Below are 56,906 nucleotides of genomic sequence, written 5' to 3' on the forward strand. Positions count from 1 at the left end.
ATCGTCACGTCGCAGAAGGCCGCAGGCATCGACCCGCACGTGGTCACGAGCTGGGGCTGGCCGATGCTGCAGGGGCACGCGGACGCGACGCCGTTCGAGGAGCTCGACGGCATCCCCTACCACCGGCTGCTGCCCGAGCCGCACCGCGAGATGCCGTTCGAGACGCAGGGCCGCATCATCAGGGGCGCCGACCGCGTCACCAAGCTGGTGGCCGAGCTACGGCCACAGGTGCTGCACGCCGCCACCGACCACCGCAACGGCTCCATCGCGCACGCCGTGCGCGACAGGACGGGCACCCCCTTCGTGTACGAGGTGCGCGGCTTCCTGGAGGAGACCTGGGCCTCCCGCGACCCCAAGCGCATCGGCAGCCAGCGGCACGTGCTCCAGCGCGACCGCGAGGCGTTCCTGATGCGCGAGGCCGACGCGGTCGTCACGCTCGCCGAGACGATGGCCGCCGAGATCGTCGAGCGCGGCGTGCCCAGGGAGAAGATCCACCTGGCGCCCAACGCCGTGGACGACTCGCTGCTGACCGCGCACTACGACGGGGCCTCCTTCCGCCGCGAGTACGGCATCGCCGACGACGAGATCGTGGTCGGCTCGGTGTCGAGCATCGTGGCCTACGAGGGCTTCGCCACCCTGCTGCGGGCCGCGGCGCTGCTGCGTGACGAGCGCACCCCCGTCCGCGTGCTCATCGTGGGCGACGGCACCGAGCGGCCCAACCTGCTGGAGCTGGTCGAGGAGCTGGGCCTGAACACCGCGATCCTGCCCGGACGCGTCGGCCCCGACGAGGCGCTGCAGGCGCAGGACGCCATCGACATCTTCGCCTGCCCCCGCGAGGACCTGCGCGTCTGCCGGCTTGTTACGCCATTGAAACCCGTCGAGGCGATGGCGCTCGGCAAGCCCGTCGTGCTCAGCGACCTGCCCGCGCTGTCCGAGCTGGTCGGCTCCGACGGCGCGGGGAAGCTCGTGCCGGCAGGCGATCCGGCCGCGCTGGCCAAGGCGATCGCAGGGCTGCGGGAGGACCCCGCCAAGCGCGCCGAGATGGGCGAGGCGGGCCGCGCCGAAGTCGCCGCGAAGCGGACCTGGAGCCGCGTTGCCGAGACTTATCAAGCCCTATACCGCTCGCTTGCCGAATGATGACCATGAATCTTCCTCCCAGTTGTGACGGGTTCGGTCGCATTAGGCGTGAGCTAGGTGGACTTGAGATAACCTTTGCGACCATGAAGTGTTGTTTCCGGCTCCCAAAGGCACAGCTGTGACAGAAATCGACTTGACTGTCATCGGCCTGGGCTACGTCGGCATGCCTCTCGCCAAGGAGGCTGTGGCCGCCGGCCTGCGGGTCGTGGGCCTCGACGTGGACCCCGCCAAGGTCGACGCGCTCAGCGCCGGACAGTCCTACATCGATGACCTGACCGACGCCGACCTCGAGCACATGCTGGCCAACGGGTTCAGCGCCACGCTCGACGAGACCGTGCTCGCCAGGAGCAACACGATCGTCATCTGCGTGCCCACGCCGCTGGACGACGACCACCGCCCCGACCTGTCCGCCGTCGAAGGCGCCACCAAGGCCGTCGCGCGCAACCTCAGCAAGGGCACCCTCGTCGTGCTGGAGTCCACCACGTGGCCCGGCACCACCGACGAGCTGGCCAGGCCGCTGCTGGAGACCTCGGGGCTGAAGGCGGGCGAGGACTTCCACCTCGCCTTCTCACCCGAGCGCATCGACCCGGGCAACCCCAAGTACGGCCTGCGCAACACGCCGAAGGTCGTCGGCGGCTACACGCCGACCTGCCGCGACCGCGCCACGGCCTTCTACGGGCGCTTCATCGAGCAGGTGGTGCCCGTCAGCGGCACCCGCGAGGCCGAGATGGCCAAGCTGCTGGAGAACACCTACCGGCACGTCAACATCGCACTCGTCAACGAGATGGCGATCTTCTGCGACGAGCTCGGCATCGACCTGTGGGAAGCCATCGAGGCGGCGGCCACCAAGCCGTTCGGCTTCCACAAGTTCCTGCCCGGCCCCGGCGTCGGCGGGCACTGCATCCCCGTCGACCCGTCGTACCTGTCGTACACCGTGCGCAAGCTCGGCTACCCGTTCCGGTTCGTCGAGCTGGCACAGGAAATCAACGAGCGGATGCCCTCGTACGTGGTCGCCCGCGTACAGCGGTTGCTCAACAGGCATAAGAAGCCCGTGAACGGTGCCAGAGTCGTTATGCTCGGCGTCACCTACAAACCGGATATCGCCGACGAGCGCGAGACCCCGGCCCTGCCCGTGGCGCGAGCGCTGCTGGAGCTGGGCGCGGACCTCTCGTTCGCCGACCCGTACGTCAAGGAGTGGGCGGTGGACGGCACCCCGGTGCCGCGTGAGGATGATCTGGCCGAGGCCGTGATCAACGCGGACGTGACGCTGCTCCTGCAGCAGCACGCCGCGTTCGACCTCGACATGGTCGAGGCGAAGGCCAAGCTCGTGCTGGACACCCGCGGCGTGCTCGCCGAGGGTGAACGCGTCGAGCGGCTGTAGCGACGGAGGGCTGCGCGCAGTGCACGTGCTCGTCATGACGGTGGTGCATAACCCCGAGGACGCGAGGATCCTGCATCGGCAGATCCGTGCCCTTGTGGATGCCGGTCATGAGGTCACGTACGCCGCCTCGTTCACCGCGCACGGCGTCGTCCCGAGACCTTGGGTCACCGGAGTCGACCTGCCCCGGGCCGCCCAGCGCAAGCGGGTGGCCGCGGTGTGGGCCGCCCGGCGGCTGTTCAAGCGCATGCGCAACAAGGTCGACCTCGTCCTCATCCACGACCCCGAGCTGCTCTTCGCGGTCTGGGGCATCCGCAACAGGCCGCCCGTGGTGTGGGACGTCCACGAGGACACCCCCGCCACGCTCTCGCTCAAGCCGTGGCTGCCGTCGCTGCTCCGGCCGCCGGTGCGCTTCCTGGCGCGCATGCTGGAAGGCACCGCCGAGCGGCACATGCACCTGCTGCTGGCCGAGACCGCGTACGCGGGCCGGTTCAAGCACGCGCACCTCATCGTGCCGAACGAGACGTGGGTGCCCGACTCCGTCACCCCGCCGGGCGACGACCGGATCGTCTACCTCGGGTGGCTGTCCAGGGCCCGCGGCGTGTTCGAGGCGGTCGAGGTGGCCAAGCTGCTGCAGCCGTACCGGGTGGTCGTGGAGCTGATCGGGTACGCCGACCCGCAGAGCCGCGCCATGCTCAACGAGGCCGTCACGGAGGGCCTGCTGGAGTGGCGCGACTTCATGCCGAACGACGAGGCGCTCAAGCGGCTCGACGGGGCGCTGGCCGGGCTGTCGCTGCTGCACGACGAGCCGAACTACCGGCACTCCATGCCCACCAAGATCGTGGAGTACATGGCGCACGGCATCCCCGTCATCACGACCCCGTCGCCGCGCGCGGTCGAGCTGGTCGAACGGTACGACAGCGGTGTCGTGGTGCCGTGGCAGGACCCGAAGGCCGTCGCGCAGGCCGTGCTGACGCTGCGCGACGACGTACGGGAGCGGCGGGCGCAGGGCGCGCGGGGGTACGCGGCGGCCCGCGCGAACCACCACTGGCCCAACTCCGCCAAGCGGTTCGTCGCACAGCTCGAGTCCTGGGCCGGGGTCAAGCCGTAACACTTCGAGGGCGGGTAGGTTCCTGAACGTGCGCTGGCTCTTCCTGGTCGCGGGCGCAGCCATCCTGGCCGTGATCGCCACCGTGATCATCGTGCTGCCGAACGGCGACCCCGCCCCCGTGGCGTCCACGACCGCCGCGCCCAAGCCGTCGAACACCGAGCCGACGCCGAAGGTGGACGAGTTCACCGACGACTGTGGAACGTTCGAGACCGAGAAGAAGGCCCCGTACGCCGTCACCGGCTACTGGATCACCCCCAAGTCGAACCCCTGCACCTGGCGCACCCAGCTCCAGGAGATCCACAGCGTCGGCGGCGACACGATCATCAGGATCGGCTACGGCCTGCAGTTCCGCAACGTCAACGACGCCGGCCAGATCCTGCACGAGGGCGAGGTCGACTCCCTCTACAAGCCCTGCGAAGAGGACGGCCTGAGCTGCCACGACGCCGCCCTCCAGGACCTCCAGGAAGCCAACCCGGAGAACCGCATCGGCCGCGTGTACGTCTACCGCACCGACGAACTCTTCGGCCAGGACCTCTTCCGCTGCCCCGCCATGGAGCACGCCGTCGAGGCCGGCAAGCGCACCTACTACCGGCTCATCACCCAGCCGGACGGCTCCGACGACGCCACCTGCGACTTCAGCAGCAAGGCCCGCTCCTACGACATGATCCTCGTGGCCGGCTCCAACCAGGGCAAGGACAGCCTCACCCAGCTCCTCGACCTCGCCGACCAGTTCGGCATGCGCGTCTTCCCCGCCCTGCCGCTCGCCCCGCGCGACTCCAAGGCGAAGATCCGAGCCGAGAAGCGCCACCTCGGCACCCTCACCACCCTGACCCGCCGCATCCTCCAGGACTACGGCGTGCGCTTCGCCGACCGCGACTCGCTCGGCGGCGTCTACCAGCCGTTCGAGGTGCAGATGTCGGCCACCCTGGCCACCAACCCGACGCTGGAGGTCTACGCCGACCAGCACACCATCGTCAACCAGGAACTCGGCAAACCCATCCTCATCAGCCCCTACCTGGACGCCCGCAAACGCGTCGCCTTCGGGCAGACGCCCAAGCAGGTGGCCGAGGGGTTCAAGGCCCTGGTGAAGACAGGGGTGGGCATCATCGCGCCGCAGGACAGCCGGGGGACGGGCAAGGTCGGGCTGTTCTGGCCCGACGAGCGGGAGAGCGAGGTGGACGAGCGGCTGCGGCCGGTGGTGGGCGAGTCCACGTACGACACCGCTTACCACGGGTCGACGCGCGACTACTACCGCGAGATGGCGGCGGCGCGCGAGGAGATGATCGACCAGGGGTACCACGTGGAACTCTGGGCGAACGTGGAGGCGTTCGAGCCTTCGGGGGAGCAGCCTTGTGCGCCGACGGGGACCCGGGGCAAGACGGACAAGAAGCGGCTGGATCAGGCTGTGACCATGGCCGGGCGGTATGTCCAGAAAATCGTCTCCTATATGTGGAGCGATTTCATGACATGTGGGTCGCCGTCGCTTGAGACCGAGATCGGGAAGGACTGGCAGCGGCCCATCGCCGTGGACGCCATCCGGCGGCCCCGCGACGTCCAGGACGGGGTCGAGGTGCGCGGCTACAACCTCAAGGACAGCACCGTCACCGTCACCTGGTCCGGGGGGACCAAAGAGATGGTGGTTTCTTCTGTGGGGTGGCTGGATGAGGATCCGATCGAGGATGAGCTGCCGGTGGGGATGGCTACGGCTTGGGTGCCGTTCGACTGGACTCAGGTGCCTGGGGGGGAGTGGGTGCAGATCGGGGTGAAGATACCGTCGGGGCAGGGGGCCTCGGAGCCGCTGCACGTACGGATCTCCACCCAGGCTGTCGCTACGCCGGCGGGGGGCTGACGGCGCCGCTCCTTGGGGTTTGGTCCTGTACGGCGGGCCCACCTCATCCTCTGACCGGCCCCATGCCCGGTTCCCCTGACCGGCCCCGACCCCTGCGGCCCCATGCCCGGTCCCTCTGACCGGCCCCTGCCCAGTCCCCGGCCCGGCCGCCCTGCCCGGCCGCCCTGCCCGGCCGCCCTGCCCGGCCGCCCTGCCCAGTCCCCGGCCCGGCTGCCCTGCCCGGCTGCCCTGCCCGGCTGCCCTGCCCGGCCGCCCTGCCCGGCCGCCTTGCCCGGCCGCCTTGCCCGGCCGCCCTGCCCGGCCGCCCTGCCCAGTCCCCGGCCCGGCTGCCCTGCCCGGCTGCCCTGCCCGGCTGCCCTGCCCGGCTGCCCTGCCCGGCTGCCCTGCCCGGCTGCCCTGCCCGGCCGCCCTGCCCGGCCGCCCTGCCCGGCCGCCTTGCCCGGCCGCCTTCCCGGCTCCGACCCAGTCCCCTGACCGGGTGTGGCTCTTTGTCCGGCCCCGACCCTTGCCCGGCCCTGTGCCATGCCCGACCCTGTGCTCTGACCGGCCCCGACCCCAGTCTCCCTGACCGGCCCCGACTCCAGTTCCCCTGACCGGACCCGGCCCTGTGCCCTGACCGGACCCCAGTCCCCCTGACTGGACGTCGCCTGGTCAACCCACCCATCACCCTCACATTCCGTCCGGTTCGCTGGCGCGTAATCCTGCGTGTAACGTGCCTGCCATGGTCCCGAGCATCCCGGTCAGTGTCGACCTGGTCGTGCTCACCGTACGCAACCAGGCGCTGTGCGCTCTCGTGTGGCGCCGCGACAACCCGCCGTTCCTACGCCGCTGGTCGCTGCCCGGCGGCTTCATCCAACTCGACGAGGACCTCCCGGCCGCCGCCCACCGCATCCTCGCCGAACGAGCGGGCCTCCCCGGCGCCCCGGTCCACCTGGAGCAGCTCCAGACGTACGGCTACCCGGACCGCGACCCCCGCCAGCGCGTCCTCAGCGTCGCCTACCTCGGCCTGGCCCCCGACCTCCCGGCCTCAGAAAAGGCCCACATGAGCTGGCAACCCATCGACTCACTCGCCGTCATGGCGTTCGACCACCGCCGCATCATGCTCGACGGCATCGAACGCGCCCGCGCCAAACTCGAGTACACCTCCCTGGGCGCCGCCTTCTGCCCCCCGCAGTTCACGGTCGCCGACCTACGCAGGGTGTACGAAATCGTCTGGGGCCGCCAGCTCGACCCCCGCAACTTCCACCGCAAGGTCACCAAGGCAGAAGGCTTCCTCCTCGAAACCGGCGGCACCACCACCCGAGACGGCGGCCGCCCAGCCAAGCTCTACCGCCGAGGCCCCGCCGAGCTCCTCCACCCCCCAATGCTCCGCAGCCTCAAGGAGTAAGCAAGCGGCACCAGCTCCCCTCCCACCCGCCCTCCCGCCCGCCCGCCCTCAACGGTCCTCGCTTCGCTCGGGCATGCTCCTTGAGGCGCTCCGCGCACAATCGCCTTCGCTTCGCTCAGACGCCTTCTCTCAAGAAGAAGCTGTCGCCCCAAGTTCACCCGCATCGCCCAGCCCTACCCGACGGCGACCAGAGCGACCACCACCCCAGACACCACACCGCGTGCTCCGAAACCCCGACCCACGAGGAGCCCGCGAGCTCCGCTGGGTGGCCCCCGATGACCTGCCATCCCACGACATCACCCCCGCCATCCGGCTCCGCATCCACCAGGGCCTCACCGCAACCACCCCCTACTTAGGCTGACCGCAAGGAGCACAAGGACCAACGGGCTCGCCCTGACCAGCGCGAGCCCGTCCCCAAACCGAATCAACCCGCACTCTTCCCGTCGCAGAACACCTCCTTCACCAGCCCATCCACCAACGTCTGGAAGTTGGCCGCCGGCCCCCGAGTAGCCGAGTCCACCCAAGTCACAGCCCCCGTCACAGTCGTCTTCCCATCAGGCGAGCTGTACATCAGCGCCCCGTACCCATGCGGCGGGCTGCCGTTGTGACGCAGGACGGTGCAGTTCGGACCCAGGTTCTGCACGAACACCCCGAGGCCGTACCCCATCGTCGGGTTCGGGGTGCGCATCTCGGCCAGCAGCTCGGCGGGCAGGAGCTTGCCGCTGTTCAGCGCGGAGAAGAACGTGTGCAGGTCCTGGCTGGTGGTGATCAGGTCGCCGGCGCCGGACAGCAGGGAGAGGTCCTGGCGGCTGATGTCGACCACCTGCTCCTTCCCGGAGGCGTCCTTGTAGCTGTAGTAGCCGTGGGAGTGCGGGCCGGGGAGTTGTGCGCGGTCGTCCGACAGCGAGGTGCCCGTGAGGCCGAGCGGCTTGAAGATGCGGCGGCGCAGCTCCTCGGCGTACGAGCGGCCGGTGACCTTCTCGATCACCAGCGCGGCCAGCGTGTAGTTCGTGTTGGTGTACTTCTGGTCCGTGCCCGGCTCGAACCGTGCAGGCTTGGACAGCGCGAACCGCACCAGCTCCTCCGGCTCGTAGTGGCGGAGCCGGTTGGGCAGCCACTCCTGGCCCGTCGAGGGGATGCCGGGCACCCACGAGCCGTCGGGGTCGAAGTCGCCGGTGTAGTTGAAGACGCCGCTGGTGTGCTGGAGCAGCATCCGTACGGTGATCCGGGCGTCGAGCCCGAACTCGGGCAGGAGGCCGGCCACCGAGTCGTCCAGCCCGATCTTGCCCTCGGCGACCAGTTGCAGCACCACGGTTGCGATCATGGTTTTGACGTTGCTGCCCGCGTAGAACCGTCCGTTCACCGGCGGCTTGGCGTTCGTGCCCAGTTTGCGCACACCCGCGCTGTCGACCCACTTGCCCTGCTCGTCGTTGACCTGGAGCTGCACCCCGAGGAAACCGGCGTCTATGAACGCCTGCATGGCCTGCTGCAACTCGGGGCGCTGCTGCGCGGCGCCGACCTGGGTCGCATACGTGCTGCTGGCATTAGCAGCGGACGTGCTGCTCGCGCTGGTCTGGGATGCGGACGTGCTGCTCGTGGCGTCCTGGGATACGGGTGTGCTGTCCGCAGCGGCCACGCCCGCGTTGGCCTCGGCGGCCAGTAGCGATGCCGTCAGTGCGGTGACGGCCGTCCCTCGGCGGACCCGCCGTGCGATCTTGTCGTGCTGTCTCTTGCGCGGCTCGCCGGCCGCGATGGCTGAAGTGTTCATGACGAGTACGATCGCCGACCACCCTGACACCGGACCGTCGCCAAGCTGACGCGCTCACTGACACCACAACCTGGGGCGCCACGGCCGGGCAGAGGCGCGTCAAGAGGGCCAGAAGACGGCGGAAGGCCCCCCGCCTTCGCGAGCGAGGGACCTCCGGGAGGGGCCGTCAGGCGCCGATCATTGCGTCGAGCCGAGCCGTACGGCGTAGGCCTGCACGCCGGTCGGCGCGTCCCAGGTGGCTCCGACCCCGACCAGGTCCCAGCCGCCGGAGCAGTCGGTGGTGTCGTACAGGAACGCGGTGTCGGTGGTGTCGTTGGAGAAGCGGACGGCCCCGCCGGTCAGCTCCAGGCAGGTGTCGCTGGGCGGCTCCACCATCTGGAACGCCTGCCCGGCAGGGGTGACGTAGGTGTAGCTGCCGGAGGCGGCCTGCGCGGCCGGCGCTACGAGGAGGACGGCGGTGAGAGCAGTGGCGAACGCCACCGCGATCCCGCCCCGAGCGCACTGTGTGTATCGGCTCATGAACCGAACGTAAGCGGACGTTCGGGGTGGACGCCATAGGGCATGCGATCTCGGCAAACCTCGTATCTGCAGGTCGGCGAGGCTGCTCGGTCATGGGCTCCGACGCCGTCGTTCACGCTCGACCAGGAACGTCGTTCATGCTCGACCAAGAACGTCGTTCACGCTCGACCAAGAACTAGGACATGCCGGGCGCTCACCAGGGCACGGTCACGGGCGTCGTGCGAGCACCCCAAGCGCGCGCACGACGCCGCCGGACCGCTAGATCTGGGACCCGCCACCGTCCACGGCCAGCTCAGCCCCGGTCGTGAACGTGGCCTCGAACGTGAGAAAGACCAGCGCCTTGGCCACCTCATCCACGGTGCCCATCCGCTGCATCGGGTTCTCCGCGGCCATCTGCGCCTTGGTCTGCTCGGCCGCCTCCTTGGGCATCGACTTGTCGAGGATCCCGGAGTCGATCGGCCCGGGGCTGACCGCGTTGACGCGGACCTTGCGGGGCAGCAGCTCCCGCGCCAGGCTGCGGGTCATCGACCGCAGCGCGGCCTTGCTCGCCGCGTACGCGCTGAGCATCGGCAGCCCCAGGACGTTCGCGACGGAGGTGGTGAGGACCACGCCGCTGCCCTCGGCCAGCAGCGGGGCGAGCTTCTGCACGGTGAAGTACGGGCCCTTGGCGTTGATGGTCAGCACCTGGTCGAACAATTCCTCGCTGGTCGCCTCGAAGGGCGCGAACCCGTTCACCCCCGCGTTGGCGAACACGGCGTGCACCGTGCCGAACTCGGCCTTCACCCGGTCGGCCAGCGCCTCGATGTCCGACAGTGACGCCGCGTCGCTGCGCACGGTGATGGCGTCGCCGCCGAGCTGCTCACGGGCGGCGTCCAAGGTGGCCTGGTCACGTCCGGTGATCAGAACGCGCGCGCCTTCGCTCACCAGCAGCCGCGCGGTGGCAAGACCGAAACCGCTGCTGCCGCCGGTGATCACCACGTTCTTGTTCTCGTACTTGCCCATATCGGTGTGCTCCTATCAAGCGATACGGTTGCCGCTTCTGCGGGACACCACCGAGTCAACAACGCTCTGAGCTGCGTGTCTAAGACGTGTTATGCACCTCGACATGCAGAATCCGCATGACGAGTAGAGTGAAGGCGTGTCCGAAATCGTCGAGCTTCCCTCGCCGACCGACTCCGGCTCGGACCTCGATCTGCGGCTGGTCCGATACTTCACGGTCGTCGCCGAGCATCTCAACTTCGCCCGCGCGGCCGCCGCGCTGCACCTCGCCCAGCCTCACCTGAGCCGCCAGATCCAGCGACTGGAGGACGTGCTCGGGGTCCGCCTGCTCGAACGCACCTCCCAGGGCAGCCGTCTCACCGCGGCCGGCGCGGCGTTCCTGCCGAAGGCGCAGGCGCTGCTGCACGCCGCCCACCAGGCGGCACTCACCGCGCGCGCCGCCGCGCCGCCACGCACGATCACCATCGGCTACCTCGAGGATCTGGTCATCACCCCGGCGGTACGCGACCTGCGCCGCCGCCACCCCGACGCCCACGTCCGCACGCGCCACCTCGACTGGGACGAGGGCCGCGCCCTGCTCGACGGTCAGGTGGACGTGCTCGTCGCACGGACACCGCTGCCCATCCCGGACGACGGACTGAGCGCGACCGTCCTGTACGACGAGCCCCGGGTCCTGCTCGTGCCCGCCGGCCACCGCCTCGCCGGGAAGGAATCGGTCAGGCCGGACGACTTCGAGGGCGATCCGCTGGTGGCGTGCGCCGGTGTGGCCCCTTCGTGGGCGCACTTCTGGCGGCTCGAACCCCGGGAGGACGGGCATCCCGCGCCGCTCGCCCTGGTCGTCGAGACGTTCGAGGACAAGCTCGAACTCGTCGCCGAGGGGCGGGCCATCGCCGTCGTGCCGGCCGACGATCGGCGCGCCACGTTGCGGGACGATCTGGTCACCGTTCCCATCGAGGGCATCGAGCCTTGCCAGGTGGTGGTCGTGGGGCGCGAGGGGGATCAGGACCCGCTGGTGGCCGACTTCCGCAAGTCGGCACGGTCGTTCCTGGTGCGCGAGGCCGACTAAGACGGGGACGGAGGCAGCGGGCCCGACCGCGCAGGCCCGACCGCGCAGGCCCGACCGCGCAGGCCCGACCGTGTGAAGCCCATGTAGGACGGCTCAATCCAAGTCGCCTCGCCCGTCGAATCACGGAGGACGATTTCGCCGATCACGGGAAACGGCATGACTTGCTCCAACACCATCCGCCCTCATGGCCGTCACATGCCCGTACTCCTCCTCCTCATCGCCATAGCCGTGACGGCGCTGCTCACCGCGGTGACCGGCATCGCCCTCCCACCCCACCACGAACGCCCGGCCATCCGCCTCCCCGCCGCCGTCACGTACACCCACCCCAGCGTCCCCACCCCCGTAATCCTCCTGACCAGGGGCCGCGCCGAACACGAGCTGAGGGCGGATTCCCTAGCCAGGTGACAAAAGGTGATGAATCGGTGACGCATGTCGCTGGTGCGCTCTAGGATCGGAACTGCCCGATCCCCCGGCGACAAGGAGACGACGGTTGATCGCGACGGCGGCGGCGCGGTGACGTCGCTCGCGGGCCGCTACCGGCTGCTGACGGAGCTGGGACAGGGCGGCATGGGCACCGTCTGGCGGGCCATGGACGAGCTGCTCCGCCAGGAAGTGGCGATCAAGGAGGTCAAGCTCCCGCCGAACCTCGGCGAGGCCGAACGCACCGAGCTGGTGGACCGCACGCTGCGCGAGGCGCGGGCCGCCGCGGCGCTGCGTGACCACCCCTCCATCGTGACGGTGCACGACGTGGTGCTCGACGGCGGGCGCCCCTGGATCGTCATGGAGCTCGTACGGGGCCGCTCCCTCGACCGGGTGGTACGCGACGAGGGCCCCCTGCCGCCGGGCCGGGTCGCGGCGATCGGCCTGCGGATGATCGAGGCGCTGTCGGCCGCCCACGCGTCGGGCATCCTGCACCGCGACGTCAAACCCGCGAACGTGATGATCACCGACGACGGCCGCGTCCTGCTGACCGACTTCGGCATCGCCACCATCGCGGGCGACGTCGCGCTCACCCAGACAGGGCTGCTCAGCGGCTCGCCCGGCTACATCGCCCCCGAGCGGCTGCGCGGCGAGCCGGACGGGCCGCCCGCCGACCTGTGGTCGCTCGGCGCCACGCTGTTCACGGCGGTCGAGGGCGCCCAGCCGTTCTCGCGGCACAACGAGGCGGCCGTGCTGGCGGCGGTCCTGATGCAGGAGCCTGCCCCGTTCCGGCTGGCCGGTCCGCTCGGGCCGGTGCTGGCCGCCATCCTGGAGAAGGACCCGGGACGGCGCTGCTCCCCGGAACAGGCGAGCGCCTGGCTGACCACCATCGCCCAGAACACCACCCCACAAGGCGCCGGCCCGCACGGCACCGGCCCGCAACGCATCGGCCCGCACGGCACCGTCCCACAAGGCACCGCTCCACAAGGCACCGCTCCACAAGGCACCGGCCCACAAGACACCGGCCCGCATGGCGCCGGTCAGCGGGGCGCCGGCCCGCATGGCACTGGCGCGCAGGGCGCTGTCGCACCTCCTGGCCAGGCCCCACCCTTAGCTCAGCCCCCGACCGGCGCCCCAGGCACCCACACCCCCCACACCCGAGGCAGCGGCCACCCACCCGGCGGCCCGACCTCCGGACCGGCACCGACCATCCCGTCCCACCTCCGTCGCCGCCGCTCCAAGGTCATCCTCGCCACCACCCTCGCCCTAACCCTCACCGCCGCCGCCCTGGTCATAGTCCTCCCGCAGATCTATCCGAACGCCATCCGCCTCATCGGCTACGCCCTGACCCCACGAAACACCTCCACCCCCACCCCCCACCAACCCACCCCCACCCCCTCGAAACCACCACCCGCCCTGATAGGCGAGTTCGAAGCCTGCGACCTGCTGACGAACGCCCAGGTCCGCTCCCTCTTCGCCCACGCGGCCAAACGCCAATGGCTGGTGGCGGCGAGCTGCACCTGGCGCGGCGGCAACTACCAAACCCTGTCAGTGACGGCCTACCGCGCCCCCAACGCATCAACGGCCGCCATGATCCACAAACAGACCCTCAAGTACATGCGGGACGAACCGAAACGCACCCCCGGCACCAAGGTCCGCCAGGGCCCGGCGGTCGGCGACGACGCGTTCAGCCACACGGGCCCGATGTGGCAGGGCTCCCCGGTCACCACCACCAAGATCGCGTTCATGGTGGCGAACGTCTCGGTGACCGTCACGATGCAGAGCCCGCAGCGCGGCCACGCCGCCGCCGACAAGGCCGCCAAGCTGGTCGCGGCGGCGCTGGGCAAGCGCAGGCAGGCAGCGGGCACAGGGTGACGCCTCATCTAAAGTGATGCCATGCCTCGTTTCCGCCACATCCTGGACACCATGGCCGCCTACAAGCCGGGCAAGGCCGTCGCCGCCCCCGACGGGCGTTCGTACAAGCTGTCTTCCAACGAATCCCCGTACGACCCGCTGCCTTCCGTGGTCGAGGCCATCGCCGAGGGCGCGCGGCAGGTCAACCGCTACCCCGACCCCGGCTCGGTCAAGCTGACCGAGGCGATCGCGGAGCGCTTCGACGTGCCGGCCGGGCACGTCGCGCTCGGCCCCGGGTCCGTGACGGTGGCGCAGCAGCTCTTCGAGTCGGTGGGGGAGCCGGGCGTCGAGGTCGTGTACGCGTGGCGCTCGTTCGAGGCGTACCCGCTGCTGGCGGACCTGGCCGGGGTGAAGTCGGTGATGGTGCCGCTGGCGGGCGAGGACCACGACCTGGACGCCATGGCCGAGGCGGTCACCGACAGAACCAGCATGATCTTCGTGTGCAACCCGAACAACCCGACGGGCACCGCCATCCGCCGGGCCGAACTGGAGTCGTTCCTCGACCGGGTGCCCGAGGACGTGCTGGTGGTGCTGGACGAGGCCTACCGCGAGTACGTGCGTGACGAGGACGTCCCCGACGGCCTCACGCTCTACCGCGAGCGGCCGAACGTCGCCGTCCTGCGCACCTTCTCCAAGGCGTACGGGCTGGCGGGCCTGCGCGTCGGCTACCTGATCGCGCCCGAGCCGGTGGCGACGGCCGTCCGCAAGACGGTCATCCCGTTCGCGGTCAACCATCTCGCCCAGATCGCCGCCATCGCCTCGCTGCGGGCCGAGGACGAGCTGCAGGAGCGCGTCGAGGCGGTGGTCAAGGAGCGCACGCGGGTGCGCGAGGCGCTCATCGCGCAGGGCTGGACGGTGCCGCCCACCGAGGCGAACTTCGTCTGGCTGCGCCTCGGTGAGCGCACCCCCGTCTTCGCCGAGGCCTGCGCGTCGCAGGGCGTGGCGGTGCGGCCGTACGGGCAGGAGGGCGTGCGGGTGTCGATCGGCACGCCGCAGGCGAACGACGCGTTCCTCGCCGCGGCGGGGGAGTTCCTCCAGTCGAAGTAGCGGCGCAGACCGAGGCCAGTCGCAGTGGCAGCGGGCCAGGTCGAGGTCAGTCGAAGTAGTGGCCCAGGTCGAGGTCGGCGAGGAGGCCCGGGTGGGCCGGCTGCCAGCCCAGCAGGCGGCGGGTGCGCTCGCTGGAGGCCGGGTTGTCCAGCGGCACGACCCCCGCGAGGAACCCGAAGTGCGCCTCGGCCTGGTCGGACGGGATGGCGGCGACGGACACGTCCAGGCGGCGGCCGATGACCTCGGCGATCTTCAGGAACGGCACGCCCTCGTCGCCCACGGCGTGCAGCCGCACCCCGGCGGGCGCCTGCTCCAGGGCCAGCCGGTAGACGCGCGCGGCGTCGAGCGTGTGGACGGCGGGCCAGCGGTTGGCGCCGTCACCCAGGTAACCGGACACGCCGGCGGCCCGCGCGGCGGCGATGATCAGCGGGATGAAGCCGCCGCGATCCAGCTCGCTGTGCACGGTCGGCGGCAGCCGGACGACCGAGGCCCTGATGTCGCTGGCGGCCAGCTCGATCGCGTAGTTCTCGGCGCCGATCCTGGCGTGCAGCCCGGTGCCGGAGGGCAGCACGTCCTCCTCGGTGCCGGTGCGTCCTGACGGGTGCGCCAGCACCGCCGTCCCCGCCGTCCCGACGAACGGCTTGCCGGTGCCGGCGAGCGCTTCGCGGAACGCCCGCAGCGCCGCCAGATCGGCCTCGACGGCGGTGCCGAAGTCGCCGGCCATCATGGCGTCGTGCTTGAACGCGAGGTGGATGACGCCGTCGGCGGCGGAGGCGGCCTCGCGCAGGCCGTCGAGGTCGTCGAGGTCGCCGCGCCTGACATCGGCGCCGAGCGCCTTCAGCGCCGCGGCGGAAGCTTCGGAACGGGCGAGGCCGACGACCTCGTGACCGGCGAAGAGCAGCTCGGGGACGACGGCGGAGCCGATGTGGCCGCTGGCTCCGGTGACGAAAACACGCATGGAGAAGCCTCCTGGACCCTCAGTGATGAGACTTGGTCTTATCACCGTAGCATGCGACAGGACCAAGTCTCATCACGCTAGAATCGCACCATGGCACGATGGGAGCCGAACGCACGCGAACGCCTGGAACGGGCGGCGCTGGAGCTGTTCGTGGAGCGCGGCTACGACACCACCACCGCGGCGGAGATCGCCGAGCGGGCGGGGCTGGCGAAGAGCAGCTTCTTCCGGCACTTCAGCGACAAACGGGAAGTGCTCTTCGGCGGCCAGGACGTGCTCAACCGCCTCTTCGCCGACGCCATCACGGCCGCCCCCGCCGAGGCCACGCCGATCGAGGCGCTCGGCGCGGGGCTGGAGGCGCTGGCGGCCGTCTTCAACGCCGAACGGCACGGCTGGGCCCGCCAACGCCAGGCCATCGTCACCAGCCATGACGACCTGCGGGAACGCGAGCTGCTCAAGATGGCCGCGCTCACCGGGTCCATGGCGGACGCACTGCGCGAACGCGGCGTCCCCGACCCGGCCGCGAGTCTGGCGGCCGAGCTCGGCTGCCTCGCCCTCCGCAACGCCTACACCCGCTGGGTCGACCCGTCCAACAACCAGGGCTTCGCCACCCTCGCCCGCCAGTCACTCCACGACCTCAAGACCGCCACCACCGCCCTCACCTGAACCCCCATCTTCGCGCCGCGCCCGCGAACCCCCGCTTACCGCGTGCGGCGTCGTCGGGCGATGAGGAGGCCGGTGAGCCCGGCGCCTCCGGCCAGGACGGTCGCGCCTCCGACGAGCCAGCTCGCATCCCCACCCGCTGTGGCCGCGACGACCGGCGCACCCACGGCGGCAGCCCCGCCTGAGGTGCCGCCCCGCCGGAAGACCACGTCCGAGCACGAGTAGTAGGTGTCAGGAGTGTCGGAGTTCTGCCAGATCGTGTAGATCAGATGCCGCCCACTCCGCACAGGAAGCCGCGCCGAGATTCGATACCCGCCGTCCCTGAACACAGGATCCCGAGCCTCAAGAAACGGCTCCCGCTCCAGATCGGCCCACCGCAACGGCTTCCCAGGCCGGTACCCCTTCCTGGTGACGAACATCCGGAACGTCCCCCGGTGCGGAATGGTGCCGCGGTACTTGAAGACGAACCGCGCTCCGGCCCGCACCGTGGTGGCGGGCCAGTCGTCCCGAGGCAGGTCGAGCCCCTTGAAAGCGTCCAGCCCACCGCTGCACAGCTTCCCGTCGGGGATGACCCGCCGGTCCCGTCCGCCCACGTCCGCGACCCGCACCTCGTCCCACCCCCGGGGCAGCACACCGCCGCCGGCCCGCACCGCGGCGCGACAGGCAGGGGATCGGACGGTACGTGAGGGGCCTTCGGAGCCGCAGGCGGCGGTCCGGCTGAGCGGGTCCTCCAGCGCGCCGTGCGCGCCCGCGGGCGCACCGGCCACGAGAACTCCCGGCAGCAACGCCACGACCACGACACCCACCCGGTACGACCACATCCGGCGGCACCTCCCACGGGAAGGTACGGCCCCTCAGCGGCGGAGGTTCAGGCAGTAACTTTCTCGGGTTCCGAGACGGATTTGGCTCGGGCGCGCCGTTCCGTGGAGACGACCAGGGCGACGCCGACCAGGATCACCAGGCCGCCGAGCACGATCTGCAGGGTGACGTGCTCGTTCACGATGAGCACGCCGAGGACGACGGCCACGATCGGGTTGACGTAGGCGTACGTGGAGACGAGCGAGATGGGCGCGTTGCCGAGCAGCCACGTGTAGGCGGTGAAGCCGACGAGCGACCCCACCAGGATCAGGTACGCCAGCGCCGCCCACGACCGCCCGGAGATGGCCGAGACGTCGAACCGTTCCCCGGCGGAGGCGCTGACGACGGCCAGCCCGACGCCGCCGGCGAGCATCTCGACGGCGCTGGCGGTCCACACGTTGGGCGGCATGGGGATGCGCGACGACAGGAACGAGCCGAGCGACCACGACACGGACCCGAGGAGGATCACCACGATCCCGGTCGTGCCGGCGCTCTCGCCGCCGCCGTTCAGTGACAGCGCGGCCACCCCGCCGAACCCGACCAGCACGCCGACGAGCGTCAGCAGCGCGGGCCGGTCCCTGAAGGCGAGCCTGAGCACGACCAGCCACAGCGGCACGGAGGCGACGAGCAGCGCGGCGAGGCCGCTGGAGATGTGCTGCTCGGCGACGGCGACCATGCCGTTGCCGCCGGTGAGCAGCAGCAGCCCGACGAGTGCGGCGCCGCCGAGTTGCTTGAGCGTCATCCTGAAGGGCGCCAGCCGCTTGGTGACGAGCAGGAAGGCGGCGAGCAGCAGGGCGGCGGAGACGAACCGGAGCGAGCCGTGGAAGAGCGGCGGCATGGTCTCGATGGCGATCTTGATGCCGAGGTAGGTCGAGCCCCACACCACGTAGACGATCGCCAGGGCGCCCCAGACCATCAGGGTCCGGCGGCTGTCAGGGGTGTTTGCGCTCATGACTCATGAACTTACAGGGCAATACCGACAAAAAGCCCGCGAGTATCAGACTTCGGACTGTGGCGGGATATTAGCGGTAGGCGGCTTTCGTGCCACTGGTGGCATCACCGGCGCGAACGGCAGGATCGAGGCATGCCGAACGAGTCCGCCATCGCCCACTTCGCCGCCCGCCTGTCCTTCGAGACCGACGTCTCCGACGTCGCCGCCGACCTGGCCGCCGGCACCCCCGGCCTGGTCGTCGTCGACTCGCGCAGCAGCGAGAGCTGGGACCAGGGCCACATCGAGGGCGCCGTGCACCTGCCGACCCGCGAGATCGCCGCCAGGGCCGGGGCGATGGTGGCGGAGGGCGCGACGGTCGTCACCTACTGCTGGGGCCCCGGCTGCAACGGCGCGACCCGCGCCGCGCTGGAGTTCGCCAAGCTGGGTTACCGGGTCAAGGAGATGATCGGCGGCTTCGAGTACTGGGCGCGCGAGGGCTTTCCCGTCGAGACCGCCTCAGGCGTCACACGCCGCCCGGTGGACGCGCTGACGGCGCCGATCTCCGGTGCTGTCTGTGCGTGCTGACCCGGGCGTGAACGGCGCTCCAGCGCCCCCACAGCGCCGTACAGCCGTCTTTCCGGCCCCGTTATGCCCACAAGCCAGCCCGAAACCCGCCAGATCACTACCACCAGACGAGTCAGCCGCTTCAAATCGGCCGTAAGTCATCGCAATCGCCCGGCAACAACAACGCGCCGCGCCGGGGGAGGGATTTGGTGCCCCCGTCCGAATCCCGTCGATCGGGGGCGTCGGAGAACATACCCCCTTCTACACGGGCCAACCAATTAGTTCACAAGAGTCAAGCCGCAAGTTCGCGAAGCTGACACCTGCCGTCAATGTGCAGGGCATGCGAAGGGGCGGACCCGCTTGTGGCGGGCCCGCTCCATGGTGGCCGGCTCAGCGCGGACCGAGCTTCTCCACGATCAGCCGGTAGAGCTGGCGCGGCCTGCCGGGTTGCGGAGTACGGTTCGGCGGAAGCGGCCACGCGAGTCCCTCGTCAACCAACGTGCGCAGCAACCGCCGGGCCGTACGAGGCGTGACCCCGAGCATCTTGCCGGCGCCCTCGGCATCGACCACGGTGTCGCCGCCTTCGAGCTTGGCCGCCAGCCTGGCCAGCACCTCCACCCCCTTCGGTTTGAGTGCGGTGGCCCCGGTCGGCGGCATCCGCGGGGCCGGGATGAGTGCCCGCCCCTCGCGGTCCACCGCGAAGCCCTGTGCCTGTTTGCCCGCCTGTGTACGGGCCAGCGCGGCCCTGGCGTGCGACTCGGCGTCGTGCGTCGTGCGCCCCATGCCCACACCGACCTCGACCGCCAGCCCCAGCTCGTCCCTGATCCTGGCGGCGAACGGCAACACCCTGAACCCGTCGGTGGCCGCCGCGATCGAGCCCCTGGTGGCGGTCACCAGGTAGCTGTGATCGTCGATCGGCCAGACGGTGGCGTTGATCCGGTTCGCCTCCTGGACCAGGAGCCGGTGCAGCGACAGCCGCAGCTCGTCGCGCCAGTAGCGGGGCGCGGCGCGGCGTACGGGCTCACGCAGCGTCGGCACCTCCACCAGCACCACGGTGAGCTGCGACTCCTCCAGCCGGTGGTGCGCACCGAGCAGCGCCGCGGTGTGCAGCGCCGTGCGGACCGCCGCCGAGGTCGGCCTGATCCTGATGACCGGCACGCCCGCGGTGTGCAGGCGTTCGGCCACCGCGGGCAGGCACGTCAGCGCTCCCGTCGTGGCGCCCTGCCGGGCCAGGCGTTCGTGGTAGGCCGCGATCGTGCCGGTGGCGCCCGGCTCGTCGCGGCTGTGCACGTCCGCCGCGGGGATGCCGAGGTCGGTGTACGCCTCCTCGACATCGGCCCTGCTGACCACGTCGATGCTGACCCGTTGCGGGTCCATGCGGGTGTCCAGCGCGGCCTTGGCCAGCGCCGCCACCAATGCTGCTCCGCCGAGTTGCACGTACGTCGCGGGCATCGTCAGCACGCCGGAACGCCTGGCCAGGTCATAGGGGACCGGGCTGGCGAACAGGCACGCGTCGACACCGGGACCGAGCCTCGTCACCTTGTCGGGCGCCTCCTGCTCGTCGCGGTACGCGGCGGCGACCAGGCGACACGGAAGTGGTGCCGCGGCGTGACCCATCAGCATGACTCGCTCGACCAGGTCGTGGGGTCCGACCACGCCGATGGTGAGGTCCGGTGTCATAGCGCCCGGGCGTGACACTCGGGGAGTTTCTTCGGCCCTCTCGACCAATGTTCGTCCCATCCTGCCGTCCGTTGCAGTGCTCTCTTTTGGAACGATCGCTCGCGGGGGCCGTAATGTCACGCCCGACTTTTCCGGAAAGCCGTTCTGGTTGACCGCCCGACAACATGTTTTAGCAGCTCAAGGAGGTATTTCTCGCGTTTTTTAGCGCTCGGAAATCTCTCGTGTAATGTCCGCCCCGAGAGCGCGCATTCGCGCGGCGAGATGCGCGTGACCGCGGTCGATCAGGTAACCGGAGTCGATCACGGTCTCCCCTTCGGCCGCCAGCCCGGCCAGCACCAGCGCGATGCCGGAGCGCAGGTCGTGCGCCGTCACCTCGGCGCCCTTCAGCGGCGTGCGCCCGCGCACGATCGCCCGGCTGCCGTCGACCTCGACGTTCGCGCCCATCTTGTTCAGCTCGCCGGCCAGCGCGAACCGGCCGTCGAAGATGCGCTCGTGGATGTAGCTGGTGCCCTCGGCCAGCGCGGCGACGGTCATCATCGGCGACTGCAGGTCGGTGGCGAAGCCGGGGTAGGTGTCGGTGATGATGTTGATCGGACGCAGCGGGCCGTCGCAACGGACGTGCAGGACGGCGCCCTGGCGGTGGAACTCGACCCCCATCTGCTCCAGCTTGTAGCGGACGACCCCCAGGTCGAGGCCGGTGCCCACGAGGCTGACCTCGCCCCCGGTGAGCGCCGCCGCCATCGCGAAGACGCCGGCGTCGAGACGGTCGGGCATCACGGTGTGCTCGACGGCGTGCAGCTCCTCGACGCCCTCGACGGTGATGAACCCGGTGCCGCCGCCGCTGATGCGCGCGCCCATTTTGGTGAGCATGTCGATGACGTCGAGCACCTCGGGCTCCAGCGCCGCGTTCTCGATCACGGTGGTGCCCCTGGCCAGGGCGGCGGCCATGATGAGGTTCTCGGTGCCGGTGTGCGAGGGGGTGTCGAGGTAGAGCGTGGCGCCGGTCAGCCCGGCGGCCTTGACGTGGATGACGGTCTCGCCCTCGTCGACGATCGCGCCCAGCCGTTTGTAGCCGAGGTAGTGGAAGTCGAGGTTGCGGCTGCCGAGGTTGCAGCCGCCGACCCCTTCGACGATCGCTTCACCGAGGCGGTGCAGCAGCGCCGGGGTGAACAGCACCGACCCGCGGAACCGCCTGGCGATCTCGGCGGGCAGGACGGGGCTGTTCACCCGGGAGGCGTCGATGACCAGCGTGCGCTCGGACTCGTGCAGCTCCACGTACGCGCCGATCGACTCGGCCAGCTCGACCGCGCGGCGGACGTCTTCGATGATCGGCACGTTGCGCAGGACCGTGCGGCCCTTCGGGGCGAGCAGGGCCGCACCGATCATGGGAAGCACGGCGTTCTTCGCGCCCTGAATGAACGCGGTTCCACGCAGTGCGTTGCCACCGCGCACGCGGTAACGGACCATTCGTGCGGCTCCTTGAATTCAGCGGTGAGGGCTCGATCGGGCCAACAGTAGTCGCTCACACCACATGACCCAGCCGAATCATCCGCTAAAGGAAGACCCCGTGACGCGCTCATACGCTTCTAGGTATCGCTGCCGCGTGCGCTCGACGACGTCGTCAGGAAGCCGAGGTGGTGGGTTTCCGGAGGCTTTGTCCCATCCGGATTCGGGCGATAGTAGCCAATCGCGTACAAATTGCTTGTCAAAAGAAGGTTGCGACCTTCCCGGCTTCCATTCGTCGGCCGGCCAGAAGCGCGAGGAGTCGGGCGTCAGCACCTCGTCGCCGAGCGTCAGCACGCCCTCGGAGTCCCAGCCCAGCTCGATCTTGGTGTCGGCCAGGATGATGCCCCGCTCGCGGGCGATCTCCGCGCCGCGCGTGTAGACGGCCAGCGTGATCCGCCGCAGCTCCGCCGCGACGTCCGCGCCGACCTCCGCCTCGACCCGCTCGTACGAGATCGGCTCGTCGTGCTGCCCCATCGGCGCCTTGGTGGACGGCGTGAAGATCGGCTCAGGCAGCCGCGACCCGTCCTCCAGCCCTGCCGGCAGCCGCACGCCGGACACCGTGCCGTCGGTGCGGTACTCGTTCAGGCCGCCGCCGGCCAGGTAGCCCCTGGCCACGCACTCGACCTGCACCATCTTCAGCGGCCTGCACAGCACGCTGCGCGGCTCGTCGCCGGGCGCCACCACGTGGTTGGGCACGACGTCCTTGAGCTGGTCGAACCACCACAGCGACATCTGCGTGAGGATGGCCCCCTTGTCGGGGATGTCGGGCTCCAGGACGTAGTCGAAGGCCGACAGACGGTCGGAGGCGACCATCAGCAGCAGGCCCTCGCTGGTCTGGTAGAGGTCGCGTACCTTGCCGGAGTGCAGATGCTTCATCGGGCGATGTCCGTCCTGTGGAAGGAGCCGCGCATCGTGATCCGGCCGGCCAGCTCGTAGGCCGCCCGCCGCGCGCTCTCCTGGTCGGGGCCGTGGCCGACGACGCTGAGCACCCGCCCGCCGCTGGAGACGAGGGTGTCGCCGTCGAGCGCGGTGCCGGCGTGCAGCACGTACGCGTTCTCCGCCGGCTCCAGCCCCGCGATCGCGTCGCCCTTGACCGGCGCCTCCGGATAGTTCTCCGCGGCGATCACCACGGTCACCGCGGAGCCGTCCTTGAACACCGGGTCGAGCCCCAGCTCGCCGGTCGCGGACGCCATCAGCAGCCCGCCCAGCGGCGTCTCCAGCCGGTCGAGGATCACCTGCGTCTCCGGGTCGCCGAAGCGCGCGTTGAACTCGACGACCTTCGGCCCCTTCGAGGTCAGCGCCAGCCCGACGTAGAGCACGCCCTGGTAGGGCAGCCCGCGCCGCGACAGCTCGCCGATCGTCGGGTGCACGACCTCGCGCATGACCTGCTCGGTCAGCCCCTCGGGCGCCCACGGCAGCGGCGTGTAAGCGCCCATGCCGCCGGTGTTGGGGCCCTCGTCGCCGTCGTAGGCGCGCTTGAAGTCCTGGGCGAGCTGCAGCGGCACCGCCGTGCTCCCGTCGCACAGCGCGAACAGCGACACCTCGGGACCGTCGAGGTACTCCTCGATCACCACCCGCTCGCACGCCAGCGCGTGCGCGAGCGCCTTGTCCCTGTCCTCGGTGACGACCACGCCCTTGCCCGCGGCCAGCCCGTCGTCCTTGACCACGTACGGGGCGCCGAACTCGTCGAGCGCCGCCGCGGCCTCCTGCTCGGTGACGCACACCCTGGCCCGGGCGGTGGGCACGTCGGCCACCGCCATGATCTCCTTGGCGAACGCCTTGGAGCCCTCGATCATGGCCGCGTCGCGGGAGGGCCCGAAGCAGGCGAAGCCCGCCTCGCGCACCGCGTCGCTCACCCCCGCCACGAGCGGCGCCTCGGGCCCGACCACCACGAGGTCGACCCGCAGCCGCCCGGCCAGCGCGGCGACCTCCCCCGGGTCGAGCGGATCGACGGCGTGTACGGTCGCGACCTGCGCGATGCCAGGGTTGCCTGGCGCACAGTGGAGCTCGCTGACCTGGGGATCGAGGCTGAGTGAACGGCACAGGGCGTGCTCACGCCCTCCGGAACCAATGACTAGAACGCGCACGCGGTCCATTGTCGCAGGCCCGCCGCCTGGCCCAGGCGCAGGTCGCCAGGACACCAAATGCCGGAATAGGCAAGGAACTTTGTGGAGTTCTACCTGAGCCGACGCCCTCCTGACGAGTATCGTCGGATAGGTTCACCCGCCTGTGGTAGCTTAGGGCGGCTTTATGGCGTCTCGTGTGATTGGAGGTGGTCCGGGATGAATCCTGGTGATCCCAGCAGTACGTGCTTCCACACGTACGGCCCACGTACCCCCGACCACTCCAATCCGGCAGCCTGATCGTGCCTCCACGCCATATCTGTGTTGATTGAGGTGACTTCATCGCGCGTGGAGCGTCCCTGGTCGGGCGGAGAGGGACTGCCATGCGCTCGTCCACCCTTTTCCGTCGCATCAACCGTCACCCCGTGCCGTCGCGTGTCCCGCACTCGCTGCCGAAGCAGCCTGTGCGCGAGGTCTGCGTGCCGCCGGTCGACTCGATAGTCGAGTTCGGCGCCTACGTCCAGGGCAAGAAGGTCAAGGCCGCCGGCATCGTCGAGGCGCTCGACCTCGTCCGCGCGCACAACCAGAGCTCCGACGGCGCCAGCGCGTTCGTCTGGGTGGGCCTGCACGAGCCGGCCGCGCCCGAGGTCGACTGGCTCTCCGAGGTCTTCGGCCTGCACCCGCTGGCCGTCGAGGACGCCGTCAAGGCCCACCAGCGGCCCAAGGTCGAGCGGTACGGCGAGTCGCTGTTCATGGTGCTCAAGACCATCGCCTACCTCGACCACGACGAGCTGACCGCCACCAGTGAGATCATCGCCACCGGCGAGATCATGGTCTTCCTCGGCCCCGACTTCGTGGTGACCGTCCGGCACGGCGAGCACTGCTCGCTCGCGGGGGTGCGCGAGCGCCTGGAGGACAAGCCGAAGCTGATGAACCGCGGCCCGGCAGGTGTCCTGCACGCCATCTCCGACCACGTGGTCGACCAGTACCTCCAGGTGGCCGACCTGATGCAGCTGGAGCTGGAGGAGGTCGAGGCGACGGTCTTCGCGGACGTCAGCTCCCGCGACATCAACCGCATCTACCAGCTCAAGCGTGAGATGCTGGAGATGAAGCGGGCCATCACGCCGCTGCAGTCGCCGATGGCCGCGCTGCCGCAGCGCCGCGTCATCCCCTCGGAGATGCGCGACTACTTCCGCGACGTCGGCGACCACCTGTCGCGCGTGTGCGAGCAGGTCGAGTCCTCCAACGAGCTGTGCAGCTCGATACTGCAGGCCGCGCTGGCCCGCTCGAACGCGCTGGCCAACGAGGACATGCGGAAGATCTCCTCGTGGGTCGCCATCCTGGCGGTTCCCACGATGATCGCCGGGATCTACGGCATGAACTTCGAGTTCATGCCGGAGACCAAGTCCGTCTGGGGCTATCCGGCGGTGCTGGCCGTGATGGTCACGGTCTGTGTGCTGCTGCACCGCGGCTTCCGCCGCAACGGCTGGCTCTAGACACCCACCGGCTTGAGCGGGCCGACCGGCTCGGGCAGCTCCAGGCCCCGCTCCCGCCACAATTCCCGCATCCTGTCGGGGTAGTCGGTGACGATCCCGGCCACCCCCAGATCCAGCATCCTGGCCCCCAGGGCCTGGTCGTTGACCGTCCAGACGGCCACGTCGAGCCCGGCGGCGGACGCCTGCGCCATCAGCGTCTCGTCGACCATGACGTGCTCGGGCGAGAGCGTGGTCGCTCCGGCGTCGCGCGCGGCGGCCGGCACGTCGCCGCCGTTGAGGGTGCCCTCGTTCCAGTGCAGGGTGTCGAGCTCGATCAGCGCGAACCGCCGCGTGCCCGGAGCGATCTTGGCGGCGTGCGCGATGATCCGCCAGTCGAAGCTGAGGATGGCGGCGTTGCCCAGCCGGCCGTGCCGGTCGAGCTCCTCGACCACCAGTTCGGTGAACAGCTCGGGGTCGGCCGTCAGCGCGGGACGCGTCGGGTCGGACTTCAGCTCGACGTGCATCCGCACGTTCTCGGCGTCGTAGGCGCCGGCCAGCCCGAGCACCGCGCCGAGCGTCGGCATGCGCGTCTCCGGCATCGCGACCTGCGTCAGCGCGAACGGGTCGTCGGGGTGCCGCGGCAGCCGCACGCCCACGTCGAGCGTGCGGAGCTGGCCCAGGGTGAGCGAGTTGACGGGCTTGCCGACGTACGGAAAGAGCGGGTCGCCGGCATGCAGCGGTCGCCGGTCGGCGCTGGTGACCGCGGAGACCGTGAGATCGTGCGTGAGCACGAGGCGGCGGTCGGCGGTGAGCGCCACGTCGAACTCGAGCGCATGCACGCCCAGCTCCATCGTGCGGCTCATCCCGGGCAGGGTGTTCTCCGGCCAGAGGCCGCGAGCCCCCCGGTGACCATGAATCTCAACGCGCACAACCGGGACCCTACCTGGCACGAGGCGTGTCAGGGAGGTGCCACGCCGTGTCCTTTTTATCCTGCTACGCCCGGTCATGGCGTTCCGGGTAGACAATAGGCTGTTCTCTATGACGGAGGTCCTCAAAGGTGCCCATATCCCGACAGTTCGGGCATGGGTAGAGGGGTGGGTCATCTCCCGCAACGCCCCCCAACCCGTGGCCGAGCCCTGGGGCCTGCGCGTGGACGTCGGCCTGCCCGGCCACGTGGCCAGGCACATCGTGGCCGCCCCGACCCCGCGAACCCTCCGCCGCCTCGCCGGGACGCTCACCGCCCCCGGCACCTGGCTCAAGCTCTGCGCCCCCGCCGAGGCCGTCGCGCCGCTGCTGACCTCACCCTGGGCCGTCCAGGACCCGGAGTTCATGATGACGGCCCCGCTCACGCGGGGCGCCGTGGAAGCGCCGCCCGGCTACCACCTGGCCGTCACCACCAGGGCGGGCGTCACGGCCGCCCGCCTGCTGACGGACGCCGGCGAGGTCGCGGCGCGCGGCCAGTTCGCCCTCGCGGGCACGACCGCCGTCGTGGACCAGGTCGAGACGGCCGCCGGCCACCGCCGCCGCGGGCTCGGCACGGTCGTCATGCGGACGATCGCCGCCACGGCCGCCTCGAAAGGCGCCCGCACGGGCGTGCTGGTGGCCACCGCCCAGGGTCAGGCGCTGTACTCGACCCTGGGCTGGACCCTGCACACTCCCGTGACGGCAGCCGTCCTGACCTGAGGCTAGACCAGCGGGCGCACCACGATCGTCTGGTCGCGGCCCGGGCCCACGCCGATCGCGGAGATCGGCGCGCCGCTCATCTCCTCCAGCGTCCGCACGTACGCCTGCGCGTTCGGCGGCAGGTCCTCGAACGACTTGGCGCTGGTGATGTCCTCCTGCCAGCCGGGGAACTCCTCGTAGATCGGCTTGGCGTGGTGGAAGTCGGTCTGCGTCATGGGGATCTCGTCGTGCCGCACCCCGTCCACCTCGTACGCCACGCACACCGGGATCCGCTCCAGCCCGGACAACACGTCCAGCTTGGTCAGGAAGTAGTCGGTGACGCCGTTGACGCGGCTGGCGTACCGGGCGATCACCGCGTCGAACCAGCCGCAGCGGCGGTTGCGGCCGGTCGTGACGCCGTACTCGCCGCCGGTCGTGCGCAGCCAGTCGCCCATCTCGTCCGTCAGCTCGGTCGGGAACGGGCCTGAGCCGACACGCGTGGTGTACGCCTTCAGGATGCCGATGATCTTCGTGAGCCGGTTCGGCGCGATGCCCGCGCCCGCGCACGCGCCGCCCGACGTGGGGGAGGACGACGTGACGAACGGGTACGTGCCGTGGTCGATGTCGAGCAGCGTGCCCTGACCACCCTCCAGCAGCACGAACTTGCCCTGGTCCAGCGCCTTCGACAGCACCAGCGAGGTGTCGGCGATGTGCGGCTTGAGCCGCTCGGCGTAGGCCAGGTACTCCTCCAGCACCGCCGCCGGGTCGATGCCGCGCCGGTTGTAGACCTTGGTCAGCAGCTGGTTCTTCTCGGTCAGCGCGACCTCGATCTTCTTGGCCAGGATCCCCGGGTCGAGCAGGTCCTGGACGCGCACGCCCATGCGGTAGATCTTGTCGCCGTACGCGGGCCCGATGCCCCGCCCCGTCGTGCCGATCTTGGCCTTGCCGAGGTAGCGCTCGGTGACCTTGTCGAGCGCCTTGTGGTGCGGCATGATCAGGTGCGCGTTCGCGCTGATCAGCAGCCGTTCGGCGGAGATGCCCCGCTCGGCCAGCCCGTCGATCTCGGCGAGCAGGACGCCCGGGTCGATCACCACGCCGTTGCCGATGACCGGCACCACCTCCGGCGACAGGATCCCCGTGGGGAGCAGGTGCAGTGCGTACTTCTGATCACCGATGACCACGGTGTGGCCAGCGTTGTTGCCCCCCTGATAGCGGACGACGTAGTCGACGTCGCCACCGAGCAGGTCGGTGGCCTTGCCCTTGCCCTCATCGCCCCACTGGGCACCAACGAGAACGGCAGCCGGCATGGTTCAGTCTCCCGAGCACAAAACGAAAACCCCTGGCGCAAGCGCGACAGGGGCTCTTGCGTAGAGAGACTACCCGAACGTGCCCATTCGTCCCAAGGGCTAGCCCTTGGTCAGCGCGTCGTAACCCGTCTCGGTGCTGTCCTTGAGGAACTGCTGGCACCGCTCGGCCTCGTCCTTCTCGCCGATCGACTGCGCCGCCCTGGACAGGGCGTACAGACAGCGCAGGAACCCGCGGTTCGGCTCGTGCTCCCACGGGATGGGGCCGTGCCCCTTCCATCCGGCGCGGCGCAGCGCGTCGAGCCCGCGGTGGTAACCCGTGCGGGCGAAGGCGTAGGAGGTCACGGCGTGCCCCTGGGCGAAGTACTCCTCCGCGAGAGCGGCCCAGGCCGCCGGGTAGGCGGGGAAACGGGCGGCCACGTCGGAGGCCTTGACACCCGACTCCAGCGCCTCCCTGGCCTCGGGCAGGTCCGGCAGGTGAGTCGGGGGCGGCCCGGCGAGAAGGTTATCCATAGGACAAGTCATACCCGCCGGGCCGCTGAACTGGCTAGGAGATCTTCGTCCCAGCGCTCTTGAGGCTCTGGCACGCCTCCGTCACGCGGGCCGCCATGCCCGCCTCGGCGGCCTTGCCGTACGAGCGGGGGTCGTAGGCCTTCTTGTTGCCGACGTCGCCGTCGACCTTGAGGACGCCGTCGTAGTTTCTGAACATGTGGTCGGCGATCGGGCGGGTGAAGGCGTACTGCGTGTCGGTGTCGACGTTCATCTTGACGACGCCGTACGAGATGGCCTCCTGGATCTCCTCCAGCAGCGAGCCGGAGCCGCCGTGGAAGACCAGGTCGAACGGCTTGTCCTTGCCGTACTTGGCGCCGACCGCGTCCTGGATCTCCTTCAGCACGCTCGGGCGCAGCTTGACGTGGCCCGGCTTGTAGACGCCGTGCACGTTGCCGAACGTGGCGGCCAGCATGTAGCGGCCCTTCTCACCGACGCCCACCGCCTCGGCGGTGGCCAGCGCGTCTTCCGCCGTCGTGTAGAGCTTCTCGTTGATCTCGCCGACGACGCCGTCCTCCTCGCCGCCGACGACGCCGATCTCCATCTCCATGATGATCCGCGCGCGGGCGCACTTCTCCAGGAGCTCCTTGGCGATCTCCAGGTTCTCGTCCAGCGGCACGGCGGAGCCGTCCCACATGTGCGACTGGAAGAGCGGGTCGAGGCCCTTCGAGACCCGCTCCAGGGAGATGTCGATCAGCGGCCGCATGAAGCCGTCGAGCTTGTCCTTCGGACAGTGGTCGGTGTGCAGCGCCACCGTGACGGGATACTTGGCGGCCACCACCCTGGCGTACTCCGCCAGCGCTGTCGCGCCCGTGACCATGTCCTTGATCGTCGCTCCCGAGAGGAACTCCGCGCCACCCGTGGAGACCTGCACGATGCCGTCGCTCTCGGCCTCGGCGAAGCCGCGCAACGCGGCGTGCAACGTCTGCGAGGACGTCACGTTGATCGCCGGATAGGCGAACCCGCCGGCCTTGGCCCGGTCGAGCATCTCAGCGTAGATCTCCGGAGTCGCAATAGGCATGATTCATCTCCCTGAGAAGTTGCGGCTGCACGCCAGGGCCCAGTATTCCGGCTCCCTACCCGCTCGGGTAGTGACAACGCGTGCTTGTTGGTCATCTCCCCCACCTCCGCTACAGGTAGGCTCCTCGTCGTGGACTGGCTTTTGAACCTCCTCGACCCGACATGGTGGCTGACGATTCTGGGCGCGTTCGCCACCGTCGGCGTTCTGGCGATCATCTTCGCCGAGACGGGGCTGCTGCTCGGGTTCTTCCTGCCCGGCGACTCACTGCTGGTGGCGGCGGGGATTTTCAGCTCGGCGTCGGTGGCCAAGGGAATGGGCATCGAGCCGCTGTCGTTCCCCGTGTTGCTGATCGGCACTCCGCTCTGCGCGATCGCCGGCGCACAACTCGGGCATTTCCTCGGGGCGCGTTTCGGCCGCAAACTCTTCGACAAACCCGATTCGCGGTTGTTCAAGCGGGAGCACGTCGATCGTGCCGAGGTGTTCTTCGAGAAGTTCGGTCCCGCCAAGGCCGTCATTCTGGCCAGGTTCGTGCCCATCGTGCGCACGTTCATGAATCCCGTCGCGGGTGTGCTGGAGATGACCTCCAAGCGCTTCTTCCTGTGGAACGTCGTGGGCGGCGTCGTCTGGGTCGAGGGCCTCATCCTGCTCGGCCACTTCCTCGGCGGCCAGGTCGATCCCAAGCAGATCGACCGCTACATCCTGCCGGGCGTCTTCCTGATCGTCTTCATCTCCCTGATCCCGATCATCGTCGAGGCCGTCAAGCACCGCAGGGCCGCCAAGGCGCTCCCGATCCCCAACGGCAAGCACCACCGCGTCTCGTCCAGCTTCGACGAGCAGCTCTGACGCCGGGGCCGTCCACACCCACGGCGACGGCGGATCACCGCACGGTACGCTGCCCCTTGTGGGACGCCACAGGTCAGATCCGATGGGCCTCGCCCGATTAGCGCTCGCCGTCCTGGCGGCGGGAGCCGTCGTGACGCTCCTGGTCATCGGCGGTCGCGCGCTCCTCGACCTCCTGGACGCGCCGGCGCCCGACCGCGAGCCCGCCGCGGCGCCCGCCACCCGGACGGCCACCGGTCAGGCGGCCACCGCGCAGGTTCCCACCGTGCGCATCGAGTGCGTCGCGGAGATCTGCCCCCTGGTCACGGTACGCGTGCCGGGGGGCGACGTGTTGCAGCACCGGGAGATGAGCCGGGGGGAGGAGGTCCGCTACTTCGAGCCCGAGCTGGACGTGGTGCTGAGCGACGCGGGCACGGTCCGCGTCACGGAGAACGGCACGCCCCGGGCCCAGGGCAGGGCCGGGGCACGCGAGGCCTTCACCGTCCGCGCCGGCTGACCACCTCCCGTCAGGCCTTCACCCGTCAGAGCCCGAGGTCCGCCACGGTGTAGGCCGTGCGGTACTCCAGCCCCTCGCTCTCGACCCGCTCCCGAGCCCCCCGGTCCACGATCGTGGCCACGGCCACCACCACGGCCCCGGCCTCCCGCAGCGCCTCCACGGCGGTCAGCGGCGAACCCCCGGTGGTGGAGGTGTCCTCCACGGCGAGCACCCGCCGGCCCTTCACCTCGGGCCCCTCGATGCGCCGCTGCATGCCGTGCGCCTTCTGCGTCTTGCGCACCACGAACGCGTCCAGCGTCCGCCCCCTGGCCGCCGCCGCGTGCAGCATCGCGACCGCGACCGGGTCGGCGCCCATGGTCAGCCCGCCGACCGCCTCGTAGTCGAGGTCGGCGGTCAGGTCGAGCATCACGCTGCCGACGAGCGGCGCTGCCACGCCGTCGAGCGTGATGCGGCGCAGGTCGAAGTAGTAGTCGGCCTCCTTGCCCGACGAGAGCGTGACCTTGCCGTGGATGATGGCCTTGCTCTTGATCTCGGCCAGCAGGTTGTCGCGATCAGTCATGCGGCCAAGCTTAGGGCCGCCGCCCGCGCGGCCTCGGGCCGGTCACGCTTGGGCTGATCAGGAGCTCATGCTTCTGATCAGCGCCAGGGCCTGCCCGTACGCCTTCGGCAACGGCCGCACCCTGACCCGCGGCCTGCGCCCGTACAGGATCTGGGAGTCGCGCAGCCGCGCGACCTTGCCCGGCAGCCCGTCGTCCATCCGGGTGACCGCCCCGACCCGCACGGGCCCGAGCAGCGCGAGGGTCTCGTCGCCGGGGAAGGCCCTGCGCAGCGCGGTGGCCAGGTTGAGCGCGGCGGCGAGGCGTTCCGCCAGCTCCTCCGGCGGTGCCGACGGCTCGGCGGCCACCAGGCACGTCCCCTTGGCCGTGCCGCGGTAGAGCTGCGCGAGCCTGGTGCGCAGGTACGCCGCCGTGACCAGCCCCGTCAGCGGGTCCTCGCAGGACAGCTCGCCGAGTGGCGCGAAGCTGTGCTCGGCCCAGCCGGCCGCGAACGAGCGCAGCGCGGCGAACGGCGGCCCGCCCGCGCCCGTCACGGCGAACAGCGCCGCCAGGTCGTTCATGCCCTCGGAGACGCCGACCCCGGCGGTGGCGCGCGCCGAGCCGAGCGCCCAGCACGCCTGCGACAGGTCGCAGCCGCCGCACACCGCCTTGACCACGACCTCCACCTCGGGCGTCCACCAGTCCTCGGCCAGCGACCAGCCGGCCGCCATGCTCCTGCGACGCCAGCGCGACAGCACGTTCGCCTCCATCCCGTTCCCCTCCGTCGGAACTCCCCGGAGTAAAGACGCGAGCGCGGTTTAGTCATGACGGGGAATGCGGAATGATTGCGCGGGGCAACCCCGCGTAATCGTGAGGTCACTATGGGTGTCGAATCGCCGCAAAGCGATGCAGATCTGCTTCAGGCGGTAAGAGAAGGCAACGCCGCAGCATACGGGGAGCTCTACGAGCGCCACGTCGCCGCGGCGCGCGCGCTGGCCCGGCAGCTCGTGCGGGGCGCCGAGGTCGAGGACGTCGTCGCCGAGTCGTTCACGAAGATCCTCGACCTGGTGGGCAGAGGAGGCGGGCCCGACTCGGGCTTCCGCACCTACCTGCTCACCGTCGTGCGGCGCACGGTCTACGACCGCTCCAGGGTGGAGAGCCGCCAGGTGACCACCGGCGAGATCGAGCTGTACGACCCCGGCGTGCCCTTCGTCGACCCCGCCCTGGTCGGCCTGGAGAAGTCGCTGATCGCCAGGGCCTATCTCTCGCTGCCCGAGCGCTGGCGCGCGGTGTTGTGGCACACCGAGGTCGAGCGCACCAAGCCGGCCGACGTGGCGCCGCTGCTCGGCCTGTCCGCCAACGGCGTGGCGGCGCTGGCGTACCGGGCCAGGGAGGGGCTGCGGCAGGCGTACCTGCAGATGCACCTGGGCGCCCCGCCGCAGCACGACTGCAGGCCCGTGCTGGGCAAGATGGGCGCGTACGTGCGGGGCGGGCTGGCCAGGCGCGACTCCAAGGCGGTGGACGAGCACGTCAGCGGGTGCGAGGAGTGCCACGGCGTGCTGCTGGAGCTGACGGACGTCAACCGCGGGCTGCGCGTCATGGTCGGCCCGCTGATCGCCGGCCCCCTCTTCGGCGGCTACGCGGCGGCGCTGAGCAAGACGGGCCTCGCGGGCGCGGGCGGCGCGCTGCGGCTGTTCGGGCGGCTGCGGCGGGTGCCGAAGCAGCAGCAGGTGGCCGTGGCGGGCGGCACGGTGGTGGTGACGGCGGCCGTGCTGGCCTCGCTGCTGCTGGTGGCCGACGAGAAGCCGATCGTGCGGCCGTCCGTGATCACGCCGGTGGCGCAGCCGCCCGCGTCGGTGGCGCCGGTCCCCGTGCCGGTGCCGGTGCCCAGCGAGCGGCCGGTCCAGGTGCCGCCCGGCAAGAAGGCCAAGCCGGGCAAGGCGCGGCTGCGGGCCACCATCGACGCGCTCGGCTCCCTGGTGCGGGCCCAGCCCGGCATCGTCGGCATCCGCCTGCGCAACTACGGCGAGAGCCCCAGCGAGGAGCTGGCGGCCGAGGTCGAGCTGCCCGACGGCGTGACCCTCATCCCGCCCGCGCGGCGCGGCCACGGCGCGGCCCTGCTCGCCCCCGTCGGCACGGTCGACGGCTGGGCCTGCCGCCCGGTCAGCGGCGGCGCCAGGTGCGCCAGGCAGGCGCTGGAGGCGGGGCAGGGCACGGCGGTGTTCCTGCGGGTGCTGGTGGCCGACGAGGCGCCGGAGGGCGCGGGGCCCGCCGTGAGCATCGCCGCCGGCTCGCTGCGGCTGCGGGCGCGGGCCGAGGACGGCGTGCGGACGGCGGGCGCGCCCGCCAGGTTCGCCACCGACGGCAAGGTGACCGTGCGGGCGATCGGCAACACGCTGCTGAGCTGCCCGGCCGAGCGCGCGGGCTGCGCCGAGACCAGGCGCAGGCAGGGCGCACAGCGCGACAACGACCTGTGGCCGATGACCCCGGTCGATGAGGACGAACGCCCCGACACGACCTCCTCCAGCGGGGCCGAGCTGTCCCTGCCGAAGGGCAGCGAGGTCGTCTGGGCGGGGCTCTACTGGTCGGCGGCCGACGACGAGCCGGGGCCCATCAAGCTCAGACCGCCGGGCCGCCACAAGTACGTCACCGTCCAGCCGGGCGAGGTGACGATGCGCGAGCTGCCGCTGGGCCCCGTCTACCAGGCCTTCGCCGACGTCAGCGCGCTGGCCGGCGACGTGCGCAGGAACGGCACGTGGTGGGCGGCCGACATCCCGATGAAGGAAGGGGTCTCCCGCCATGCCGGATGGAGCCTCGTGCTGATCGTCACCGATCCGGCGGAGCCGTACAGCCAGGCCGTGGTGCTCGACACGGCCACCGTGGTCGGCGGCGAGTCGCGGCGGGTGCGGGTGCCGCTGGGCGGGCTGAGCCCGGCCGCCTCGCCCGCCAGGGTCGAGCTGGTCACCTGGGAGGGCGACGCCGACCTGAAGGGCGACAAGGTCTCCCTCGGCTCCGGCGCGCTGGCCTCCTCGGGCGGCGACCGCGATCCGGCCAACGTCTTCGACGGGTCGTCGAACGGCGTGGCGGAGATGACGTTCGGCACGGACGTCGATACGGTCGGCGCTGAGCTCGGGGTGGATCCCGGGCTGACGATCGTCACGGACAAGGACGTGATCCTGTTCGGAGTGGCCGCGCTGAGCGTGCGGGCGCGATCGTGACCGTAAACAGGACAAACTGGTACGGTCTGCCTAAGTGGTCTGGCGCAACGGTGAGCGGGGGCCGAACTGTCGGGATTAACCCTCGCGCGATCACCTGCTTTCATTACCCTGAGAGAGGGCCGCCGAGTCCGGTCTCTGACGGTGCAGAGCCAGCAAGGTCGGACCACCAGGAAAGGGGCGGTGTCAGTGGATCGCTGCGCGCTGTTCGTGGACGCTGGCTATCTGCTGGCTGATGGAGCAATGGCCGTGCACGGCACGCGTCATCGCGAAGCGGTTTCCTGGGACTACCCAGGGCTGCTGCAACTCATGACCAGCCTGTCGCGCGAGCGCACCGGGCTGCCGCTGCTGCGCTGCTACTGGTACGAGGCGACCGTCGAAGGCCGCCGCACGCCGGAGCACGACGCGCTGGCCGACATCCCGGGCCTCAAGCTCAGGCTGTCACGCATCAGACCGGGCCGACGCGAAGGCGTCGACGCCCAGGTCCATCGTGACCTGATGACGCTCGCCCGCAACAACGCCATCTGCGACGCGGTCGTGGTCAGCGGCGACGAGGACCTCGCGCAGGTCGTGTGCGACGCGCAGGACCTCGGCATCAGGGTGAGCGTGATCCACATCGCGGCCGACGGCGGCTGGGCCGTCTCCCGGTCGCTGCGCCAGGAGTGCGACGACCTGGTGGAGCTCGGAGCCGTGCACCTGCGGCCGTACGTGAACGTCATCTCCGGCGTCACCGAGTCCTCCAACGGCCACCACCAGCCGATCAGCAACGGCCACGCCACCCCCTCGCTGCCGCCCGCGCAGCCGCAGTCCCTGCCGCCCTCCTCGCTCCCGCCCTCCTCTCTGCCGTCCTCCCTGCCGTCGTCCTCTCTGCCATCGTCCTCGCTGCCGTCGTCCTCGCTTCCTCAGAGCGGCTCGGCGGGCGGCGGCAGCCACGCCGCGCCCTCCTCCGGCAACGGCCAGTCCTCCAACGGGCGCGGTCAGTCGTCCACGCCGCCCGTGCTGCCGTCCTACACCAGCTACCAGGCCGAGCAGCCCCCGCCGCCCCCCTCCGCCCCGGCCACCGGGCCCATCCAGGCGCAGCCCCAGCAGTCCAGCCCCACCACCGGGCAGTTCTCCACGTCGTCGAGCGGCACCTACCAGCCGTCGCAGCTCGGCCCCTACACCGGGCCGCAGCCCGCCCCCGTCGTCCCGCCCGCCGCGACCGCGGGCGCCACCACCCTGGCCGACGCCGTCAAGGCCGCCCACCGCGAGGGGCACGACTTCGGCGACTCGGTGGCTCGCGACGCGCCCGCGCTGTGGCTGGAGGCGGTGCTGGCCCGCAAGCCGCGCATGCCCTCTGACCTGGAGGCGCGGCTGTTGCAGGGGTCTTCGCTGCCGATCGACTTCCTGCTGCACGACGAGGTGCGGCACGCGCTGCGGCGCGGCTTCTGGGACGCCCTGGAACGCGCCCGCCACTGACCCCGGCCACCGGCCCCCGCCCGCCCGTCCGCGGCTCCCGCGCCAGGGCTCCTCCCGCGCCGGGCCCTCCTCCCGCGCCGGGCCCTCCTCCCGCGCCGGGCCCTCCTCCCGCGCCGGGCCCTCCTCCCGCGCCGGGCCCTCCTCCCGCGCAGGCCCTTCTGACCGCGCGCCAGGGCCTCCCGCGCCAGGACCGCCTCTCGCGCCAGGCCGCCTCTCGCCGCTCCTTGCGGCTCGTGCAGGCGCGTCGCCAGCGTCGGCGTCCCCGACCTGGCGTCTCGGCCTGAAGCCCGTGAGGGTCCCATGTCACGCACCCGGCCGGGCACGGCGTCCGCCCCGCATGAGAAACACCCCCGGGCGGATTGCGAGCCCCGGGGGTGGTGCGGAAACCCGTCAGGACAGCGCGTCGAACCCGGCGCGCAGATGGGTGAGCCGATCCGTCAGATCGTTGAGCGGCACGGCCAGAGCGGGGTCCTGCGACTTGCGGGCCAGCTCCCTGACCCTGGCCAGCTCGTCCTCCACGGCCGTCAGCCGCCGCGACAGCTCGGGCAGCACCGAAGCGTGGTCACCGGCCCCCGGCGGCAGCTCGCCGCTGACGCGGTCGCGGAGCAACGACGCCTGCTCGGCCAGGCGTTTGTTCATGTTGTACAGCTCGGTGAACACCGACACCTTCGCCCGCAGCACCCACGGGTCGAACGGCTTGGTCAGGTAGTCCACCGCGCCCGCCGCGTACCCGCGGAAGGCGTAGTCGGGAGCGCTGTCCACCACGGTCAGGAAGATGATCGGGATGTTGCGGGTGCGCTCCCGCCGCTTGATGTGCGCGGCGGTCTCGAAGCCGTCCATGCCGGGCATGCGCACGTCCAGCAGGATGAGCGCGAACTCGGTGTTGAGGAGCGCCTTGAGCGCCTCCTCACCCGACCTGGCACGCACGGGCACCAGGTCGAGTGAGCTGAGGATGGCTTCGAGGGCGATCAGATTCTCCTCGCGGTCATCGACGAGGAGGATCTTGGCACGATCCGGCATCGATCACGACCCTTCGGGTGGAGAGGCTGATGAGTCGGACGAGGAGCCCCGGCCGCGGCTGAGCCAGCCGCGCAGCCGTTCGAGCAGGCGGTCCACGTCGACAGGCTTGGGCACGTAGTCGGACGCGCCCGACGCGATGGACTTCTCCCGGTCGCCGCGCATGACCTTGGCGGTCAGCGCGATGATCGGCAGGTCGGCGAACTGAGGCATGCGCCGGATGGCCGAGGTGGTGGCCCACCCGTCCATCTCCGGCATCATGATGTCCATCAGCACGAGTGCGACGTCCTCGTTGCGCTCGAGCTGCTCGATGCCCTCCCGTCCGTTCTCAGCGTAGACGACGGTGGAGCCGTGTCGCTCCAGCACGCTGGTCAGCGCGAAGACGTTGCGGATGTCGTCGTCGACGATCAGGATCTTGGCGCCGTTCAGCGGGTCGTCGCCCTGCCACTGGCTGGGCGTCTCGACCGGCGGCTCGACCAGCTCGGGCAGCGGCAGGTCGAGGGGCAGCGGCGGCTCTGGCGTGCCCGAGGTCGGATCCTCGCTCGGCGGGGTCATGAGCTGCCTGCGGGCCGTGCCGGGGTCGGTCGCGGCCAGCGGGCCCGCGTACGAGGCCGGCAGGTAGAGCGTGAACGTGCTGCCCTTGCCCAGCTCGCTGTCCACGTGGATCTCGCCGCCGAGCAGCCGGGCGATGTCGCGGCAGATCGCCAGGCCCAGGCCGGTGCCGCCGTACTTCCTGCTCGTCGTGCCGTCGGCCTGCCTGAACGCCTCGAAGATGACCTCGCGCTTGTCGGGCGCGATGCCGATGCCGGTGTCGATCACCTGGAACGCCAGCAGGTCGGTGGAGTCGTGCAGGCTGTCGTCGTCGAAGTCGATCCCCGGCGGAGCCATCGACACGCGCAGCTTGACCTCGCCGCGCGGGGTGAACTTGACCGCGTTCGAGAGCAGGTTCCGCAGCACCTGCTGCAGGCGCTGCTCGTCGGCGCGCAGCTCCTGCGGCACCTCCGGCTCGACGTCCACGCTGAACGACAGGCCCTTGTCCTGCGCGAGCGGCGCGAACGCGGCCTCCAGCAGGTCGACCATCTTGGGCAGCGACACCTGGATCGGATGGATGTCCATCCGGCCCGCCTCGACCTTCGACAGGTCGAGCATGTCGTTGATGAGCTGCAGCAGCGCCGAGCCCGCGCTGTGGATCGTGCGGGCGAACTCGACCTGCTGCGAGGTCAGGTTGCCCTCGGCGTTCTCGGTCAGCAGCTTGGCCAGCACCAGCAGGCTGTTGAGCGGCGTGCGCAGCTCGTGCGACATGTTCGCGAGGAACTCGGACTTGTAGCGCGAGGACACCGCGAGCTGCTCCGCGCGCTCCTCCAGCGTGCGGCGGGCCTGCTCGATCTGGAAGTTCTGGATCTCGATCGCGCGGTTCTGCTTGGCCAGCAGCGCCGCCTTGTCCTCCAGCTCGGCGTTGGACCTGCGCAGCTCCTCCTGCTGGCGCTGCAGCTCGTCGGAGCGCTCCTGCAGCTCGCGGGTGAGCCGCTGCGACTCGGTGAGCAGGTCTTCGGTGCGCGAGTTGGCGATGATCGTGTTCATCGTGACGCCGATGGTCTCGACGAGCTGCGTCAGGAAGTCGAGGTGGACCTCCCCGAACGGCGTGAACGAGGCCAGCTCCAGCACGCCGAGGACACGGTTCTCGAACAGGATCGGCAGCACCACGATCTGCGCCGGCGTGGACCGGCTGAGCCCGCTGTCGATGGTGACGAACTGCGGCGGCACGTCGTCCAGCACGATGTGCCTGCCCTCGCTGGCCGCCTGGCCGACGATGCCCTCGCCGAACTCGAAGCGCTGGCGCGGGCCCCGGTCGGGGCGCACGCCGTAGCCGCCGATGAGGATGAGGTTGCGCTCGTGCTCGGGCTCGATGCTGTAGAAGGCGCCGTAGCGGGCCGAGACCAGCGGCGTCAGCTCGCTCATCGTCAGCTTGGCCACCTCCAGCAGGTCGCGGTGGCCCTGCATGAGGCGGGAGATGCGGGCCAGGTTGGACTTCAGCCAGTCCTGCTCCTGGTTGGCCTGCGTGGTCTCGCGCAGGCTGCCCACCATCGAGTTGATGTTGTCCTTCAGCTCCGCCAGCTCGCCCTGGGCGTCGATGGCGATGGAACGGGTCAGGTCGCCGCGCGCCACGGCGCTGGTCACGGTCGCGATGGCGCGGATCTGCGTGGTGAGGCTGCCCGCCAGCTCGTTGACGCTCTCGGTGAGCCGCTTCCAGGTGCCCTCGACGCCCTCGACGCGGGCCTGGCCGCCGAGCTGGCCCTCCGTGCCGACCTCGCGGGCGACTCGGGTGACCTCGGAGGCGAACGACGAGAGCTGGTCGACCATCCGGTTGACCGTGGTCTTCAGCGCGAGGATCTCGCCCTGGGCGTTCACGTCGATCTTGCGGGTGAGGTCGCCGTTGGCGACCGCGGTGGTCACCTCGGCGATGTTGCGCACCTGGTAGGTCAGGTTGTTGGCCATGGAGTTGACGTTGTCGGTGAGGTCCTTCCAGACGCCCGACACGCCCTTCACCCTGGCCTGGCCGCCGAGCTGGCCCTCCGTGCCGACCTCGCGGGCGACTCGGGTCACCTCGTCGGCGAAGGACGAGAGCTGGTCCACCATCGTGTTGAGGGTGTCCTTGAGCTGCAGCATCTCGCCCTGGGCGTCAACGGTGATCTTCTTCGACAGGTTGCCCTGCGCCACCGCGGACGACACGGCCGCGATCTGGCGCACCTGCGAGGTGAGGTTGTTGGCCATCGAGTTGACGTTGTCGGTGAGGTCCTTCCAGACGCCCGACACGCCGCGCACCTGCGCCTGGCCGCCGAGCTGGCCCTCCGTGCCGACCTCGCGGGCGACTCGGGTCACCTCGGAGGCGAACGACGAGAGCTGCTCGACCATCGTGTTCATGGTGGACTTGAGCTCCAGGATCTCGCCCTGGGCGTCCACGTCGATCTTGCGGGTGAGGTCGCCGTTGGCCACGGCCGTGGTGACCTGGGCGATGTTGCGTACCTGGTAGGTCAGGTTGCGCGCCATGGAGTTGACGTTGTCGGTGAGGTCCTTCCAGACGCCCGACACGCCCTTCACCTCGGCGCGGCCGCCCAGCTTGCCCTCGGTGCCCACTTCTCGGGCGACTCGGGTGACCTCGTCGGCGAAGGACGAGAGCTGGTCCACCATCGTGTTGAGGGTGTCCTTGAGCTGGAGGATCTCGCCCTGGGCGTCAACGGTGATCTTCTTTGACAAATTGCCCTGAGCCACCGCCGTCGCCACGGTCGCGATGCTGCGCACCTGCGAGGTCAGGTTGTTGGCCATGAAGTTGACGTTGTCGGTGAGGTCCTTCCAGACGCCCGACACGCCGGTCACCTGGGCCTGGCCGCCGAGCTGACCCTCGGTGCCGACCTCGCGGGCGACTCGGGTCACCTCCTCGGCGAAGCCGGAGAGCTGGTCGACCATCGTGTTGACGGTGTTCTTCAGCTCGAACATCTCGCCCACGGCGTCGACCGTCACCTTGCGGCTCAGGTCGCCCTTGGCCACCGCCGTGGTCACCACGGCGATGTCGCGCACCTGCGCCGCCACGCGGGACGACATCGTGTTCACGGCCTCGGTCAGGTCGCGCCAGCTCCCCGACATGCCGCGCAGGTTGGCGCTGCCGCCCAGCCGCCCCTCCGTGCCGGCCTCGCGCGCGACCCTCGTCACCTCGGAGTTGAACAGCGCGAGCTGGTCGACCATGCCGTTGATGGCCTTGCCCAGCCGGCGCACCTCGCCCCGCGCTGAGCGGTCGAGGTCGATGCGCCGCGACAGGTCGCCCTTGGCCACCGCGTCGATGACGTCGGCCGCGCCGCTCACCGGGCTCACCAGCGCGTCGATGAGCATGTTCACCGACTCGACGCTCTCCGCCCACGCGCCGACACCCGGGCCGGGCGTCAGCCGCTCGCCGAAGCGACCTTCCTTGACCACTTCTTTGCGTACGCGTGACAGCTCGTTGGCCAGGTGCTCACGCCGGTCGGCCACTTCGTTCAGCAGCAGCCGCACCTCGCTGAGGATTCCAGGAGGCGCGTGAGGAACCCGACGCCGGAAGTCTCCGTCACGCCAAGAGAAGAGAGTCTCCAGGATGGGAACGAGATCCGATTCGGTGTAAGTCCTCTCCTCGGGGCTTAGAGCGGCCTTGGCCGTGGTCATGGGGCCTCCTTCACCCGCCGTCGCCGCGCGGCGAGTGATTCAAGTCTGTCACGATGAGTAGCTCGTAGTCCTGTCCTTGGATTTACCCCAAGTCAGCGGGAAGTGTGGTAGGCACGTTGGGATGACTGCTTCTCCCCATGCGGTGCTGGCTGCGACGTTCGCGCCCGGCGAGACCGCTGTGACGGCTGCGATGAGGTTCACGCGCGAGGTGATGACCGCGTGGGCCACCGGCGGCGTGCTCCATACTGCCGAGCAGGTCGCCGCGGATCTGGCCGAGCAGGTCGCTGACGAGCCGTTTGAGGTGATTTGGAAGCATTTCGGGGACGCAGTCCAGGTTGAGCTGCGGCAGCGAAATCTATCCCACGGTGATCCGAAGGCTCCTTCCGTGAACGTCGAGGAGTGGGGACTCACCTTTGCGGGCGATTCCCGTGTCCATTGGGCAAGGCTCACGCTACCTGGCTCCGCGGACCGGGTGGCCGCCGAATGGCTGCAGGAGAGCAGCCGCGGGCCACATTGGCTGGGATTTCTCGCCGACGCCAGCGACCTGCTCGCCGGCACGCTCGACCCCGACATGGTGCCGGCGATCATCGCGCAGGTCGTGGTGCCGCGGCTGTCGAGCTGGTGCGCCGTCTACACCTCCGACAACTCCGGGCCGCTGCGCCTGACCTACCTCTGGCACGCCGACGAGGCCAGGATCGACGGCCTGCGCGAGCAGCTCGCCGACATGGCCATCGACGCCGCCGACACCCGCGTCACCTCCATGATCCACCTGCCCGAGTCGCAGGTGCTGGCCGTGCCGCTGATGGCGCGCGGACGCAGCCTCGGCATGATGTGCCTGGGCCGGCCCGACCGCTTCCCCGACGAGGTCATCCAGTTCGCCGAGGACATCGGCCGGCGCGCCGCGCTGGCCATGGACAACGCCCGGCTCTACGCCCAGCAGGCCGCCGCCAACCGCGCCCTGCAGCGCAGCCTGCTCCCGCCGAACGAGCCCGAGGTGCCCGGCCTCGACTACGGCGTCATCTACGAGCCCGCCGGCGAGGCCAACGAGGTCGGCGGCGACTTCTACGACCTGTTCAAGGCGACCGACGACTCCTGGCGCTTCGCCATCGGCGACGTCTGCGGCACAGGCCCCGAGGCCGCCGCCGTGACCGGCCTGGCCCGCCACACGCTGCGGCTGCTGGCCCGCGAGGGGTACGGCGTGGCGGCCGTGCTCGGGCGGCTCAACCAGGCGATCCTGGAGGAGGGCGAGCGGGCGCGGTTCCTCACGCTGCTGCACGGTGACATCACGCCCGCGCCGGACGGGCTGGAGGTCCGGCTGGTCTCGGCCGGGCATCCGGAGGCCCTGCGGCTCAAGCCGAGCGGCAAGGTCGAGGCGGTGACGACGCCGCAGTCGTTGCTCGGGGTGTTCCACGAGGTCGTGTTCGAGGCCGACACCATTCATCTCGATCATGGGGATGTGCTGCTGGCCGTGACCGACGGGGTGACCGAGCGGCGCTCCGGCGGGCGGCTGCTCGACGACGACGGCGGGCTGGCCAAGCTGCTGGCGGAGTGTGCGGGGTTGTCGGCCAGGGCGGTGGCTGAGCGCATCCGGCGGGGGGCGGCGGAGTTCGCGGCCGAGCCCAGCGCCGACGACCTGGCCATCGTGGTCCTGCGCGCCCGCTGAGCGTCCCGTCACGTCCGCTGAGCGTCGCGGCGCGCCTACAGAGGACTCCTGCGCGCCGCCCGCTGAGCGTTCCGGCGCGCCTGCTGAGGGCTTCCGCGCGCCCGCTGAGCCCTGACGCACGCCCGCTGAGCTGCTCTGTGTGTGCGGCGAGCCCTGGCGTGCGCCCGCTGAGCGGCTCTGTGCGCGCGCTGAGCGGTCCTGTGCGGCTGCCGGACGGTGTGGGGCACCCGCCGGGCCTGAGCCGTGCTGCGCGTCCGCTGGGCGGCGCTGGGCGCTCGCCGAGCCCGGGATCGTGCTGGTCAAAGGCGCGCCTCTCCGGCTGACTGTCGAGTGCCGGTTCCGGCTCGCTCCGGGTGCCGGGTCCGGCTGACTACGGGTGGCGAGATGATGACAGGCGCGTCACCCGGCAGTCAAGGGAACGAGTCAGGATCACCGGCGCACCGTGTGAAACGTCACGACGCACCCACGTGCTTGCGCGCGAAGTCGAGCTGCAGCGCCGTCTGCGCGATCCGCTCGGAGACGACGAGCGAGCCCCGGATGGCGTCGTAGGTGTAGACCTCGTGATGCCGCCCGTGCTCTTCGAGCTTGGTGACGTACTTCTCGATCTGCCGCAGCGGGCACCGCGTGTCGTTCTCGCCCGCGAGGATCAGCAGCGGGCTCTTGACCTGGTCCACGTAGGTGATCGGGGAGCTGGCCGCGTACCGTTCCGGCTGCTCCTCGGGCGAGCCGCCGAGCAGGACGCGGTGGTAGGCGCGCAGGCTCTCGGCCTCGTCCTCGTAGGAGGTCTGGTGGCAGGCGATGGGCACCGCGGCGATGCCGCACGCCCACAGGTCGGGCTGGGTGCCGAGGCCGAGCAGCGTCAGGTAGCCGCCCCAGGCGGTGCCGGCGAGCACGGTCTTGCCGGGGTCGGCGATGCCGTGGTCGACGACCCACTGCCGGACGGCGGCCACATCGGCCAGCTCGATGTGGCCCACGTCGCCGTGCAGGGCGTCCCGCCAGGCGGAGCCGTAGCCGGTGGAGCCCCGGTAGTTGACCCGTACGACCGCGAACCCGGCGTCCACCCAGGCCGCCACCGTCGGCGAGAACGCGTCGCGGTCGTGCGACGTCGGGCCGCCGTGCAGCAGGAACACCGTGGGGTGCGGGGCCGTGCCGACCTCCGGCTTGGAGACCAGCGCGTGGATGCGGCCGGCCTCGCCCTCGACGTCGATGTCCTCGACGGGGACGCTCGGCGGGGCCGGCGGGCCGATGGGGTTGACCACGACCTGGCCGTTGCTCGACCGGACGACCGGCGGGCGCGAGGCGCTGGACCAGGAGTACTCGACGTGCCCGCCGGGCCGGGGCGTGGCCTCGTCGATCACGCCGTGCGGCGTCTCGATCGGGGTCAGGCCGCCGCCGCCCAGGTCGTAGCGGTGCAGGTAGCTGCGGGCGCGGTCGTCGCGCAGGATGAGCAGGCCGCGGCCGTCGTCGTACCACTCGGCGTCGAGCTCGCCCGGGTCGCGCAGCCAGATCTCGCGCTGCTCGCCCGTCACCGGGTCCCAGACCAGGGGCTCGTGCCGGCTGCGGCGCTCGTGCAGGGCGAGGAGGCGGCGGTCGCCGGGGACGGGGGCGAAGCTGAGGCCGACCACGCCCTTGGCGGGGCCGTCGTGCAGCTCGCCGACGACGTGGCCGTTCGGGCGGACGACGCGCAGCGCCGGGTGCCTGAAGTCGCCGTACTCGCCGTGGTTGATCGCGATGAGGGAGCCGTCGAGCGACATGGCGGCCACCCAGGCGGCCTCGGTGTGCTCGTACAGCGTCTCGGCGGGCTGGCCGGGGCGTACCAGGTGGATGCGGAACGTGCCCTCGCCGGCCACGCTGATCGCCGCGACGCCGGTCGTGGACAGCGCGATGCCGCCGGGCTGGCCCGGCGGCAGGTCGGGGGCGACGGGCTCGTCGGCGCCGCCGGTGAAGGGCTGGCGCCACCAGCCGCCGTACTCGTCTCCGTCGGTGTCGGCGAACCAGTAGATCCATTGCCCGGTGGGGTCGATCGCGGCGTACGCGGTACCCTTGGGCTGGTCGGTGACCTGGCGGGTGGCACCGGTCACACGGTCCCAGGCGTAGACCTCCCACTTGCCTGTGGCGTTGGAGCGATAGATGGAGCGGTTCGCGGCTTGGCGCGCCCAGGCGGGCAGCGTCATGCGCGACGCCCGGAACCTGGCCTGCCAGCGTTCCTCCGCCTTCATCCGGCGCGCCCCCTCCCGTTGATGTCCCGTGCCTCCAGGCCCGGGATGCCGTCCAGTATTGCGCCTGTGCCGGGGAAATACTCCGAGAATGTGGGGGAATTTCGGACTAAATGCCCCATCAGTAACACCAGTCGCACATGCCCGTCAAGGAACAGGTCTTGATCGGTGTGCCGGCTCGAAGATAGACAGGTAAAACGCGGCGCGCGTTACTACTTTTTGCTGCCTTTTCGCGACATTTCGGGACAGAAATGCGGCGATTCGCTCATCGAGCGTGTTCGCCTGGTGATGCCACGCACTCGGGCCCATCCCGACGACCTGAGCGATGTCGTCATGCCCCAGCTCCATCTCGAACTCGATCGAGCGCCGCCCTGTCTCGGCGAAGCCCTCCAGGCTCCGCGCGACCCTGCGCTCCTTCTCCTCGTCGACGGAGAGCAGCCCGAGCTCTTCCACGAGCGGGCTGAGGTGCTCCGGCGCCGGCGTGACCACCACCGCGGCGCCCCCCGGCCGCAGCACGCGCCGGAACTCGGGCCCGTTCCTGGGCGCGAAAACGTCGATCACCACGTCGGCCACCCCGCTCCCGATCGGAAGCGGACGCCACACGTCGGCCACGAACGCCCCTGCCCTGGGATGCACCCGCGCCGCCCGGCGTACAGCGTGCTTCGACACATCGAACGCCATCCCGATGCCATCGTTCACCGCGTTGAGCACGGCCGCCAGGTAGTGCCCTGTGCCCGCGCCCGCGTCGAGGATCACCGGCGCGGTCCTGCCCTCCGCGCGATGCCCCTCGGCGACTTCCGGCTCCCGCCCGCCGCCCGCAGCCGGCGCGCCGTAACCGGCCTCCACTCCCGCCCCACGGTACGCCTTCGTTTCCGCGCCGTCATTCGTTTCGGTGGAGGACTCATGTTTTCCTGGAACGTTCTCCCGCACCAGGTGTTCGCACACCGCCTGCGCGACCGCGTCCGCCAGCGGGGCGTAGTGACCCTTGTCGAGGAAGGCCGCCCTGGCGGCCACCATCTCGGCGGTGTCGGCGGTGCCCGGCTGCCCCGAGCCGGTGAGCAGGCTCACGTAACCCTGCTTGGCCACGTCGAAGGCGTGGTTGCCGGCGCATCGCACGGTCGCGCCCGCCAGGTGCAGGTCGGCGCCGCAGACGGGGCAGATGAGGTATTCGACGATGTCAGCCAGCATGGGGCCATTGTGGTGCACGGCCGCTCGTCAGGCCGCGTTGGCCGCTTCGAGGAGGAAGGCGGCGTTGGAGGGGGTGGAGCGGAGCTTGTCCACGAGGATCTGCATGCCCTGCTGCTTCTCCAGCGCCGTGAGCATGCGCCGCAGCCGCCACACCACCTCCTGCTCGGCGGAGTGCATCAGGATCTCCTCGCGCCTGGTCCCTGAGGCGTCGAGGTCCACGGCGGGGAACAGGCGGCGCTCGGCCAGCTCGCGGACGAGGTGCAGCTCCATGTTCCCCGTCCCCTTGAACTCCTCGTAGAGGTTGTTGTCCATCCGCGACCCGGTGTCCACCAGGGCCGTGGCGAGGATGGTCAGGGAGCCGCCGCCCTCCACGTTGCGGGCCGCGCCGAAGAAGCGCTTGGGCGGGTAGAGCGCGCGGGCGTCGATGCCGCCCGTCAGGACGCGCCCGCTGCCGGGCGGCGTGACGTTGTTGTACGCGCGCCCCAGCCGCGTCAGCGAGTCGAGCAGCACGACCACGTCGCGGCCCGACTCGACGAGGCGCTTGGCGCGCTCGACGGCCAGCTCGGCCAGCGTGGTGTGGTCCTGGTCCGGGTGGTCGAAGGTCGAGGAGAAGATCTCGCCGTCGATGGTGGCGCGCATCTCCGTGACCTCCTCCGGGCGCTCGCCCACCAGGACGACCATCAGGTGGACCTCCGGGTGGTTGCGGGTGATCCCGGCGGCCAGCGCCTGGAGGACCATGGTCTTGCCGGCCTTGGGCGGCGCCACGATGAGGCCGCGCTGCCCCTTGCCGATGGGCGCGAACAGGTCGATCACGCGGGTGCTGAGCGACTCGGTCTCGATGCTCAGCCGCTCGGTCGGATGTATGGGTGTGAGCTGGTCGAACCGGGGCCGGTCGCGCCACGACGTGGCGCCGTTGACCGTCTCGATCCGCATCAGCTTGTTGCCGGCGAAGGACGCGGTGACGTGGTCACCGGGACGCAGGTCCCACTGGCGTACCTTCTCGGGTGTCAGGCGTACGTCGCCCGGCCCCGGCAGGTGGCCCGCCCGGATGAACGCGGACTTGTCGCGTACGTCCAGGAGGCCGTCCACCTGGCGGAGCGGCTCGGCGGCACGCTGCTCAGGAATGGTGTGCACAGACATGATGAGCCCCTTGGGGGAGATGCGCCGGACGCCTCGCACGAGGACCGGCGGGTGATGAAGGAAAGGAGGCCGGGGCTCTCATGAAGAGGAGGGCCGGGGCCGACTTTGGAAGATCAGGCGGAGCTGGAGCTCAACGCCTGGTGGCAAGATACCACACCGTCCGACCCATACAACGCCTAGCCCTCTTGGGCTATTCCTGGGCTGTTGTCGGCGCTTCACCCGCGCATCCGGGACGCGGCGCGTGACAATGTTCTTCTCGGCAACGCGCAGCGAGGAAAATTACCGCGCCCGGTGTGCCGAGCAGCACAGAACCCCCGTCGGTGCAGCGTCATCGTGTCAAGTGGCATGCAGGGTCCCTGCAACTCGGTGAGGGTTCCATAGGGACGAAACAGAAAAAACTCCTTGGGGGAGCACCATCATGAAGACCGTCAACTGCCCGCGGTGCCACAGCGAACTCGACGAAGGCCCGATCATGTACCGGTGCGCGAGCTGCTGCCGCGCCGTCTACGCCGCCGACCTCGAGAACGAGTACGTTCCGGCTCAGCCCGTGGCCGCCTAGTCTGGGCGAGTGCCGCATCAACCGATCACCGTGTCAGGCGTCGAGGTCACACCCCTCTGCGACGCCGTAGGCCCCATGGGAGCGGCGATCCGCCGCCCGCTGGCCGAGACGTTCCCCGGCTCCCACCTCCCGGACGAGCCGTGGGTCCTGCACTTCCACTGCTACCTGGTCCGCGACGCCGCGGACCGGCTGACGCTGGTCGACACCGGCATCGGCGGGGCGGGCTCGCCCGCGTCGAGCTGGGCGCCGGTTCCCGGCACGCTGGCCGGTGAGCTGGCCGCCGCCGGCGTCACGCCGGCCGAGATCGGCACCGTCATCCTCACGCACCTGCACAGCGACCACGCCTCGGGCGCGGTCGCCGATGGCCGGCCGCTGTTCGAGAACGCCCGCTACGTGGTGCAGCAGGCCGACCTGGACGTCGTCACGGGCCCGGTGCTCGACGACGTCGTCACCGTCATCAAGGCACAGCTCCACATCGTCGAGGGCGACGCCGAGGTGGCGCCAGGCGTGCACGTCCGGCACACGCCTGGGCACACGCCAGGCCACCAGATCGCCAGGGTCGGCGAGGTGGCCATGACAGGCGACCTGGTGCTGCACCCCGTGCAGCTCGACGACCCGAGCCTGCCCTACGTCTACGACGACGACCAGGAAGCCGCCACGCGCAGCAGGACCGAGGTGCTGGCCGGGCTGCGGGCCGAGCGGGCGATCCTCGCGAGCGCGCACTTCAGCGAGCCGTTTCTGCGTCTGTGATCAGGCTCGGGCACCATGTCGTGTCATGAAGATTCTCGTTGCGGCAGGTGCCGTCGCGCTCCTGACCACCTCGCTCCCGGCGTCGGCCGCCGCATCCGAGCTGTCCGGAGCCGCCGTCTACGCCACCGCCTCCGGTAACCAGCTCAACAGGTACGAGGACGGCGACTGGAGCACGATCGCCAAGTCAGGCGCCATGCCCCAGTACGCCGCCTCCCCCGACGGCAGGAAGGCGGCCTGGGTCACTACGGGCGGCAAGCTCCAGGTCAGGGACGGCGCGAAGACCACCACGATCGTCAGCGGGCTGCAGGGCGGCACCCCGTGCCTGACCCCCGTCTGGTCCGCCGACTCCAAGCAGGTGGCGTACACGCAGGCCGGCGACACGATCATGGCCGTCAAGGCCGACGGCAGCGCCGCCCCGCGCAAACTCGGCAGGTCGGCGGGCGTGTGCCACCTCGCCTGGTCCGCCGACGGCCGGTACGTCGCGGGCTACACCGGCGAGGCGAACGCCCTCTACCGGCTCGACGTCAAGACCGGCAAGGCGGCCAGGGCGAAGGGCGTCACGTGGATCACCCACGTACAGAGCCTGTCGCCGAACGGCCGCAACGCCGTCGTGGAGGTCCCGGCCGACCCGTCCACGCTGGGTGACGGGAGCTGGCCGGTGGCGTACAAGCCGGTCATTCTCGACATGGTGACGGGCAAGAAGCGCGCGCCCGCGGTCAAGGGCAAGCTGATCGGCGCCCTGTACCTGAAGGACGGGCGGATGGTCGTCCGGGTCGCGGGCGCCTCCCACAACACGCTGGTCGTGCTCGACGGCGCCGGGAAGGAGACGCAGCGCATCGCCGAGCCCGCCAAGGCCAAGAAGCAGGCGCTCCTCCAGGTCCTCCCCTAGGGGCTTACCTGCCGGCCAGCGCGGGCTGGTCGGCGAGGAGGGCGGAGGGGAGGGCCACCATCGCGGTCAGGCCGCCGTACGGCGAGGGCACCAGGGCGACCTTGATGCCGTGCCTGGCCGCGAGCCGGGAGACGACGAACAGCCCGAGCCGATCGCTCTGCGCCAGGTCGAACTCGGGCGTGTTGGTCAGCCGTTCGTTCAGCTCGTCCAGCTCGGTGCGCGGCAGCCCGAGGCCGCGGTCCTCGACCTCGACGACGAGGCCGTGCGGGGTGACGGCGCTGCGCACGTCCACCCGGGTCTGCGGCGGCGAGAAGAGGGTGGCGTTCTCGATCAGCTCGGCCATCAGGTGGGCGACGTCGGTGACCACCGAGCCGAGCAGCGCGACGGGCGGCGGCTGCATCACCTCGACCCGCTCGTACTCCTCGACCTCGGCCACGGCGGCGCGCAGCACGTCGAGGACCGGCACCGGGTTGCGCCAGCCGCGGCCCGGCGCCTGGTCGGAGAGGATGATCAGGCTTTCCGCGTGCCTGCGCATGCGGGTGGTCAGGTGGTCGAGCTTGAACAGGTCGGCCAGCGTCTCCGGCGCCTCGGTGGCCCGCTCCATGCTGTCGAGCTGCAGGAGCTGCCGGTGCAGCAGCGACTGGTTGCGCCTGGCCAGGTTGACGAAGACCTGGCTGACGCCGTGGCGCAGCCTGGCCTGGTCGACGGCGGCCTCGACGGCCGTGGACTGCACGTCGTTGAAGGCGCGGACGATGTCGGCGACCTCGGAGGTGTGCGCCTTGACCTCCAGCGGCGCCACCTCGGCGGCCGTCGGCGGCTCGGTGTTCGTGCGCAGCCGCTTGACCAGCCCGGACAGCCGTACCTCGGCCAGCTCGGTGGCCGCGTCACGCAGCCCGGCCAGCTCGCGGACCAGGCGCTTGCGGAAGCGCAGCGAGAGCAGGATCGAGGCGATGACCGCGACGAGGCCCACGCCGCCCGCCACGCCGAGCTTGACGAGCATGCCGATGGCGGTGGGCGTCACCCGGCTCACGATGCCCTGGGTGGCCTTGGCCTGGTTGCGTTCGACGGCGACCCAGAGGTTCTGGGCGTCGATGGGCCAGGTGGCCGCGCCCGCGGGCAGCCCGTTGACGGCCGCCTGCCCCTTGATGGCGTCCTCGGCCCGCAGGAACTCCTCGTAGACGGGGGAGCCGGCCATCTTGCCGTACGGGCCGCGCAGGCTGCCGTCGAGGTGCGACAGCGCCTGCGAGAACAGCAGCCGCCTGGTCGCGACCATCCCGGTGAACGACTCGCGCTCGCGCGGCTCGACCCTGCCCGTGGCGAGCACGATCGCGATGACCGCGCGCTCCCTGGAGAGCACCTCCTTGGCCTCGCCGAGCATGGTCACGGCGCGGGCCTGCTGGTAGAGGGCCATGTCGGGGACGAGGACCATGGCGTCGTACATGCGGAAGGAGGCGTCCACGATCTGGCTGTAGCCGTCGATGACGTCGAGCGGCGCGACGAGCGTGCCGTCCACTTCCTTGCGCACGTCGGCGAGCTGGTCGAGCTTGAGGTTGAGTGCGCCGAGCTGCGTGGTCATCTCGGGTGAGAGGTCACGCAGTTTCCCGGCCAGCGAGCGGAAGGTCTTCACGGCCCGGTCGGTACGCCCGCGCTGCTCGGCCATGGCGGCGGTGCCCTGCCTGGTCACCAGGAACTCCACCGAGGCCAGCCGCTCCTTCTGCAGCTCGATGTTGACGGTCTCCGACGGCTGCGCCAGGTTGGTCGCCAGGTCGTTGATCGACAACAGGCGCAGGCCGGCGCCACCGGTCAGGCCCGCCGCGAACGCCCACAGACCCACCAGGGAGAGCAGGGGAACGAGCAGGAGGATGAGAAGTTTGAGCGCGATGGGGCGGCCACGCGTGGGGGGCATGCGACCTCCGGGTGCATGATGAGATCGCCTCGCAGAGTACACCCCCCTTTGGAAGGATTTCTGTGCGTCTTCCGCGTTCTTTCTCCGGCTGGACCATCGCGGTCTTCGGATTCCTCGCCTTCGCACTCGGCCTGCTCGGGCTGATCTCGCCCGGCACGCTGCTGGCCATGCTGGGATTCGAGGTGCTCGACGTGCGCCCCGCCGGGGACTACACGCTGGTCTATATGGCCGCCAGCTCGATGGCGGCCGTGAACATGGGCGTCTACTACCTGTTCGCCGCCTCGCACGACTACACCCCGTTCTTCCGCTGGACCGTGCCTTTCAGGCTCGTCACCTTCGCGGTCTTCACCACGCTGGTCCTGACGGGAGCGGCGCCGGGCAAGTTCTTCGGCGTCGGGCTCTGGGAGGGGCTGGGGGCGGTGATCACCGGATTCGCGCTCTGGCGGGAGGGCAAGCTGGTGCCCTCCCGCCAGAGCGCGGACGCGGTCTGACGGTTGTCGTGCTCGCGCCCTAGCGGCGGTCCTCGCCGCGGGCGACGAGCCGGTCACCGGAGCGGTCGTCGAGCGCGTGCTCGGTCTGAGCTTGCTCAGCCTGCGCGTGCTCGCGCTCCAGCTTCCGCTCCAGGTCTCGCTTCTCACCCTCCAGCCGGGCGACCCGGTCGGAGGCCTCGGCCCTGGCGCTGCGCAGTCGGCGGCGCTGCTTGGCGGTCCTGCGCGATCCCGAGCCCAGCATCCACAGTCCCAGCAGCAGGACGGCCGCGGCGGCCGCCCCCGCGAGGAACATCTCCACGTGGTTGGGCTCGAAGGTGTAGCCGAACAGGATGTACCTGGCGCTCTCCTCGGTGAGCACCAGAGCGACAGCAGCGCCGGCGAGCAGGATCAGGAGAACTCCCAGTACGATCATCCAACTCACCCCTTGTCGTAAGAGGCGTTTCCTCTGCCCGTAGATCGGCCGGGTATGCGCGATGATGGCGTCCATGAGACCCGAGCGGGGCGAGGTCCTGCACTTCTCCGAAGATCCGACGATCGAGCGCTTCGTGCCGCACGTGGCGGTCACCAGCAGGGAGAGCGAGCCGTACGTGTGGGCGGTCGGCTACGACCGGTGCCCCGACTACTGGTTCCCCAGGGCCTGCCCGCGCGCGCTGGCCTGGTGCGGGCCGCGCACCACCGAGGAGGACACGGCCCGGATCATCGGCGCCGGGTGCGGCGAGCGGGTGCACGCCGTCGAGTACTGCTGGCTGAAGGCGCTGATGGACGTGCGCCTGTTCGCCTACCGCCTGCCCGCCGCCGGCTTCAAGCCCATCGGCGACCCGCCGCACGCCGTGGTCTCCAAGGAGCCGGTGATCCCGCTCGGCCCGCCCGAGCCGGTGGGCGACCTGTTCGAGCTGCACGAGGAGGCGGGGATCCAGCTCAGGGTGCTGGACAACCTGTGGCCGTTCTGGAACCAGGTGACGGCCAGCAGTCTGGAGTTCAGCGGGATCCGGCTGCGGAACGCGCGTCGATGAGGGCCCGCAGGGTCTCCACCGGCATCGACCCGGGCGCCTGCCTCTCGCGGGCGAACCTGTTGGCCTCGCGCCGCAGCGTCTCGTTGACCGGGGTGGCCAGCCCGTGCTCGCGGCCCAGCAGGACGATCTCGCCATTGAGGTAGTCGGCCTCGATCGAGCCGGCGGCCCTGGCCAGGCTCTGCCACGACGACCCGCCGCCGCGCGCGACGCCCTCGATGGGGCGCGCGTCGACCTGGCGCCCGCGGACGTCGGCCTCCTCCTCGGGGGTGGCGTACGCGATGCCGGCGTGCTCCAGCACGGCCCTGGCCTCGGCCCTGGCGTCGGCGGCCACCTCGGCCATGCCGGGCACGTGGCCGACGAGCGCCTCGACGGCGTTGCCCAGGTTGCCGAGGAGCTTGGCGTACTTCCAGCGCATCACGTCGGGCACGGCCCGGCCGACGAGGCCGCGCTTGCTCAGGTCGTCGGCGATGCGCGCGTCGAGGTCGTCGCCGTCCACAGGCTGTGGATAGCGGCCGACGTGCAGCATGCCGGAGTAGGGGTGGCCGTGGGCGGCGACGACGCCGGGCTGGGGGATCTGTGCGGGCAACCACACGCACATGCCGTGGACACGCTCGAACCGCCGCAGGACCATGCGCTCGTTGGCGACGCCGTTCTGGGCGCACACCACGGGCAGGTCGGCCGGCCAGGGTGCGAGCGCGGCGATCGTGTCCTGCGACTTGGTCGCCAGGATGAGCACGTCGTCATCGCGCGTGGGCACGGGGCCGTCGGCGGCGGGGATGTCCAGGGTCTCGGAGGACTCGGGGGTGATCAGTCGCAGGCCGTCGCGCCGGAGGGCCTCGTAGTGGGCTCCTCTCGCGATGAGAAGAACCTCGTGCCCACCTTGAAACAGGCGGGCACCGATGGTTCCCCCGACTGCTCCTGCTCCGATCACTATGTAACGCATCGTTCGAGGATGTCACCCCCTACTTGGCCAGTGCCACTTGGGTCTGGGAGGCGGTCACGGCGGTGCCGCGGGCGCGCTCGCGCCAGATCGTCCTGAGCACCCGCCAGCCGTCGCGCACCGCGTTCAGGTTGCTGACGCCGTGGATGCGGGAGCGCTCGTGGCTGGGGACCTCGCGGATGATGAGACCGGCCTGGGCGGCGCGCACGTTCATCAGGGTCTCGATCTCGAAGCCGTCGCAGTCGAGGTCGAGGACGTCGAGGTGGCGGGCCCAGAAGGCGTTGTAGCCGTAGCAGAGGTCGGTGTAGCGGGTGCCGTAGAGGAAGTTGGTCAGGCCGGTCAGGGCCTTGTTGCCGAGCGAGCGGATCGGACTGAGGTCGTCCGAGCCGCCACCAGGGGCGTACCTGGAGCCCTTGGCGAAGTCGGCGCCGTTCATCAGCGTGGCGACGAAGGAGCGGATCTCCCGGCCGTCGGTGGAACCGTCCGCGTCGATCATGACGATGATGTCGCCCCGGGCGGCCTGGAAGCCCTCGATGAGGGCGTTGCCCTTGCCACGCCGGCTCTGCACGACGACCCGCAGGTCGGGGCGCAGCCTCCGCGCGACGGCGACGGTGTCGTCGGTCGAGTTGCCGTCGACGAGGATCACCTCGTCGATCCAGTCGGGCAGCGTCGCGAAGACGTGGGGAAGGTTCTCGGCCTCGTTCATCGCGGGAACGATGACGCTGACGCTGGCGGCGAAAGGCTGCTTGTTCATGTCATCAAGGTGCGCCGTGACGCATGCAGACCGCTTAACAGCTCCTTGCATAGATCATGCGCATGGCGAAATCTCAGGCGATTTGGGCCTCCCCCGCCCTGGCCAGGATCTCGTCCACGGTCTCCCTGGCGCTCTGCCGGGTGGTGTCGAGCCACAGGCCGAGGCGGGGCGTCTCGTGCCGTAGTGCCGCGTCTAGCTGGGCAATCGTCCAGCCGCCTCCGTAGCCGGACTTGGTGCGGGCGGCCTCGCGGCGCTCGACCTCCGCGGCCTCGGGGGCCAGGACGATCACGTGCAAGGGACGCGTACCGACCAGCTTCGTGAACAGCTCCAAATCGCCACCGAGAATCACATCTTGAACTATTGGTGTGAATCCGGCATCGAAATACATGTCCGCCGCTTTGGCTGCAATTCGGTAACGAAGATGGAGCTGGCGCACCGCCTCGCCGGGCAATTCCGGCGTCATGTCGGCGCGCCCGCTGACCACCATCCGGCGGAACGCGTCGCCCCGGACGTGGGCCGCCCGCGGCAGGCGCTCGGCCAGCGCCTGCGCCACGGTCGACTTGCCCGACGCCGAGATCCCCGTGATCAGGACCGCGCCCTTCACACGCCGACCAGCTTGCGCACCCGGTCGGCGCCCACCGCCATCAGCAGCGTGGGCAGCCTGGGGCCGGTGTCGGAGCCGACGAGCAGGCGGTAGAGCAGCGTGAAGAAGGCCCGCTGCGCCGTCTTCAGCTCGGGGGTGGGCTTGGCGTCGGCGGGCAGCCCCGCCTGGATCTTGGGCACGCCGTACACCAGCGCGGTCAGCCCTTCCAGCGTCCAGTCGTCGAGGCCGTCGGCCAGCAGCCGCAACCCCTCGCGCTCGGCCCGCCCGAGCGAGTCGAGCAGCTCCTGGTCCGGCGACTCCCGCACCCGGGTGCGCTGGTCGGCGGGCAGGTGCAGCTCCACCCAGCGCTCCGCCCGCTCCAGCCGGGGGCTGACCTCGCCGAGCGTCTCGACGCCGTCGAGGTCGCGCAGGATGCGCAGGGTCTGCTCGGCGTGGCCCGTCGTGATGTCCACGACGGAGGCCAGCGTGCGGTAGGCGACCGGGTGCGGCGTGGCGGGCAGCGGGCCCGCGGCCGTGGTCACCGCCCGGTTGTAGGCGGCCAGCTCGGCGGGCTGAGCCTGCCCGGCCTCGACCTTGCGGCCCAGGGAGTCCCACTCGTCGTAGAGCCGCTGGATCTCCTGGTCGAAGGCGATCTTGAAGGACTGCGCGGGCTTGCGCCGGGCGAACAGCCAGCGCAGCAGCGGCGCCTCCATGATCTCCAGCGCCTCGGCCGGGATCGGCACGCCGCCCTTGGAGCTGCTCATCTTGGCCATGCCGGTGATGCCGACGAAGGCGTACATCGGGCCGATCGGCTGCTGCCCGCCGAACACCTCGCCGACGAGCTGGCCGCCCACGATCCACGCAGAGCCGGGCGAGTGGTGATCGACCCCGGACGGCTCGAAGATCACTCCCTCGTACGCCCAGCGCATCGGCCAGTCGACCTTCCACACCAGCTTGCCGCGGTCGTGCTCGGCCAGCCGCACCGTCTCGCCGAAGCCGCACTCGCAGGTGTAGGCCAGCTCGGTCGTCTCGTCGTCGTAGTTGGTGACCGTGGTCAGGTCGCGCTCGCACAGGTCGCAGTACGGCTTGTACGGGAAGTAGTCGTCGGCCGCCCGCTCGGCCCCGTCGGCCTGCTTCAGCCGGTAGCGCGACAGCACCGCGTCGATCCTGGCCCGCTCGCGCACGGCGGTCAGGATCTGCTCGCGGTAGACGCCCGAGGTGTACTGCTCGGTCTG

The 56,906-nt window shown here is 70.5% G+C and carries 50 protein-coding genes (2 of these 50 running past the window's edge); 23 read left to right on the forward strand and 27 right to left on the reverse strand.

All coding sequences use genetic code 11. The features are described 5' to 3' along the window. The 5 genes from ABD331_RS20280 to ABD331_RS20300 form a co-directional block, all read left to right on the forward strand. A protein-coding gene (locus ABD331_RS20280; RefSeq protein ID WP_344477219.1) for a glycosyltransferase family 4 protein crosses the window boundary here: on the forward strand, positions 1 to 1,137 show its 3' portion. It extends 414 nt beyond the left edge of the window; 1,137 of the gene's 1,551 nt are visible here — the last part of the coding sequence; the start codon falls outside the window, past its left edge; its stop codon occupies positions 1,135 to 1,137. A gap of 133 nt (positions 1,138 to 1,270) precedes the next feature. Continuing rightward, positions 1,271 to 2,518 (forward strand): nucleotide sugar dehydrogenase, encoded by a 1,248-nt coding sequence (locus tag ABD331_RS20285; protein ID WP_425566015.1) that lies wholly within the window; start codon positions 1,271 to 1,273, stop codon positions 2,516 to 2,518. 19 nt (positions 2,519 to 2,537) lie between these two features. Continuing rightward, entirely contained in the window at positions 2,538 to 3,626 is a 1,089-nt protein-coding gene (locus tag ABD331_RS20290) for a glycosyltransferase (protein WP_148438251.1), read from the forward strand. Between the two features lie 28 nt (positions 3,627 to 3,654). Beyond that, on the forward strand, positions 3,655 to 5,475 hold the full coding sequence (locus tag ABD331_RS20295; RefSeq protein ID WP_344476946.1) for a DUF4434 domain-containing protein: 1,821 nt from the start codon (positions 3,655 to 3,657) through the stop codon (positions 5,473 to 5,475). Between the two features lie 721 nt (positions 5,476 to 6,196). Then, the gene (locus tag ABD331_RS20300) at positions 6,197 to 6,862 is read left to right on the forward strand and encodes an NUDIX hydrolase (RefSeq protein WP_148438249.1); all 666 of its coding nucleotides are present in this window, start codon (positions 6,197 to 6,199) and stop codon (positions 6,860 to 6,862) included. Positions 6,863 to 7,286: 424 nt separating this feature from the next. Here ABD331_RS20300 and ABD331_RS20305 read toward each other — a convergent pair whose 3' ends face one another. From ABD331_RS20305 to ABD331_RS20315, 3 genes are all read right to left on the reverse strand, one after another. Continuing rightward, on the reverse strand, positions 7,287 to 8,630 hold the full coding sequence (locus ABD331_RS20305; protein ID WP_344476949.1) for a serine hydrolase domain-containing protein: 1,344 nt from the start codon (positions 8,628 to 8,630) through the stop codon (positions 7,287 to 7,289). Positions 8,631 to 8,807: 177 nt separating this feature from the next. Then, entirely contained in the window at positions 8,808 to 9,149 is a 342-nt protein-coding gene (locus ABD331_RS20310; protein WP_344476951.1) for a hypothetical protein, read from the reverse strand. Positions 9,150 to 9,407: 258 nt separating this feature from the next. Beyond that, the gene (locus tag ABD331_RS20315; protein ID WP_344476953.1) at positions 9,408 to 10,151 is read right to left on the reverse strand and encodes an SDR family oxidoreductase; all 744 of its coding nucleotides are present in this window, start codon (positions 10,149 to 10,151) and stop codon (positions 9,408 to 9,410) included. Between the two features lie 136 nt (positions 10,152 to 10,287). Here ABD331_RS20315 and ABD331_RS20320 point away from each other — a divergent pair, with 136 nt between their 5' ends. The 4 genes from ABD331_RS20320 (at position 10,288) to hisC (ending at position 14,595) form a co-directional block, all read left to right on the forward strand. Beyond that, positions 10,288 to 11,214 (forward strand): LysR family transcriptional regulator, encoded by a 927-nt coding sequence (locus ABD331_RS20320; RefSeq protein WP_344476955.1) that lies wholly within the window; start codon positions 10,288 to 10,290, stop codon positions 11,212 to 11,214. Positions 11,215 to 11,409: 195 nt separating this feature from the next. Further along, entirely contained in the window at positions 11,410 to 11,619 is a 210-nt protein-coding gene (locus tag ABD331_RS20325) for a hypothetical protein (RefSeq protein WP_344476957.1), read from the forward strand. Positions 11,620 to 11,652: 33 nt separating this feature from the next. After that, positions 11,653 to 13,509 carry a serine/threonine-protein kinase gene (locus tag ABD331_RS20330; RefSeq protein ID WP_344476959.1) on the forward strand — a complete coding sequence of 619 codons (1,857 nt, stop codon included), beginning with the start codon at positions 11,653 to 11,655 and terminating at the stop codon, positions 13,507 to 13,509. Between the two features lie 21 nt (positions 13,510 to 13,530). Beyond that, a complete protein-coding gene (gene hisC / locus ABD331_RS20335; RefSeq protein WP_344476961.1) occupies positions 13,531 to 14,595 on the forward strand; it encodes a histidinol-phosphate transaminase in 1,065 nt (354 codons plus the stop codon). A gap of 46 nt (positions 14,596 to 14,641) precedes the next feature. On the opposite strand, the gene ABD331_RS20340 is transcribed toward hisC, so the two are convergent. Continuing rightward, positions 14,642 to 15,553: an SDR family oxidoreductase gene (locus ABD331_RS20340; RefSeq protein WP_344476963.1), complete on the reverse strand. Its 912-nt coding sequence runs from the start codon at positions 15,551 to 15,553 to the stop codon at positions 14,642 to 14,644. A gap of 90 nt (positions 15,554 to 15,643) precedes the next feature. Between ABD331_RS20340 and ABD331_RS20345 the strand changes: the two genes are divergently transcribed. Next, a complete protein-coding gene (locus ABD331_RS20345; RefSeq protein WP_344476965.1) occupies positions 15,644 to 16,216 on the forward strand; it encodes a TetR/AcrR family transcriptional regulator in 573 nt (190 codons plus the stop codon). 35 nt (positions 16,217 to 16,251) lie between these two features. On the opposite strand, the gene ABD331_RS20350 is transcribed toward ABD331_RS20345, so the two are convergent. Then, on the reverse strand, positions 16,252 to 17,034 hold the full coding sequence (locus tag ABD331_RS20350; RefSeq protein ID WP_344476967.1) for a lytic polysaccharide monooxygenase auxiliary activity family 9 protein: 783 nt from the start codon (positions 17,032 to 17,034) through the stop codon (positions 16,252 to 16,254). 47 nt (positions 17,035 to 17,081) lie between these two features. Further along, complete coding sequence (locus tag ABD331_RS20355; protein ID WP_344476969.1) at positions 17,082 to 18,023, reverse strand: EamA family transporter; 942 nt, start codon at positions 18,021 to 18,023, stop codon at positions 17,082 to 17,084. A gap of 132 nt (positions 18,024 to 18,155) precedes the next feature. Here ABD331_RS20355 and ABD331_RS20360 point away from each other — a divergent pair, with 132 nt between their 5' ends. Beyond that, positions 18,156 to 18,587 carry a rhodanese-like domain-containing protein gene (locus ABD331_RS20360; protein ID WP_344476972.1) on the forward strand — a complete coding sequence of 144 codons (432 nt, stop codon included), beginning with the start codon at positions 18,156 to 18,158 and terminating at the stop codon, positions 18,585 to 18,587. A gap of 369 nt (positions 18,588 to 18,956) precedes the next feature. Here ABD331_RS20360 and ABD331_RS20365 read toward each other — a convergent pair whose 3' ends face one another. The 4 genes from ABD331_RS20365 to purD form a co-directional block, all read right to left on the reverse strand. Beyond that, positions 18,957 to 20,246 (reverse strand): GTP cyclohydrolase IIa, encoded by a 1,290-nt coding sequence (locus ABD331_RS20365; RefSeq protein WP_148438240.1) that lies wholly within the window; start codon positions 20,244 to 20,246, stop codon positions 18,957 to 18,959. A 201-nt stretch (positions 20,247 to 20,447) separates the two neighbouring features. Continuing rightward, positions 20,448 to 21,713 (reverse strand): UDP-N-acetylglucosamine 1-carboxyvinyltransferase, encoded by a 1,266-nt coding sequence (murA, locus tag ABD331_RS20370; protein WP_344476975.1) that lies wholly within the window; start codon positions 21,711 to 21,713, stop codon positions 20,448 to 20,450. A 78-nt stretch (positions 21,714 to 21,791) separates the two neighbouring features. After that, positions 21,792 to 22,628 carry a phosphoribosylaminoimidazolesuccinocarboxamide synthase gene (locus tag ABD331_RS20375; RefSeq protein WP_344476977.1) on the reverse strand — a complete coding sequence of 279 codons (837 nt, stop codon included), beginning with the start codon at positions 22,626 to 22,628 and terminating at the stop codon, positions 21,792 to 21,794. Then, entirely contained in the window at positions 22,625 to 23,839 is a 1,215-nt protein-coding gene (purD, locus tag ABD331_RS20380; RefSeq protein ID WP_344476979.1) for a phosphoribosylamine--glycine ligase, read from the reverse strand. Before purD ends, ABD331_RS20375 begins: the two co-directional genes overlap by 4 nt. Positions 23,840 to 24,240: 401 nt before the next feature. On the opposite strand from purD, the gene corA reads away from it, so the two are divergent. Continuing rightward, positions 24,241 to 25,311: a magnesium/cobalt transporter CorA gene (gene corA, locus ABD331_RS20385; protein ID WP_344476980.1), complete on the forward strand. Its 1,071-nt coding sequence runs from the start codon at positions 24,241 to 24,243 to the stop codon at positions 25,309 to 25,311. Here the strand turns inward: corA and ABD331_RS20390 are convergent. Continuing rightward, positions 25,308 to 26,240, reverse strand: coding sequence for a glycerophosphodiester phosphodiesterase family protein (locus ABD331_RS20390; protein ID WP_344476982.1), 933 nt, complete (start codon positions 26,238 to 26,240; stop codon positions 25,308 to 25,310). The genes corA and ABD331_RS20390 overlap by 4 nt on opposite strands. 175 nt (positions 26,241 to 26,415) lie before the next feature. Between ABD331_RS20390 and ABD331_RS20395 the strand changes: the two genes are divergently transcribed. Beyond that, positions 26,416 to 26,973, forward strand: a complete 558-nt coding sequence (locus ABD331_RS20395) for a GNAT family N-acetyltransferase (protein ID WP_344476984.1) — start codon at positions 26,416 to 26,418, stop codon at positions 26,971 to 26,973. Between the two features lie 2 nt (positions 26,974 to 26,975). Here the strand turns inward: ABD331_RS20395 and ABD331_RS20400 are convergent, their stop codons facing one another. From ABD331_RS20400 to fbaA, 3 genes are all read right to left on the reverse strand, one after another. Further along, on the reverse strand, positions 26,976 to 28,259 hold the full coding sequence (locus tag ABD331_RS20400; protein WP_344476986.1) for an adenylosuccinate synthase: 1,284 nt from the start codon (positions 28,257 to 28,259) through the stop codon (positions 26,976 to 26,978). Positions 28,260 to 28,358: 99 nt separating this feature from the next. Beyond that, positions 28,359 to 28,769: a DUF3151 domain-containing protein gene (locus ABD331_RS20405; RefSeq protein ID WP_344476988.1), complete on the reverse strand. Its 411-nt coding sequence runs from the start codon at positions 28,767 to 28,769 to the stop codon at positions 28,359 to 28,361. Between the two features lie 34 nt (positions 28,770 to 28,803). Beyond that, positions 28,804 to 29,826: a class II fructose-bisphosphate aldolase gene (gene fbaA, locus ABD331_RS20410; RefSeq protein ID WP_344476990.1), complete on the reverse strand. Its 1,023-nt coding sequence runs from the start codon at positions 29,824 to 29,826 to the stop codon at positions 28,804 to 28,806. Positions 29,827 to 29,955: 129 nt separating this feature from the next. On the opposite strand from fbaA, the gene ABD331_RS20415 reads away from it, so the two are divergent. Further along, positions 29,956 to 30,669 (forward strand): DedA family protein, encoded by a 714-nt coding sequence (locus tag ABD331_RS20415; RefSeq protein WP_344476992.1) that lies wholly within the window; start codon positions 29,956 to 29,958, stop codon positions 30,667 to 30,669. A 58-nt stretch (positions 30,670 to 30,727) separates the two neighbouring features. After that, complete coding sequence (locus ABD331_RS20420) at positions 30,728 to 31,162, forward strand: hypothetical protein (RefSeq protein WP_344476994.1); 435 nt, start codon at positions 30,728 to 30,730, stop codon at positions 31,160 to 31,162. Positions 31,163 to 31,187: 25 nt separating this feature from the next. On the opposite strand, the gene pyrE is transcribed toward ABD331_RS20420, so the two are convergent. Together pyrE and ABD331_RS20430 are read right to left on the reverse strand one after the other, a co-directional pair. Beyond that, complete coding sequence (pyrE, locus tag ABD331_RS20425) at positions 31,188 to 31,721, reverse strand: orotate phosphoribosyltransferase (RefSeq protein ID WP_148438230.1); 534 nt, start codon at positions 31,719 to 31,721, stop codon at positions 31,188 to 31,190. A 57-nt stretch (positions 31,722 to 31,778) separates the two neighbouring features. After that, positions 31,779 to 32,468 (reverse strand): hypothetical protein, encoded by a 690-nt coding sequence (locus ABD331_RS20430; protein WP_344476996.1) that lies wholly within the window; start codon positions 32,466 to 32,468, stop codon positions 31,779 to 31,781. Positions 32,469 to 32,579: 111 nt separating this feature from the next. On the opposite strand from ABD331_RS20430, the gene ABD331_RS20435 reads away from it, so the two are divergent. Then, positions 32,580 to 34,916 carry a sigma-70 family RNA polymerase sigma factor gene (locus tag ABD331_RS20435; protein ID WP_344476998.1) on the forward strand — a complete coding sequence of 779 codons (2,337 nt, stop codon included), beginning with the start codon at positions 32,580 to 32,582 and terminating at the stop codon, positions 34,914 to 34,916. 180 nt (positions 34,917 to 35,096) lie between these two features. After that, complete coding sequence (locus tag ABD331_RS20440) at positions 35,097 to 36,371, forward strand: NYN domain-containing protein (protein ID WP_425566016.1); 1,275 nt, start codon at positions 35,097 to 35,099, stop codon at positions 36,369 to 36,371. A gap of 390 nt (positions 36,372 to 36,761) precedes the next feature. On the opposite strand, the gene ABD331_RS20445 is transcribed toward ABD331_RS20440, so the two are convergent. After that, positions 36,762 to 37,391 carry a response regulator gene (locus ABD331_RS20445; protein WP_344477000.1) on the reverse strand — a complete coding sequence of 210 codons (630 nt, stop codon included), beginning with the start codon at positions 37,389 to 37,391 and terminating at the stop codon, positions 36,762 to 36,764. Positions 37,392 to 37,394: 3 nt separating this feature from the next. Next, positions 37,395 to 41,579, reverse strand: coding sequence for a HAMP domain-containing protein (locus ABD331_RS20450; protein ID WP_344477002.1), 4,185 nt, complete (start codon positions 41,577 to 41,579; stop codon positions 37,395 to 37,397). A gap of 472 nt (positions 41,580 to 42,051) precedes the next feature. On the opposite strand from ABD331_RS20450, the gene ABD331_RS20455 reads away from it, so the two are divergent. Continuing rightward, positions 42,052 to 43,242: a PP2C family protein-serine/threonine phosphatase gene (locus ABD331_RS20455; RefSeq protein WP_344477004.1), complete on the forward strand. Its 1,191-nt coding sequence runs from the start codon at positions 42,052 to 42,054 to the stop codon at positions 43,240 to 43,242. Between the two features lie 452 nt (positions 43,243 to 43,694). Here the strand turns inward: ABD331_RS20455 and ABD331_RS20460 are convergent, their stop codons facing one another. The 3 genes from ABD331_RS20460 to rho all read right to left on the reverse strand — a co-directional run bounded on the left by ABD331_RS20460 (position 43,695) and on the right by rho (position 47,825). After that, complete coding sequence (locus ABD331_RS20460) at positions 43,695 to 45,461, reverse strand: S9 family peptidase (RefSeq protein ID WP_344477006.1); 1,767 nt, start codon at positions 45,459 to 45,461, stop codon at positions 43,695 to 43,697. Positions 45,462 to 45,605: 144 nt separating this feature from the next. Continuing rightward, positions 45,606 to 46,646: a putative RNA methyltransferase gene (locus ABD331_RS20465; protein ID WP_344477008.1), complete on the reverse strand. Its 1,041-nt coding sequence runs from the start codon at positions 46,644 to 46,646 to the stop codon at positions 45,606 to 45,608. Positions 46,647 to 46,673: 27 nt separating this feature from the next. Beyond that, complete coding sequence (gene rho / locus ABD331_RS20470) at positions 46,674 to 47,825, reverse strand: transcription termination factor Rho (protein ID WP_344477010.1); 1,152 nt, start codon at positions 47,823 to 47,825, stop codon at positions 46,674 to 46,676. A gap of 379 nt (positions 47,826 to 48,204) precedes the next feature. On the opposite strand from rho, the gene ABD331_RS20475 reads away from it, so the two are divergent. Genes ABD331_RS20475 through ABD331_RS20485 form a run of 3 tightly spaced genes read left to right on the forward strand, consistent with a single transcriptional unit; the run spans position 48,205 to position 49,984 of the window. Beyond that, entirely contained in the window at positions 48,205 to 48,345 is a 141-nt protein-coding gene (locus tag ABD331_RS20475) for a hypothetical protein (RefSeq protein WP_187414661.1), read from the forward strand. Between the two features lie 9 nt (positions 48,346 to 48,354). Next, on the forward strand, positions 48,355 to 49,095 hold the full coding sequence (locus tag ABD331_RS20480; protein WP_344477013.1) for an MBL fold metallo-hydrolase: 741 nt from the start codon (positions 48,355 to 48,357) through the stop codon (positions 49,093 to 49,095). A 25-nt stretch (positions 49,096 to 49,120) separates the two neighbouring features. Continuing rightward, positions 49,121 to 49,984, forward strand: a complete 864-nt coding sequence (locus ABD331_RS20485; RefSeq protein ID WP_344477015.1) for a TolB family protein — start codon at positions 49,121 to 49,123, stop codon at positions 49,982 to 49,984. A gap of 4 nt (positions 49,985 to 49,988) precedes the next feature. Here the strand turns inward: ABD331_RS20485 and ABD331_RS20490 are convergent, their stop codons facing one another. Beyond that, complete coding sequence (locus ABD331_RS20490; protein WP_344477017.1) at positions 49,989 to 51,890, reverse strand: sensor histidine kinase; 1,902 nt, start codon at positions 51,888 to 51,890, stop codon at positions 49,989 to 49,991. A 62-nt stretch (positions 51,891 to 51,952) separates the two neighbouring features. On the opposite strand from ABD331_RS20490, the gene ABD331_RS20495 reads away from it, so the two are divergent. Then, on the forward strand, positions 51,953 to 52,381 hold the full coding sequence (locus ABD331_RS20495; protein WP_344477019.1) for a hypothetical protein: 429 nt from the start codon (positions 51,953 to 51,955) through the stop codon (positions 52,379 to 52,381). A gap of 19 nt (positions 52,382 to 52,400) precedes the next feature. Here the strand turns inward: ABD331_RS20495 and ABD331_RS20500 are convergent, their stop codons facing one another. Continuing rightward, positions 52,401 to 52,793: a hypothetical protein gene (locus ABD331_RS20500; RefSeq protein ID WP_344477021.1), complete on the reverse strand. Its 393-nt coding sequence runs from the start codon at positions 52,791 to 52,793 to the stop codon at positions 52,401 to 52,403. A 73-nt stretch (positions 52,794 to 52,866) separates the two neighbouring features. Between ABD331_RS20500 and ABD331_RS20505 the strand changes: the two genes are divergently transcribed. Further along, a complete protein-coding gene (locus tag ABD331_RS20505) occupies positions 52,867 to 53,394 on the forward strand; it encodes a DUF6886 family protein (protein WP_344477023.1) in 528 nt (175 codons plus the stop codon). On the opposite strand, the gene ABD331_RS20510 is transcribed toward ABD331_RS20505, so the two are convergent. The 4 genes from ABD331_RS20510 to lysS form a co-directional block, all read right to left on the reverse strand. Beyond that, on the reverse strand, positions 53,360 to 54,337 hold the full coding sequence (locus tag ABD331_RS20510; protein WP_344477025.1) for a ketopantoate reductase family protein: 978 nt from the start codon (positions 54,335 to 54,337) through the stop codon (positions 53,360 to 53,362). The genes ABD331_RS20505 and ABD331_RS20510 overlap by 35 nt on opposite strands. 19 nt (positions 54,338 to 54,356) lie before the next feature. Next, on the reverse strand, positions 54,357 to 55,088 hold the full coding sequence (locus ABD331_RS20515; protein WP_344477027.1) for a glycosyltransferase family 2 protein: 732 nt from the start codon (positions 55,086 to 55,088) through the stop codon (positions 54,357 to 54,359). 73 nt (positions 55,089 to 55,161) lie between these two features. After that, on the reverse strand, positions 55,162 to 55,692 hold the full coding sequence (locus tag ABD331_RS20520) for an AAA family ATPase (protein ID WP_344477029.1): 531 nt from the start codon (positions 55,690 to 55,692) through the stop codon (positions 55,162 to 55,164). Further along, a protein-coding gene (gene lysS, locus ABD331_RS20525) for a lysine--tRNA ligase (protein ID WP_344477031.1) crosses the window boundary here: on the reverse strand, positions 55,689 to 56,906 show its 3' portion. It continues 405 nt past the right edge of the window; 1,218 of the gene's 1,623 nt are visible here — the last part of the coding sequence; its start codon lies beyond the right edge, outside the window — the gene reads right to left on this strand; the stop codon is at positions 55,689 to 55,691. The genes ABD331_RS20520 and lysS overlap by 4 nt, the downstream gene beginning before the upstream one ends.

Origin of the sequence: Nonomuraea monospora, from assembly GCF_039531895.1 — a bacterium.
In the GTDB taxonomy this organism is placed as follows: domain Bacteria; phylum Actinomycetota; class Actinomycetes; order Streptosporangiales; family Streptosporangiaceae; genus Nonomuraea; species Nonomuraea monospora.

Excerpts from the sequence above, each read along its gene's own strand:
- ABD331_RS20300 (WP_148438249.1), top strand. The coding sequence starts at position 6,197 with ATGGTCCCGAGCATCCCGGTCAGTGTCGACCTGGTCGTGCTCACCGTA.
- ABD331_RS20305 (WP_344476949.1), bottom strand. The coding sequence starts at position 8,630 with ATGAACACTTCAGCCATCGCGGCCGGCGAGCCGCGCAAGAGACAGCAC.
- ABD331_RS20310 (WP_344476951.1), bottom strand. The coding sequence starts at position 9,149 with ATGAGCCGATACACACAGTGCGCTCGGGGCGGGATCGCGGTGGCGTTC.
- ABD331_RS20315 (WP_344476953.1), bottom strand. The coding sequence starts at position 10,151 with ATGGGCAAGTACGAGAACAAGAACGTGGTGATCACCGGCGGCAGCAGC.
- ABD331_RS20325 (WP_344476957.1), top strand. The coding sequence starts at position 11,410 with ATGCCCGTACTCCTCCTCCTCATCGCCATAGCCGTGACGGCGCTGCTC.
- hisC (WP_344476961.1), top strand. The coding sequence starts at position 13,531 with ATGCCTCGTTTCCGCCACATCCTGGACACCATGGCCGCCTACAAGCCG.
- ABD331_RS20340 (WP_344476963.1), bottom strand. The coding sequence starts at position 15,553 with ATGCGTGTTTTCGTCACCGGAGCCAGCGGCCACATCGGCTCCGCCGTC.
- ABD331_RS20345 (WP_344476965.1), top strand. The coding sequence starts at position 15,644 with ATGGCACGATGGGAGCCGAACGCACGCGAACGCCTGGAACGGGCGGCG.
- ABD331_RS20350 (WP_344476967.1), bottom strand. The coding sequence starts at position 17,034 with ATGTGGTCGTACCGGGTGGGTGTCGTGGTCGTGGCGTTGCTGCCGGGA.
- ABD331_RS20355 (WP_344476969.1), bottom strand. The coding sequence starts at position 18,023 with ATGAGCGCAAACACCCCTGACAGCCGCCGGACCCTGATGGTCTGGGGC.
- ABD331_RS20360 (WP_344476972.1), top strand. The coding sequence starts at position 18,156 with ATGCCGAACGAGTCCGCCATCGCCCACTTCGCCGCCCGCCTGTCCTTC.
- ABD331_RS20365 (WP_148438240.1), bottom strand. The coding sequence starts at position 20,246 with ATGACACCGGACCTCACCATCGGCGTGGTCGGACCCCACGACCTGGTC.
- murA (WP_344476975.1), bottom strand. The coding sequence starts at position 21,713 with ATGGTCCGTTACCGCGTGCGCGGTGGCAACGCACTGCGTGGAACCGCG.
- ABD331_RS20375 (WP_344476977.1), bottom strand. The coding sequence starts at position 22,628 with ATGAAGCATCTGCACTCCGGCAAGGTACGCGACCTCTACCAGACCAGC.
- ABD331_RS20400 (WP_344476986.1), bottom strand. The coding sequence starts at position 28,259 with ATGCCGGCTGCCGTTCTCGTTGGTGCCCAGTGGGGCGATGAGGGCAAG.
- ABD331_RS20405 (WP_344476988.1), bottom strand. The coding sequence starts at position 28,769 with ATGGATAACCTTCTCGCCGGGCCGCCCCCGACTCACCTGCCGGACCTG.
- fbaA (WP_344476990.1), bottom strand. The coding sequence starts at position 29,826 with ATGCCTATTGCGACTCCGGAGATCTACGCTGAGATGCTCGACCGGGCC.
- pyrE (WP_148438230.1), bottom strand. The coding sequence starts at position 31,721 with ATGACTGATCGCGACAACCTGCTGGCCGAGATCAAGAGCAAGGCCATC.
- ABD331_RS20430 (WP_344476996.1), bottom strand. The coding sequence starts at position 32,468 with ATGGAGGCGAACGTGCTGTCGCGCTGGCGTCGCAGGAGCATGGCGGCC.
- ABD331_RS20435 (WP_344476998.1), top strand. The coding sequence starts at position 32,580 with ATGGGTGTCGAATCGCCGCAAAGCGATGCAGATCTGCTTCAGGCGGTA.
- ABD331_RS20445 (WP_344477000.1), bottom strand. The coding sequence starts at position 37,391 with ATGCCGGATCGTGCCAAGATCCTCCTCGTCGATGACCGCGAGGAGAAT.
- ABD331_RS20450 (WP_344477002.1), bottom strand. The coding sequence starts at position 41,579 with ATGACCACGGCCAAGGCCGCTCTAAGCCCCGAGGAGAGGACTTACACC.
- ABD331_RS20460 (WP_344477006.1), bottom strand. The coding sequence starts at position 45,461 with ATGAAGGCGGAGGAACGCTGGCAGGCCAGGTTCCGGGCGTCGCGCATG.
- ABD331_RS20465 (WP_344477008.1), bottom strand. The coding sequence starts at position 46,646 with ATGCTGGCTGACATCGTCGAATACCTCATCTGCCCCGTCTGCGGCGCC.
- ABD331_RS20475 (WP_187414661.1), top strand. The coding sequence starts at position 48,205 with ATGAAGACCGTCAACTGCCCGCGGTGCCACAGCGAACTCGACGAAGGC.
- ABD331_RS20485 (WP_344477015.1), top strand. The coding sequence starts at position 49,121 with ATGAAGATTCTCGTTGCGGCAGGTGCCGTCGCGCTCCTGACCACCTCG.
- ABD331_RS20490 (WP_344477017.1), bottom strand. The coding sequence starts at position 51,890 with ATGCCCCCCACGCGTGGCCGCCCCATCGCGCTCAAACTTCTCATCCTC.
- ABD331_RS20500 (WP_344477021.1), bottom strand. The coding sequence starts at position 52,793 with ATGATCGTACTGGGAGTTCTCCTGATCCTGCTCGCCGGCGCTGCTGTC.
- ABD331_RS20505 (WP_344477023.1), top strand. The coding sequence starts at position 52,867 with ATGAGACCCGAGCGGGGCGAGGTCCTGCACTTCTCCGAAGATCCGACG.
- ABD331_RS20510 (WP_344477025.1), bottom strand. The coding sequence starts at position 54,337 with ATGCGTTACATAGTGATCGGAGCAGGAGCAGTCGGGGGAACCATCGGT.
- ABD331_RS20515 (WP_344477027.1), bottom strand. The coding sequence starts at position 55,088 with ATGAACAAGCAGCCTTTCGCCGCCAGCGTCAGCGTCATCGTTCCCGCG.